Origin of the sequence: Cupriavidus phytohabitans, from assembly GCF_000426345.1 — a bacterium.
Classification (GTDB): domain Bacteria; phylum Pseudomonadota; class Gammaproteobacteria; order Burkholderiales; family Burkholderiaceae; genus Cupriavidus.
The window spans coordinates 54713-99632 of the sequence record NZ_AUFE01000022.1 but is presented as its reverse complement, the minus strand read 5'-3'; the positions used below and the strand labels follow the sequence as shown (position 1 = coordinate 99632).

50 protein-coding genes and 1 tRNA gene (1 of these 51 only partly in view) are annotated in these 44920 nt (G+C 65.9%); 4 read left to right on the top strand and 47 right to left on the bottom strand.

Features of this window, described 5'->3' with window-relative positions; translation table 11 throughout:
* The 12 genes from K309_RS0117665 to K309_RS0117610 all read right to left on the bottom strand — a co-directional run.
* Positions 1-1213, bottom strand: a 1213-nt coding sequence (locus K309_RS0117665) for an NAD-dependent succinate-semialdehyde dehydrogenase (protein ID WP_029049897.1), incomplete at its 3' end; no start/stop codon positions are given.
* 25 nt (positions 1214-1238) lie between these two features.
* Complete coding sequence (locus K309_RS0117660) at positions 1239-1976, bottom strand: SDR family NAD(P)-dependent oxidoreductase (RefSeq protein WP_029047662.1); 738 nt, start codon at positions 1974-1976, stop codon at positions 1239-1241.
* Positions 1977-2019: 43 nt separating this feature from the next.
* On the bottom strand, positions 2020-3411 hold the full coding sequence (lpdA, locus tag K309_RS0117655) for a dihydrolipoyl dehydrogenase (protein ID WP_029047661.1): 1392 nt from the start codon (positions 3409-3411) through the stop codon (positions 2020-2022).
* Positions 3412-3422: 11 nt separating this feature from the next.
* Positions 3423-4643 (bottom strand): pyruvate dehydrogenase complex dihydrolipoamide acetyltransferase, encoded by a 1221-nt coding sequence (locus tag K309_RS0117650; protein WP_029047660.1) that lies wholly within the window; start codon positions 4641-4643, stop codon positions 3423-3425.
* A complete protein-coding gene (locus K309_RS0117645) occupies positions 4643-5131 on the bottom strand; it encodes a VOC family protein (RefSeq protein WP_029047659.1) in 489 nt (162 codons plus the stop codon). Before K309_RS0117645 ends, K309_RS0117650 begins: the two co-directional genes overlap by 1 nt.
* 17 nt (positions 5132-5148) lie before the next feature.
* Complete coding sequence (locus tag K309_RS0117640; protein WP_029047658.1) at positions 5149-7338, bottom strand: alpha-ketoacid dehydrogenase subunit alpha/beta; 2190 nt, start codon at positions 7336-7338, stop codon at positions 5149-5151.
* Between the two features lie 53 nt (positions 7339-7391).
* Positions 7392-8216: an SDR family NAD(P)-dependent oxidoreductase gene (locus K309_RS0117635; protein WP_051320500.1), complete on the bottom strand. Its 825-nt coding sequence runs from the start codon at positions 8214-8216 to the stop codon at positions 7392-7394.
* Positions 8213-8929, bottom strand: a complete 717-nt coding sequence (locus K309_RS0117630) for an ABC transporter ATP-binding protein (protein ID WP_029047656.1) — start codon at positions 8927-8929, stop codon at positions 8213-8215. The genes K309_RS0117635 and K309_RS0117630 overlap by 4 nt, the downstream gene beginning before the upstream one ends.
* The gene (locus K309_RS0117625; protein WP_029047655.1) at positions 8926-9684 is read right to left on the bottom strand and encodes an ABC transporter ATP-binding protein; all 759 of its coding nucleotides are present in this window, start codon (positions 9682-9684) and stop codon (positions 8926-8928) included. The genes K309_RS0117630 and K309_RS0117625 overlap by 4 nt, the downstream gene beginning before the upstream one ends.
* A complete protein-coding gene (locus K309_RS36740) occupies positions 9681-10970 on the bottom strand; it encodes a branched-chain amino acid ABC transporter permease (protein ID WP_035877780.1) in 1290 nt (429 codons plus the stop codon). The genes K309_RS0117625 and K309_RS36740 overlap by 4 nt, the downstream gene beginning before the upstream one ends.
* A gap of 2 nt (positions 10971-10972) precedes the next feature.
* Complete coding sequence (locus K309_RS0117615; protein ID WP_029047654.1) at positions 10973-11914, bottom strand: branched-chain amino acid ABC transporter permease; 942 nt, start codon at positions 11912-11914, stop codon at positions 10973-10975.
* Between the two features lie 101 nt (positions 11915-12015).
* On the bottom strand, positions 12016-13263 hold the full coding sequence (locus K309_RS0117610; protein WP_029047653.1) for a branched-chain amino acid ABC transporter substrate-binding protein: 1248 nt from the start codon (positions 13261-13263) through the stop codon (positions 12016-12018).
* Positions 13264-13538: 275 nt separating this feature from the next.
* Between K309_RS0117610 and K309_RS0117605 the strand changes: the two genes are divergently transcribed.
* Positions 13539-14300, top strand: a complete 762-nt coding sequence (locus K309_RS0117605) for a FadR/GntR family transcriptional regulator (RefSeq protein ID WP_035877777.1) — start codon at positions 13539-13541, stop codon at positions 14298-14300.
* A gap of 105 nt (positions 14301-14405) precedes the next feature.
* Here K309_RS0117605 and K309_RS0117600 read toward each other — a convergent pair.
* The 6 genes from K309_RS0117600 to petA form a co-directional block, all read right to left on the bottom strand.
* Positions 14406-14481: transfer RNA gene (locus K309_RS0117600), tRNA-Thr, on the bottom strand.
* A gap of 52 nt (positions 14482-14533) precedes the next feature.
* Positions 14534-15022 (bottom strand): ClpXP protease specificity-enhancing factor, encoded by a 489-nt coding sequence (locus tag K309_RS0117595; RefSeq protein ID WP_029047651.1) that lies wholly within the window; start codon positions 15020-15022, stop codon positions 14534-14536.
* Positions 15023-15079: 57 nt separating this feature from the next.
* Positions 15080-15691, bottom strand: coding sequence for a glutathione S-transferase N-terminal domain-containing protein (locus K309_RS0117590; protein ID WP_010812311.1), 612 nt, complete (start codon positions 15689-15691; stop codon positions 15080-15082).
* 219 nt (positions 15692-15910) lie between these two features.
* Entirely contained in the window at positions 15911-16654 is a 744-nt protein-coding gene (locus K309_RS0117585; RefSeq protein WP_029047650.1) for a cytochrome c1, read from the bottom strand.
* Between the two features lie 36 nt (positions 16655-16690).
* A complete protein-coding gene (locus K309_RS0117580; RefSeq protein WP_029047649.1) occupies positions 16691-18094 on the bottom strand; it encodes a cytochrome b in 1404 nt (467 codons plus the stop codon).
* A 2-nt stretch (positions 18095-18096) separates the two neighbouring features.
* Complete coding sequence (petA, locus tag K309_RS0117575) at positions 18097-18714, bottom strand: ubiquinol-cytochrome c reductase iron-sulfur subunit (RefSeq protein ID WP_029047648.1); 618 nt, start codon at positions 18712-18714, stop codon at positions 18097-18099.
* Between the two features lie 214 nt (positions 18715-18928).
* Here petA and mscL point away from each other — a divergent pair, with 214 nt between their 5' ends.
* Positions 18929-19354, top strand: a complete 426-nt coding sequence (gene mscL / locus K309_RS0117570; RefSeq protein WP_029047647.1) for a large conductance mechanosensitive channel protein MscL — start codon at positions 18929-18931, stop codon at positions 19352-19354.
* 45 nt (positions 19355-19399) lie between these two features.
* Here the strand turns inward: mscL and K309_RS0117565 are convergent, their stop codons facing one another.
* Entirely contained in the window at positions 19400-20146 is a 747-nt protein-coding gene (locus K309_RS0117565; protein WP_029047646.1) for a Nif3-like dinuclear metal center hexameric protein, read from the bottom strand.
* Between the two features lie 20 nt (positions 20147-20166).
* On the opposite strand from K309_RS0117565, the gene K309_RS0117560 reads away from it, so the two are divergent.
* Positions 20167-21360, top strand: a complete 1194-nt coding sequence (locus K309_RS0117560; RefSeq protein WP_029047645.1) for a Do family serine endopeptidase — start codon at positions 20167-20169, stop codon at positions 21358-21360.
* A gap of 441 nt (positions 21361-21801) precedes the next feature.
* Here the strand turns inward: K309_RS0117560 and K309_RS0117555 are convergent, their stop codons facing one another.
* The 27 genes from K309_RS0117555 to K309_RS0117425 all read right to left on the bottom strand — a co-directional run bounded on the left by K309_RS0117555 (position 21802) and on the right by K309_RS0117425 (position 43073).
* Positions 21802-22902 (bottom strand): porin, encoded by a 1101-nt coding sequence (locus K309_RS0117555; protein WP_029047644.1) that lies wholly within the window; start codon positions 22900-22902, stop codon positions 21802-21804.
* Positions 22903-23144: 242 nt separating this feature from the next.
* Positions 23145-23942 carry a twin-arginine translocase subunit TatC gene (tatC, locus tag K309_RS0117550; protein ID WP_029047643.1) on the bottom strand — a complete coding sequence of 266 codons (798 nt, stop codon included), beginning with the start codon at positions 23940-23942 and terminating at the stop codon, positions 23145-23147.
* A 133-nt stretch (positions 23943-24075) separates the two neighbouring features.
* Positions 24076-24585: a Sec-independent protein translocase protein TatB gene (tatB, locus tag K309_RS0117545; RefSeq protein WP_029047642.1), complete on the bottom strand. Its 510-nt coding sequence runs from the start codon at positions 24583-24585 to the stop codon at positions 24076-24078.
* Positions 24586-24669: 84 nt separating this feature from the next.
* Complete coding sequence (gene tatA / locus K309_RS0117540; RefSeq protein ID WP_029047641.1) at positions 24670-24909, bottom strand: Sec-independent protein translocase subunit TatA; 240 nt, start codon at positions 24907-24909, stop codon at positions 24670-24672.
* Positions 24910-25056: 147 nt separating this feature from the next.
* The gene (locus tag K309_RS0117535; RefSeq protein ID WP_029047640.1) at positions 25057-25413 is read right to left on the bottom strand and encodes a histidine triad nucleotide-binding protein; all 357 of its coding nucleotides are present in this window, start codon (positions 25411-25413) and stop codon (positions 25057-25059) included.
* Between the two features lie 54 nt (positions 25414-25467).
* The gene (locus K309_RS0117530; protein WP_029047639.1) at positions 25468-25857 is read right to left on the bottom strand and encodes a DUF4870 family protein; all 390 of its coding nucleotides are present in this window, start codon (positions 25855-25857) and stop codon (positions 25468-25470) included.
* A gap of 73 nt (positions 25858-25930) precedes the next feature.
* Entirely contained in the window at positions 25931-26308 is a 378-nt protein-coding gene (locus tag K309_RS0117525) for a phosphoribosyl-ATP diphosphatase (RefSeq protein WP_029047638.1), read from the bottom strand.
* Positions 26305-26709: a phosphoribosyl-AMP cyclohydrolase gene (gene hisI, locus K309_RS0117520; RefSeq protein WP_029047637.1), complete on the bottom strand. Its 405-nt coding sequence runs from the start codon at positions 26707-26709 to the stop codon at positions 26305-26307. Before hisI ends, K309_RS0117525 begins: the two co-directional genes overlap by 4 nt.
* A 2-nt stretch (positions 26710-26711) precedes the next feature.
* Entirely contained in the window at positions 26712-27482 is a 771-nt protein-coding gene (gene hisF / locus K309_RS0117515) for an imidazole glycerol phosphate synthase subunit HisF (RefSeq protein ID WP_029047636.1), read from the bottom strand.
* A gap of 81 nt (positions 27483-27563) precedes the next feature.
* Positions 27564-28310 (bottom strand): 1-(5-phosphoribosyl)-5-[(5-phosphoribosylamino)methylideneamino]imidazole-4-carboxamide isomerase, encoded by a 747-nt coding sequence (hisA, locus tag K309_RS0117510; protein WP_029047635.1) that lies wholly within the window; start codon positions 28308-28310, stop codon positions 27564-27566.
* A gap of 182 nt (positions 28311-28492) precedes the next feature.
* Entirely contained in the window at positions 28493-29146 is a 654-nt protein-coding gene (gene hisH / locus K309_RS0117505) for an imidazole glycerol phosphate synthase subunit HisH (protein WP_035877770.1), read from the bottom strand.
* Positions 29143-29766 carry a YchE family NAAT transporter gene (locus K309_RS0117500; RefSeq protein ID WP_018004934.1) on the bottom strand — a complete coding sequence of 208 codons (624 nt, stop codon included), beginning with the start codon at positions 29764-29766 and terminating at the stop codon, positions 29143-29145. The genes hisH and K309_RS0117500 overlap by 4 nt, the downstream gene beginning before the upstream one ends.
* A gap of 96 nt (positions 29767-29862) precedes the next feature.
* Positions 29863-30450 (bottom strand): imidazoleglycerol-phosphate dehydratase HisB, encoded by a 588-nt coding sequence (gene hisB / locus K309_RS0117495; RefSeq protein ID WP_019451384.1) that lies wholly within the window; start codon positions 30448-30450, stop codon positions 29863-29865.
* A gap of 4 nt (positions 30451-30454) precedes the next feature.
* Positions 30455-31555, bottom strand: a complete 1101-nt coding sequence (gene hisC, locus K309_RS0117490; protein ID WP_029047633.1) for a histidinol-phosphate transaminase — start codon at positions 31553-31555, stop codon at positions 30455-30457.
* A gap of 35 nt (positions 31556-31590) precedes the next feature.
* Positions 31591-32934, bottom strand: a complete 1344-nt coding sequence (gene hisD, locus K309_RS0117485) for a histidinol dehydrogenase (RefSeq protein WP_029047632.1) — start codon at positions 32932-32934, stop codon at positions 31591-31593.
* Between the two features lie 51 nt (positions 32935-32985).
* The gene (gene hisG / locus K309_RS0117480; protein ID WP_029047631.1) at positions 32986-33660 is read right to left on the bottom strand and encodes an ATP phosphoribosyltransferase; all 675 of its coding nucleotides are present in this window, start codon (positions 33658-33660) and stop codon (positions 32986-32988) included.
* 18 nt (positions 33661-33678) lie between these two features.
* Positions 33679-34929 carry a UDP-N-acetylglucosamine 1-carboxyvinyltransferase gene (gene murA, locus K309_RS0117475; protein WP_029047630.1) on the bottom strand — a complete coding sequence of 417 codons (1251 nt, stop codon included), beginning with the start codon at positions 34927-34929 and terminating at the stop codon, positions 33679-33681.
* Positions 34930-35009: 80 nt separating this feature from the next.
* Positions 35010-35258, bottom strand: coding sequence for a BolA family protein (locus K309_RS0117470; protein ID WP_029047629.1), 249 nt, complete (start codon positions 35256-35258; stop codon positions 35010-35012).
* 51 nt (positions 35259-35309) lie between these two features.
* Positions 35310-36131 (bottom strand): ABC transporter permease, encoded by an 822-nt coding sequence (locus K309_RS0117465; RefSeq protein WP_029047628.1) that lies wholly within the window; start codon positions 36129-36131, stop codon positions 35310-35312.
* Complete coding sequence (locus tag K309_RS0117460; protein WP_029047627.1) at positions 36128-37078, bottom strand: ABC transporter ATP-binding protein; 951 nt, start codon at positions 37076-37078, stop codon at positions 36128-36130. Before K309_RS0117460 ends, K309_RS0117465 begins: the two co-directional genes overlap by 4 nt.
* 262 nt (positions 37079-37340) lie before the next feature.
* Positions 37341-37697: an STAS domain-containing protein gene (locus K309_RS0117455; protein ID WP_348635782.1), complete on the bottom strand. Its 357-nt coding sequence runs from the start codon at positions 37695-37697 to the stop codon at positions 37341-37343.
* Positions 37698-37810: 113 nt separating this feature from the next.
* The gene (locus K309_RS0117450) at positions 37811-38440 is read right to left on the bottom strand and encodes an MlaC/ttg2D family ABC transporter substrate-binding protein (protein ID WP_029047625.1); all 630 of its coding nucleotides are present in this window, start codon (positions 38438-38440) and stop codon (positions 37811-37813) included.
* Positions 38441-38664: 224 nt separating this feature from the next.
* Positions 38665-39663 carry an MlaA family lipoprotein gene (locus K309_RS0117445; protein ID WP_029047624.1) on the bottom strand — a complete coding sequence of 333 codons (999 nt, stop codon included), beginning with the start codon at positions 39661-39663 and terminating at the stop codon, positions 38665-38667.
* A complete protein-coding gene (gene mlaD, locus K309_RS0117440; protein WP_029047623.1) occupies positions 39660-40178 on the bottom strand; it encodes an outer membrane lipid asymmetry maintenance protein MlaD in 519 nt (172 codons plus the stop codon). Before mlaD ends, K309_RS0117445 begins: the two co-directional genes overlap by 4 nt.
* Before the next feature lie 76 nt (positions 40179-40254).
* Positions 40255-41034 carry a lipid asymmetry maintenance ABC transporter permease subunit MlaE gene (gene mlaE, locus K309_RS0117435; protein WP_029047622.1) on the bottom strand — a complete coding sequence of 260 codons (780 nt, stop codon included), beginning with the start codon at positions 41032-41034 and terminating at the stop codon, positions 40255-40257.
* Positions 41031-41849 (bottom strand): ABC transporter ATP-binding protein, encoded by an 819-nt coding sequence (locus K309_RS0117430; RefSeq protein WP_029047621.1) that lies wholly within the window; start codon positions 41847-41849, stop codon positions 41031-41033. Before K309_RS0117430 ends, mlaE begins: the two co-directional genes overlap by 4 nt.
* A gap of 135 nt (positions 41850-41984) precedes the next feature.
* Positions 41985-43073, bottom strand: a complete 1089-nt coding sequence (locus K309_RS0117425) for a Bug family tripartite tricarboxylate transporter substrate binding protein (RefSeq protein ID WP_029047620.1) — start codon at positions 43071-43073, stop codon at positions 41985-41987.
* Positions 43074-43311: 238 nt separating this feature from the next.
* Here K309_RS0117425 and K309_RS0117415 point away from each other — a divergent pair, with 238 nt between their 5' ends.
* Entirely contained in the window at positions 43312-43851 is a 540-nt protein-coding gene (locus K309_RS0117415; RefSeq protein WP_029047619.1) for a GNAT family N-acetyltransferase, read from the top strand.
* 85 nt (positions 43852-43936) lie between these two features.
* Here the strand turns inward: K309_RS0117415 and K309_RS0117410 are convergent, their stop codons facing one another.
* Positions 43937-44920 carry the 3' portion of a glutamate synthase subunit beta gene (locus tag K309_RS0117410; RefSeq protein WP_029047618.1) on the bottom strand. The gene runs 480 nt beyond the window's last position, so the window shows 984 of its 1464 coding nt (coding positions 481-1464); the start codon falls outside the window, past its right edge; the stop codon is at positions 43937-43939.

Here is a 44920-nt window from a genome sequence, read left to right as displayed (position 1 = left end):
TCGCCACGACCTCGTCCTCGGTGTCGAAGCGGAACAGCGGCGCCAGCGGCCCGAAGGTTTCCTCGCGCGCGACCTGCATGCCGGGCGCGACATCGGCCAGCACGGTCGGCTGGAAGAACGAATGGCCGAGCGCGTGGCGCTGGCCGCCGTGCAGCACGCGCGCGCCCTTGCCGAGCGCGTCGGCGATATGCTCCTCCACCTTGGCCACGGCCTTGTCGTCGATCAGCGGGCCGATGCGCACGCCGTCGTCCATGCCGTTGCCGACCTTGAGCGCCGCCACCGCGGCCACCAGCTTCTGCGCAAAGGCGTCATACACGCCCGACTGCACATAGATGCGGTTGGCGCAGACGCAGGTCTGGCCGGCGTTGCGGTACTTCGACACGATCGCGCCTTCCACCGCGGCGTCGAGGTCGGCATCGTCGAAGACGATGAAGGGCGCGTTGCCGCCCAGCTCCATCGACACCTTCTTGATGGTCGATGCGGTCTGCGCCATCAGCACGCGGCCCACCTCGGTCGAGCCGGTGAAGGTCAGCTTGCGCACCAGCGGGTTGCTGCTCATCTCGCCGCCGATGGCGCTGGCCGACCCCGTCACCACCGACAGCACGCCGGCCGGGATGCCGGCACGCTCGGCCAGCGCAACCAGCGCCAGCGCGGTCAGCGGCGTCTGCGAGGCGGGCTTGAGCACCATGGTGCAGCCGACCGCCAGCGCAGGGCCGGCCTTGCGCGTGATCATCGCCGCGGGGAAGTTCCACGGCGTGATCGCCGCGCACACGCCAACGGGCTCCTTGGTGACGACGATGCGCTGGTTGGTGGCCGGTGCGGGAATGGTGTCGCCATAGACCCGCTTGCCTTCTTCGGCGAACCATTCGATAAACGAGGCCGCATAGGCGATCTCGCCGCGTGCCTCGGCGATGGGCTTGCCCTGTTCGGCGGTCATGATGCGCGCAAGGTCCTCCTGGTTGGCGAGGATCAGCTCGAACCACTTGCGCAGCAGCGCCGAGCGCTCCTTGGCGGTGCGCGCGCGCCAGGCGGGCAGCGCGCGGTTGGCGGCTTCGATGGCCTGACGGGCCTCGTCGGCGCCCAGTTGCGGCACCTGGGCGACGCGTTCGCCGGTGGCGGGGTTGGTGACATCAATGCGGCGTTCGCCGTCGATCCAGCGGCCGTCGATATAGCACTGCTGCCGCAGCAGCGAGGAATCTTGCAGGTTCAGCATAATCGGTGTGATGGGTTGGGCCGTATCAGCCGGCCATATAGAGGCCGCCGTTGACGTGCAGCACCTCGCCCGTGATGAAGCTGGCGGCGCCGCTGCACAGGAAAGCGATCGCGCTGGCGACTTCGCGCGGGTGGCCGAGGCGCCGCAGCGCGGTCTGCTCCACCGATTCGGCGCCGCGCGTGCGCACCAGATCGGCCGTCATCGGCGTCTCGATGATGCCAGGCGACACCGCGTTGACGCGGGTACGCGGCCCCAGTTCGCGCGCCAGGCTGCGCGTGAGGCTCAGCAGGGCCCCTTTGGAGGCCGCATAGTGGGCATTGCTGTAGGCCCCGCGGTGCGCCGCCACCGAGGTCAGGTTGACGATGGCGCTGTCCTCGCGCAAGGCGGGCATCGCGCGGCGGACCAGGTAGAAGACGCCGTCCAGGTTGACGCCAAGCGTCTGGCGCCACTGCGCGTCGGTCATGTCCGCGACGGGCTGGGCCCGGTACAGGCCGGCCGACGGCACCAGGAAATCGATGCCGCCGAAGCGCTCCACCGCCGTGGCCACGGCGCGCGCGCTATCGTCGGGGCAGGCAGCATCCATGGGCAGCGTAACGACGCGGTCCGGGTCGCCGAGCGCCTGGGCAAAGCCGTCCAGGCCGTCCGCATCCAGGTCGGTCAGCACCAGGTTGGCGCCGCCGGCGTGGAACAGGCGCGCGACCTCGCGGCCGATCCCCCCGTTGGCACCGGTCAGCAGCAGCGTGCGCGATGCAAAATCAGACATGCGGTGTCTCCATACGGTCGTCTGGTAGTTTGGTCGTTTCGACTCAGATATGCAGGGCGCGGCCGTAGGCGGCCAGCACGGCCTCGTGCATCGCCTCTGACATGGTCGGGTGCGGCAGCACTGCGGCCATCAGCTCGGCCTCGGTGGTCTCCAGCGCCTGCGCGATGCCGTAGCCCTGGATCATCTCGGTCACCTCGTCGCCAACCATGTGGGCGCCCAGCAGCTCGCCGCTGCCTTCGTCGAATACCACCTTGGCCAGCCCGGCCGTCGCGCCCATCGCGATGGCCTTGCCATTGGCCGAGAACGGGAACCTGCCGACGCGCACGCGGTGGCCCGCCGCAATCGCCTGCGCCTCGGTCAGGCCAACGCTGGCCACCTGCGGATGGCTGTAGGTGCATGCCGGGATCCGGCGCGGGTCGAGCGCATGCGGCTGCAGCCCGGCAATGCGCTCCACGCAGATCACGCCTTCATGGCTGGCCTTGTGCGCCAGCCACGGCGGGCCGGCCACATCGCCGATGGCGTACACGCCCGGCTCTCCGGTCTGGCCGAATGCGTCCGTGACGATATGCGTGCGCTCCACCTTGACCCCGGTGCATTCCAGCCCGAGCTCCTCGACATTGCCGACGATGCCCGCGGCGACCAGCACCACGTCGGTCTCAAGCTGCGTGGATGCGCTGCCTGCCAGCGTCACCCTCCATCCAGACGCAACGCGTTGGGCCCCTTCCAGGCGGGTGCCGTCGTGGATGGCGATGCCGTCGCGCCGAAGCTGGCTCGCCACCTGCGCGGAGATCTCAGCATCCTCCGTTGGCAGGATGCGCCCGGCCATCTCGACCAGCGTAACCTGCACGCCCACCGCGTGATAGAAGCTCGCGAACTCCACCCCGATCGCCCCCGCGCCCACGATCAGCATGCGGCGCGGGATCGCCGGCGGCGCCAGCGCCTCGCGGTAGCTCCAGACGGTGCTGCCATCGACCGGCAACTGCGGCAGCGCCCGCGCGCGTGCCCCGGTAGCGAGGACGATATGGCCGGCGCCGACGGTGCTGGCCCTCCCGTCGGGCCCGCGCACCTGCAGCCGGCCCTGGCCCGCCAGGCGTCCATGACCGTTGAGCACCGAGATCCCGTGTTTCTTCATCAGGTGCGCCACGCCCTTGTTGAGCTGCGCCGCAACCGCGCGCGAACGCGCCACCATGGCCGGGACATCCGCCCGCGGCTCGGCCACGGTGACGCCGTAAGCGGCGGCGTCCTTCACCAGCCGCAGCACGTCGGCCGAGCGCAGCAGCGCCTTGGTCGGGATGCAGCCCCAGTTCAGGCAGATGCCGCCGAGCGCCTCCTTCTCGATCACGGCCGTGCGCATGCCCAGTTGCGCGGCGCGGATGGCGGCCACGTAGCCGCCGGGTCCGCCGCCGACGATGGCAAGGTCGAACGAAGATGTCATCGCACGCCCCTTCAGACCAGCATCGCCAGCGGGTTTTCCAGCAGGCGCCGGAACGCGCCCAGCCACTTCGCCGCGAGCGCGCCGTCGATGGCGCGATGGTCGACCGACAGCGTGCAGCGCATGACCTGGGCCACCTCGACCTGGCCATCGCGCACCACCGGCACCGGCTGCGTCGCGCCCACCGCGAGGATGGCCGCCTGCGGCGGATTGATGATGGCGGAAAACTCGGCGACGCCATACATGCCGAGATTGCTGACGCTGAAGCTGCCGCCCTGGTACTCGTCCGGGCGCAGCTGGCCCGCGCGCGCGCGCGCCGCCAGTTCGGCGATCTCCGCGCTGATGGCCGACAGCGGCTTGCGGTCGGCCGCGCGCACGATCGGCGTGATCAGGCCGGTGTCGGTGGAAACGGCCACGGCGATATCGGCGCTGCGGAACTGGCGCATCGCGGTGTCGGTCCATGCCACGTTGGCTTCCGGCACCTCGCGCAGCGCCACGGCCACCGCGCGCACCACGAAGTCGTTGACGGAAATCTTGCGCGCAGCACCGGCATTGATCTCGGCGCGCAGCGCCAGCAAACGGTCCATCTGGCAATCCACCGACAGGTAGAAATGCGGGACGGTGGACTTGCTTTGCGCCAGCCGGCGCGCGATGGTCCGCCGCATATTGCTGTGCGGAATCTCGATAAAGTCTTCCGCACCGATATCCCGCCCCGGTGCCGGCCTGGCGGTGGGCGCCTCAGCCCGGGCCGCCTCCACGTCGCGCCTGAGGATCCGCCCGTTCGGGCCGCTGCCCGCCAGCGTGGCGAGATCGAGGCCGCGTTGCGCGGCAAGCCGTCGTGCCAGCGGGCTCGCGAAGATACGGGCTGGCACGGTGGCGACTTCGGCGGCCAGGGGCGCCACAGGCACCGCGGGCTCCTGTGCCGGCTGCTGCGCCGCAGGCACCACGATGGCGCCAGACGACGCGATCAGCGCATCGATATCCGCATGGGTCTCGCCATTGACCAGCAGCACGCCGATCGGCGCGCCAACCTCCACCTCCTGGCCGGTGCGGACCAGCATCCGGCCGAGCGTGCCGGCGGTGTCGGCATTGAGTTCGACGATCGCCTTGTCGGTCTCGATCTCGGCAATGCAGTCGCCCACGGCAATCTTGTCGCCTTCCTGCCGGCTCCAGGCCTGCAGGGTGGCGTGGGTGGCATTCGCGGCCACCTCGGGCATGCGCAGCAGGATGGCCATCAGGCATCTCCCCTGGCAAGCAGGTCGGGACGATAGCCGGCGATGTCCGTGTACTGGACGATCTCCAGCACATTGCCCTCCGGATCCCGGCAGAACGCCAGGTAGGTGCCCGGGCGGACTTCGACGCGGCGGGGACCGGTCATGAACTCGATGCCCTGCGCCACCATGGCATCGACCACGGCCTGGATATCGTCGACGATGAAGGTCAGGTATGAGGCGTTGGCCTTGTCCAGGATATACGCTGTCGCCGGCTCGGCGGCGGGCTGGTGCTGCGGCGCCAGCAGCTTGATGCGCTCGCCGTATGGGGTCTGCAAGCGCACGACGGTATAGCCCTGCGCATGCATTGCGGCCTGCGCCGATTTTTCCGCCGGCACCGCCACCTCGCTGACGAAGGTGAAGCCCAGCACGTCTTCGTAGAAGCGGCGCATGCGGGGCAGGACGCGGACCGCGATGCCGACTTCGAGTGGTACCACCATGTTCATCTTCATTTCCATGACTCCCCGGTTCAGGCCTGGCCTTTCTCGCGCATCACGTGGCGCAGGCCGTCGATGACTTCTTCGGTGCGCGCCGCCGCCGCCCGTTCAAGCACCTTGGAGATGCTGGGCGCCGCTTCCGCGCCGGTGACGCGCTGCACGGGCTGGTCCAGCCAGTCGAAGCAGCGCCGCTGGAGTTCGTCGGCAAGCCAGCCGCCGTAGGACGTCCCGCGCGCGCCCTGCTCCACGATCAGCACGTTGTTGGTCTTGCGGATGCTGGCTTCGATGGTCTCCCAGTCCAGGCTGGCGCGGTCGAGCCAGCGCAGGTCGATCACCTCGGCGTCCACGCCGGTCTTTTCCACGGCTTCCAGCGCGTGGCCGACCATCGACAGGTAAGTGATGACCGTAACCTCGCTGCCCTGGCGCCGCACCGCCGCCTTGCCTAGCGGCAGGCAGTAGTCCAGGTCGTCCACCGGGCCGAGCGCGGAACTGTTGTAAAGGTCCACGTGCTCGATCACCAGCACCGGGTCCTTGCAGGCCAGCGCGGTGTTCATCAGCCCCACGTAGTCGAACGGGTTCGACGGCGCCACGATGCGCCAGCCCGGATTGGTCGCGAAGATCCCGGCCGGATCCATCGAATGCTGGGAGCCGTAGCCGGTGCCCATCGCCACCTTGGTGCGCAGCACCAGCGGCACGTCGCTCTCGCCGCCGAACATGTGGCGGGCCTTGCCGATCTGGTTGAAGACCTGGTCGGCGGCCACCCACATGAAGTCGGGGTACATGAACTCCACCACCGGCTTGAAGCGGCCGTCCAGCGCCACGCCGCCGCCCAGGCCGACAAAGGCGTTCTCGCTGATCGGCGTGCCGAGCACGCGCTCCGGGAAGCGGTCGCGCAGCCCGCGCGTGGCTCCGTTGGTGCCGCCCTTGAGCCGATGGACGTCCTCGCCCATGACCACCACCGTGCTGTCGGTCTCCATGCGGCGGCCCATCACGTCGGCCACCACGTCGACGAACTTGCGGGTGTCGAGCATGCCGGTGAAGGTCCCCTGCTCTTCATAACGCAGCCCGTTGAGCTCCTTCAGCTCGCTGCGGATGCCCACGTCGCGGAAGTCCGGGCTCGGCCACAGTTCCGGACGGATGATGCGCTTGCCCGCCTTGCCGGACGGATCGGGCTGCGTCAGCGCCGCCATGGCGGCCTGCATGGCCGCCCCGACGCGCTCGCGCAGGGCCTGCACCTGCTCGGCCGTGACCAGGCCGCGCGCTTGCATGCGGCGCGCCAGCAGCTCGAGCGGGTCGCGCGCGCGCCACTGCTGTTCTTCTTCCTTGCTGCGATAGCCGAACGCGCTGCCCGGGAACGGGCCGTTCTGGTGGAAGAAGCGATACACCTGCGCCTCGATCACGGCCGGGCCATGGCCGGCACGCATATGCGCCAGCGCCTGCTGCATCGCCAGGTGCACGGCCAGCGGGTCCATGCCGTCGACCTTCCAGCTGCGGATGCCAAAGCCCAGCCCGCGCGCCGACAGGCGCGGTTCGGCAGTCGATTCCGCCACGGTGGTGGACACCGCGTAGCCGTTGTTCTCGATGAAAAAGCACAACGGCAGCTTCCAGGCGGCGGCCAGGTTCATCGTCTCCAGCACCGAGCCGATGTTGACCGCGCCGTCGCCGAAGTAGGTCACCGCCACCGCGTCGGTACCGGCATGCTTGTGCGCCCAGGCCGCACCCGCCGCCAGCGGCACGCCGCCGCCGACGATGGCGTTGGTGCCCAGAGCACCAGCCTCGGCCCACTGCAGGTGCATCGAGCCGCCGCGGCCCTTGCAGAAGCCCTGCGCCAGCCCGAGGATCTCCGCCAGCGTGCGCTGCAGCAGCGTCTGCACGGCGGCGGGAAACGGCGCATCCGGATCCAGTCCCTGCGGCGCCAGGTAGCCGAGCGCCTTGGACAGGAACTGGTGGTGGCCGCGGTGCGAGCCATTGACCTGGTCCGCGCCGGTCAGGCCGACGATGGAGCCGGCCGCGCCGCCCTCCTGCCCGATGCTGGAGTGCGCCGGCCCGTGGACCAGCCCCTCGGCGGCCAGCTCCAGCACGGCTTCTTCGAAGCCGCGGATCAGGTGCATGTGGGTCAGCATGGTGCCCAGCAGGCCGGGAGCAGCGTTGGCCCAGTCTTCCTCCGTGGTGCGCAACTCGACCCAGTCGGCGCCAGGTTGCAGGGCGATGCATTCAGACATGGAATAGTCCTTGGTTCAGGATGTTCGGATCGTAGGGACGGGGCCGCCCGGGCTCAGAAGCCGTCGGCCGTCCAACCGCCGTCGGAGACCAGCGCTTGGCCGGTGATGAACGCGGCCGCGTCCGACGCCAGGAACAGCGCCACCTCGGCCATCTCCTCGGGCGTGCCGAAGCGGCGCAGCGGCGTGCGCGCCATCAGCGCCTCGGCGTCCAGCGCGCGGCGCTCGATCAGCGCGTCGGTCAGCGCGGTGCGCGTATAGCCCGGACAAACGGCATTGACGCGGATATTGTGCTGCGCCCATTCGGCCGCCAGCGACTTGGTCAGCGACACCACGCCAGCCTTGGCCGCGCAATAGGCCAGCCGGTTGGCCGACGACACCAGCCCCCACATCGACGCCGTGCTCAGGATCACCCCGCCGTTCTGGCGGATCATGCGGCGCGCGGCGGCCTGGGTGCAGTAGAAGACCCCGGAGAGATCGATGTCGATGGCGCGGCGCCACTCGGCCGGCGTCAGCGTGATCGACGGCTTGTTCATCGAGATGCCGGCGTTGTTGAGCAGGATGTCGATGCGGCCGAAGCGCGCATCGGCCTCGGCGCACGCGCGCTCGACCGCCTCGTCGTCGGTAATCGACGCCTGCACGGTCAGCACCTGCACGCCGGGAAAGGCCGCCTCCAGTTCGCTCCGGGTAGCGGCCAGCCCCTCGGCATTCAGGTCCAGCAGCACCAGCCGCGCACCGTGGCGCGCGAAGCCGTGGGCCATGGCGCGCCCGATGCCGCTTGCGCCGCCGGTGTTGAGCACCACCTTGCCTTCCAGGCCCGGGTAGCGGGCCGGGGCAAACGCTTGCGCGTCGGGAAATCCGGTAAAAGAAGGGGCGTTCATACCGCGAGCCAGTCCTTGAGTAGTTGGGGGTTGGAGGTCAGTTGTTCCGGGGTGCCTTCAAACACGATGCGGCCGTGGCCCATCACGCAGACGCGGCTCGACACCTTGAGCGCGATGGCGAGCTTCTGCTCCACCAGCACCACCGAGACGCCGCGCCGATGGATGTCGCGGATGGCCTCGCCGACCACGGCGACGATCTTGGGCGCCAGGCCTTCGGTCGGCTCGTCGATCAGCATCACCAGCGGGTTGCCCAGCAGCGAGCGGCACATCGTCAGCATCTGCTGCTCGCCGCCGGACAGGCTGCCGGCCCTGGTGTTGCGGCGCTCCTTGAGGCGCGGGAAGTAGTCGAACATCTGCGCCACGGTCCACTGCGGCGCGCCCTGCGGCGCGCGCTGCTCGCCCATGCGCAGGTTCTCGTCGACGGTCAGGTTGGCGAACACCTCGCGCTCTTCGGGCACATAGGCGATGCCGCTGCGGCAGATGGCGTACGAGCGCGCGCCGGTCAGGTCGCGGCCGCGCAGGCGGATGTGCCCGGCCGAGGGCGGCACCAGCCCCATGATGGCCTTGAGCGTGGTCGAGCGGCCGGCGCCGTTGCGGCCGAGCAGGCTCACCACCTCGCCCTGGCCGACCTGGAAATCCACGCCATGCAGGATGTGGCTCTTGCCGTAGTGCGCGTGCAGCTTTTCCACCGACAGCAGCGGTGCGGGGTTCATACGCTGACCTCCTCGCCCAGGTAGGCTTCCTTCACGCGGGCGTTGTTGCGGATTTCATCGGGGGTGCCGGTAGCGACGATCTCACCGTAGACCAGCACGCTGATGCGGTCGCTGAGCGAGAACACCACGTCCATGTCGTGCTCCACGATCATCAGCGTGCGGCCCTGCGTGACCTCGCGGATCAGCCCCGCGGTGTAGCTGGTCTCCTCGTGCGACATGCCGGCCATGGGCTCGTCGAGCATGATCAGCTGCGGATCGGATGCCAGCGTCATGGCGATTTCCAGCGAACGCTGCTCCGAGTAAGACAGCTCCCCGGCAATCGCCTGCGCACGGCGCGCGAGCCGCACCCGCTCCAGCAGGTGCACGGCCTCCTCGTTGACCGCGCGCGCCTTGTGGGCGAACTTCCACAGCGTGTACTGGAGGCCATGCCGGCGCATCAGCGCCAGACGCACGTTCTCGAACACGGTCAGGCCGGCGAAGATATTGGTGATCTGGAACGAACGAGCCAGGCCACGGCGGTTGATGTCCTGCGGCGAGAGGCCGTGGATCGGCTTGCCGCCGAGCAGGATCTCGCCGCGCGTGAGCGGCAGGCGCCCGGAAATCAGGTGGAACAGCGTGGACTTGCCGGCGCCGTTGGGACCGATCAGCGCGTGGCGCTCGCCCGGCACGATGTCCAGGTCGACGCCGCGGATGATGTCGACGTCGCCGAACGACTTGCGCAGCCCGCGCAGCGACAGGATGGGGGATGCAGTCATGCTGGGTTCCTCCCGGCCTCGATGGCATCGCCGGCGGCGACGTCCGTGGTGTCAGCGTCCTCGCGCAGCCGTTGCCAGCGCTGGCTGGCATGGCGTGCCAGCAGTGTGCCCGCGCCCACCAGCACCGCCGGCGGCAGCCACGTCAGCGGCGACAGCGGCGCCCATTCGCGGCCGAACAGCGGGATCGGCGGCCAGCCGGCGCCGCCGTTCAGCGCGGCCAGCGCGCGATAGTCCTGCGAGAAGAAGCGCTGCAGCAGTTCCACGCTGAACACGGTGCCGCCCGCCAGCAGCAGCGTGGCGGCGACGAAGGCGGCGGCGATCGGCAGCAGGCGGCGCGCGCCATAAGTCTTGCTGCCGGCGATCCACCAGGTCAGCAGGCCCGAGATGCCGGCCGGCATGAACAGCATCACCAGCACGAATACGATGCCCTGGTACAGCAGCCACGAGCGCGTCAGGTCGGACACCGCGTAGCCGAAGAAAGTCATCAGCGCCGCACCGAGCGCGGGCCCCAGGAACACCTTGACGCCGCCGATATAGCTATTGAGCACCACCGCCGCGGAGACGCTCGACTCGAACACGACATAGTTGGCGGCCTCCATGTTGATGGCCTGCAGGCCGCCGGCAATGCCCGAGAACATCGTGGAGATGGCAAACACCAGCACGCCGAGCCGATGGATGTCGTAGCCGAGGAAGCGCAGCCGGTTGGCGTTCTCGCGCAGGCCCAGTGTCAGGCGGCCGACCGGCGTCAGCGTGTACAGGTAGAGCAGCGCCAGCGACAGCACCACCCAGGCCAGCGTCAGGTAGTAGACCTGGTTGCTGTCGCCGAAGGTCAGGCCCCAGGCCGGCATGCGCATGGTGGAGATGCCGGCTTCGCCCCCGAACCAGCTCTTGATGTGCGGCGCCAGCGCATGCAGCAGCTCGGCCAGCGCCAGCGTGATCATGGCGAAGTAGACACCGGTGCGCTTGGTGGCGAACCAGCCGGCGACCAGGCCGACGGCAAGCCCGGCCGCGCCGCCCGCCAGCGGCAGCAGCGGCGTGGGCAGCAGGCCGTTGCCGCCCACGGCATTCATCGCATGGACGGTGGCAAAGGCGCCCACGCCGAAGTACGCCGCATGGCCGAACGAAAGCATGCCGCCCTGGCCGCTGAGCAGGTTGAAGGCCATCGCGAACAACACCGCGATCAGCATCTGGATGGTGGCGTTCACCAGCGAAGGCGACAGCACCGCCGGGGCCGCGACCAGCGCGGCGACGGCCAGCGCCAACAGGATATTGCAGGAATGACGCATGCTTACTCCTTCTCGCCCATCAGGCCGGACGGACGGCACAGCAGGATCAGCAACATCAGCGCGAACGGGATCGTTGCCGACAGGCTGGACAGCTTGAGGGTCAGCAGTCCGCCTGCCTCCCTGGCCCAGTCGCCCGCGCCCACCAGCGCCAGCAGGTCGGCCAGGCTGCGGTCCACGCCGACCGACAGCGCCGTCATCAGGCCGATCAGCAACGACGCCACCATGGCCCCCTCCAGCGAGCCGAGGCCGCCGACCACGACCACGACGAAAACCAGCACGCCAAGTTCCAGCGCCATGTTGGGGTTGGTGGTATAGAAGGCGCCCGCCACCGCCCCGGCCAGGCCGGCCAGCGCCGCGCCGATGCCGAACACGCCCATGAACACCAGCGGCACGTTGTGGCCCAGCGCCTCGGCCATGCGTGGCTTGTAGATGGCCGAGCGCACCACGATGCCGACGCGGGTGCGGGTCAGCAGCAGGTAGATGACGACGAACATCGCGATGGCCACGATGCCCATGAAGACGCGGTAGAACGGGTAGGTAGACGCGCCCACGTGGAACGCGGCGAAATCCAGCGACGCGGGCACCCGGTAGTCGACCGGGAAGTTGCCGAAGAACAGCTTGACCAGCTCGGCGATGATGAACGACAGGCCGAACGTGAGCAGCAGTTCATGGGCATGGCCGTGGTGATGGACACGGCGCAGGAAAAAGCGCTCCACGGCCACGCCGACCAGTCCCACCAGCAGCGGCGACACCACGATGGCCGGCCAGAAGCCGATCACGCCCTGCAGCGTGAAGGCAAGGTAGGCACCCAGCATGTAGAACGATGCATGGGCAAAGTTGAGCACGCCCATCATGCCGAAGATGAGCGTCAGGCCGGCGGAAACCATGAACAGCAGAAGGCCGTAGATGGCGCCGTTGAGCAGCGAGACGATGAAGTATTCCATGTGCGCTTCCTGGGGACGAGCCGGGCCGCCGCACGCCGGGACCAGCCCGTGCGCGCGTGGCGGGTGCGGCCCCTGCGGGCCGCGGACGCGGGGGAAGAGGGCTAGGCTGGTCGCTGCATCTTGCAGCTGGCCTGCGGCGGCGTGGCGGCTTCCGCGGCAGAGAAGGTCTTCACCGGCTTGAAGCCCATGTCGGTGCCGTCCACCTTGAACCGGGCGTCCTTGCTGACCACCGACACCACCATCGGGAGCAGCACCTGGTGGTCGTCGGCGCGCATGCTCAGTTCACCCAGCGGCCCCTTGAGCGTGGCCTTCTCCAGCGACTTGGCCAGCGCGGTGACATTGAGCTTGCCGTTCTCGGGCTTGACCGTCTTCAGGGCCTGGCCCAGCATCTCGATGCCGAACACCGCCTGCGGCTCGACATACGCGGGCAGATGCCCTGCCTTGGCCTTGAAGTCGCTGGCGAACTTCTCGCCGTCGCCGCCGCCCGCTTCCGGATTGAACGGATGGGCGACATAGTGGCCGAGCGCCACGTCGCCAGCGTTGCCGAGATTACCCGGCTGGTCCAGGAACACCGTGGCGAAGCGGGTCTTGAGGCCTGCCGCCTTGGTGGACTTCATCAGCAGCAGCAAATCGTTCGACCAGTTGCCGGTCATCGCGGTATCGGCCTTGGTCGCGGCAATCTTGGCCACGTAAGGCGAGAAGTCCTGCACCTTGTTGACGTCGTGCAGCGTCTTTTCCACCACCTGGTAGCCGCCCGCCGCCGCATCCTTGGCGATCGCCTTCTCCATGTCCATGCCCCAGGAATAGTTCTGGTTGATGGAGTACACGCGCGTGCCGAGCGCGTTGAGCGGCTTCATCGCGCCGACCAGCGCCTTGACGCGGATCTCGGCGTTGGTGGCGAACTTGAAATGGTAGAAGTGGCATTTCTCGCCGGTCAGCTCCAGCGCTTCGCCGCCGACGTTGAGGAACAGGATCTCCTTGCCGGGATTGCGCAGGTTGTACTTGCGCACGTCCTCGGTCAACTGGCCCGATACCGCCGACGATGCCCCCTGGACCACGATCTGCACGCCATCGGCAATGGCGGCCTTGAGCTTGTCGGCGGCGCCGGCGGGGCCGCCCTGGTTGTCGTACTCGACCAGTTGCAGCGGTTCGCCGTTCCAGCCCCCTGCGGCATTGACCTTGTCGATCGCATAACGCGCCGCGGTACGGAACATCAGGCCGGTGGAGGCTTGCGGCCCCGACAACGTCTCCACGATGGCGATCTTGACCGGAGCCGCGTTTGCGGCGCCCCCCAGCAGCGAAAGGGCCGCGCAAGCGACAAGACGACTGGGAAAACGGCTACCGCTCATGGTTGTCTCCTCTTTTGATGCTTTTGATGGTCTTGCGGATCTGGCCTGGATCGGCCCCTCCAAATTGGCCCGACCACTATGAAAAGTGGTCAGACCAGTGAAATATAGGTAGTCACTCCCATGCAGTCAATGCTGTATAGCCGGATCTAGGGTTTCCACGGGGCCCGTAATTTCCGGGAGAGTAACGCGCCGGGCGTGCTACATTAACCTGTAAGACCAGTTACGGCACACGGACCCATGCCAGGCATCAAGCGCCCGTCCGAGGGAGAAAAAACATGACATCGAGGGGATCTGCCCAAGTGCTGAAGACACCCAGACGCGCGGAAGGGACATCGTTCTACCCCGAGCCCAGGCACCTGCCCGACGAGATCGCGTCGCGGCTGACACAAGCCATCCAGGCCGGCGAGTTCGCCGTCGGCGATCGGCTGCCCAGCGAGCGCGACCTTTGCGAACAGTTCTCGTGCAGCCGCGCGGTGGTACGGGAAGCCCTCTCGCAGCTCAAGAGCGAGGGGCTGGTGTCGTCACGGGCCGGCAGCGGCGTGTTTGTCACCGAGCGCAGCCAGAAGCAGGCATTCCGGATGCAGGACGTCACCATCGACGAGAAGGACTCGCTGGCGATGGTGATGGAACTACTGGTGACCATCGAGGTGGCCGCTACCCGGTTTGCCGCCATGCGCCGCTCGCCGGAAGACCTCAAGCGCATCAAGCGCGCACTGATCGGCATGGAATACGAGATCGCCAACGACCGGCTTGGCGACGAGGAGGACTTTGCCTTTCACCAGGCGATCGTGGACGCCACGCACAACCCGCATTTCCGGGCCTTGTCGGAGCACCTGGAGCATGGCGCGAGGCGCGTCATCCGGCAGGCACGCAGCAACACCAAGGCGCAGCATGCCGACCTGATCGAGGCCGTGCAGCAGGAGCACAAGGCCATCTACGACGCCATCGCCGCCGGCGATTCAGCGCGCGCGGCGGAGGCCGCGGAAACCCATCTGCGCAATGCGGCAGAACGGCTGAATATGTACCTGAAGGGTTGAAGCGGTCCCCCGGTCTCCAGCCCAACCTTTCGCTCCGCGCCCAACGCTGCCCGCTGGCAAAAAACAAAACGGGCTACGCGTTTGTCGCGTAGCCCGTTCTCTTAATGGTGCCGGCTGCAGGACTCGAACCCGCCACCTGATGATTACAAATCAACTGCTCTACCTGATGAGCTAAGCCGGCATGTCTGGTGCAGACCGCGATTCTACTGCATCGTGGCCCACTTTGGGATGGCTTACTTCACCACCTTCAACGCTGGCTTCTTGCCGCCGATGCGCGGTACCGGGGGCGGCGTTTCATCGTCTCCCGGGCCGGAGTCGGCAGTGGTGGCCGGCGTTTCGGCTTCCACCGGCGCCAGCTTGGGCGGCGGGTTGTTTTCGCGTTCGGTGGCCGCCTGCGTTTCCGGCAGGCTGCGCTCGACCGGGAAGGCCATGCCCTGCCCGTTTTCGCGGGCGTAGATGGCCAGTACGTTCTCGACGGGGACGTCGATCTTGCGCGACACACCGCCGAAGCGTGCGCTGAAGGTGATCCACTCGTTGCCCATATCCAGGCCGCTGGTGGCATCGAAGCTCACGTTGAGCACGATCTCGTTGTTCTTCACGAACTCGCGCGGCACGTTGGTGTTGGCATCGACGAACACGGCGACGTACGGCGTGAAGCCGTTATCCGTGCACCACTCATAAATGGCGCGGATCAGGTAAGGCTTGGTGGAGGTTTCAGGCATTGTGCTTCCAGTGGCGCCGTGTGGCCCGAGGGCGGGATGCCTTCGGGCCGGTGCCGATTAGCGGCGCATCACCTTCTCGGAGGGGGTGAGCGCTTCGATGTACGCGGGACGGCTGAAAATGCGTTCAGCATACTTCAGCAGCGGCGCGGCGTTCTTCGACAGTTCGATGCCGTAGTGGTCCAGGCGCCACAGCAGCGGCGCGATGGCGACGTCAAGCATCGAGAACTCTTCGCCCAGCATGTACTTGTTCTTGACGAAGATCGGCGCGAGCTGCGTCAAACGGTCGCGGATCGCGGCGCGGGCGCGTTCGTGGTTTTTCTCCGCGGCCTTGCCCTTTTCGTTCTCGAGCGTGTACACGTGCGTGAACAGTTCCTTTTCAAAGTTGAACAGGAACAGTCGGGCGCGGGCGCGCTGGACCGGGTCGGCCGGCATCAGCTGCGGGTGCGGGAAGCGCTCGTCGATGTATTCGTTGATGATGTTCGACTCATACAGGATGAGGTCGCGCTCGACCAGGATGGGCACCTGGCCGTAGGGGTTCATCACCGAAATATCTTCGGGCTTGTTGAACAGGTCGACGTCGCGGATTTCAAAATCCATGCCCTTTTCGAACAGGACAAGGCGGCAACGTTGGGAAAACGGGCAAGTCGTACCCGAATACAACACCATCATGGTTGGATTCCTTGGGCTTAGCCGGAGCTGGGTCGGACGGTAAGGTCTGCCATTCTGCCAAAAGCGGACACCGAAAAGCAAATTAGTGGCACTTGATCCACTTACCAAGGCATGTTTGATCACCCCATCCAATGAAAAAGGCCAGAGCGATGCTGCTTTCGCAACATCCGCATCTGGCCTTCGGCGTGGCTGCCGGCTCCGGGCCGCCACCAGCGAGACTTACTTCACATCCTTCCAGTAGGCCGCGTTCAGGCGCCACGCGAAGACGGTGAACATGCCCAGGAACAGCAGCACCCACACGCCAAGGCGCTTGCGGTGGTTCTGCGCGGGTTCGGCCATCCAGTCCAGGAAGCCGACCAGGTCGGCGGTGGCCTGGTCATACTCGACCTTGCTCATCTTGCCCGCGCTCAGTTGCTCGAAGCCGGCGAACTTGTGGACCTTCTCGCCGTGCTCTTCCACTTCCGTGAACTTGGCGGCGCGCTGGCCCTGCAGCTCCCACAGCACGTGCGGCATGCCGACGCTCGGGAACACCAGGTTGTTCCAGCCGGTGGCGCGGCTGTCGTCACGGTAGAAGGTGCGCAGGTAGGTATAGAGCCAGTCGTCGCCGCGGGCACGCGCAATCACCGACAGGTCCGGCGGCTGCGCGCCGAAGAAGGCCTTGGCTTCCTTCGGCTGCATGGCGATGGTCATGGTCTCGCCGACCTTGTCCGCGGTGAACAGCAGGTTCTGGCGGATCTGGTCGTCGGTGAGGCCGATGTCCTTGAGCCGGTTGTAGCGCATCATCGATGCGCCATGGCAGTTCAGGCAGTAGTTGACGAACAGCTTGGCGCCGCGCTGCAGCGACGACAGGTCGGCAGTGTTCACCGGTGCCGGCTCCAGCGGGAAGCCTCCCTCTGAAGCCATGGCAGGCGCGCCGGCAAAACAGGCGCCGGCCAGCGCGATGATCGAAAGCAGCTTTTTCATCTTGTGTCCTTGTGCTCTTGTCGGGGTTCGCGTCGCTCAGTGCGGATGGAACGTGACACGCTCAGGCACCGGCTTGAACTCGCCGGCACGGCTCCACAGCGGCATGGTCAGGAAGAAGGCGAAGTACAGCAGCGTACCAAGCTGCGACACCTTCTCACCAACCGGCGACGGCGGTTGCACGCCGAGGTAGCCGAGCACCAGGAACACCACCACAAAGACGATCAGGATGGTCTTGTGGAAAGCGGGACGATAGCGGATGGACTTGACCGGCGAGCAGTCCAGCCACGGCAGGAAGAACAGGATCACGACCGAGCCGCCCATCACCAGCACGCCCCAGAACTTGGCGTCGATGAAGTAGAAGCCCACGGCCAGGATCACGGCGATGGCGATCGCACCGATCTTGACGCGTGCGTCCTTGCTGCGCAGGAACACCATGCCGAGCAGCAGCGCGAAGAACACCCACAGGATCGGCAGGAAGTTCGACGTGGTGGCGCGCAGCATCGAGTAGAACGGCGTGAAGTACCAGACCGGCGCGATATGCGGCGGCGTCTTCAGCGGATCAGCCGGGAAGAAGTTGTTGTGCTCCAGGAAATAGCCGCCCACTTCCGGGAAGAAGAAGATCACCGCCGAGAAGATGATCAGGAAGCCGGCAACGCCCAGCGTGTCGTGCACCGAGTAGTACGGGTGGAAGGGGATGCCATCCAGCGGCACGCCGTTCTCGTCCTTCTTGGCCTTGATCTCAACGCCATCCGGGTTGTTCGAGCCCACTTCATGCAACGCGATGATGTGTGCAATGACCAGTGCCAGCAGCACCAGCGGCACCGCGATGACGTGGAACGAGAAGAAGCGGTTCAGCGTTGCATCGCTCACCACGTAGTCGCCGCGGATAAACAGCGACAGGTCCTGGCCGATCACCGGAATCGCCGAGAACAGGTTCACGATCACCTGCGCGCCCCAGTACGACATCTGGCCCCACGGCAGCAGGTAGCCCATGAAGGCTTCCGCCATCAGGCACAGGAAGATCAGGCAGCCGAAGATCCAGACCAGTTCACGCGGCTTGCGGTACGAACCGTACAGCAGTCCGCGGAACATATGCAGGTAGACCACGACAAAGAAGGCCGAGGCGCCGGTCGAATGCATGTAGCGCACCAGCCAGCCCCACGGGACTTCGCGCATGATGTATTCCACGCTGGCGAAGGCCACGGGAATGCCGGCGGCGTTGAGCGTGCCGTCCGGCTTGTAGTTCATCACCAGGAAAATACCCGTGACGATCTGGATCACCAGCACCAGCAGCGCGAGCGAACCGAAGAAGTACCAGAAATTGAAGTTCTTCGGCGCGTAGTACTTGGAAAGGTGGTCTTCCCACAGTTGCGTTGCCGGGAAGCGGGCGTCGATCCAGCCCATCAGGCCGGTCGTCTTGACTTGTTTTTCGGCCGCCATGATCAGGCTTCTCCTTTCTCATCCTTGCCGATCACGATTTTGGTGTCAGTCAGGAATTGGTAGGGGGGAACATCGAGATTCTGCGGAGCCGGCTTGTTCTTGAAGACGCGCCCGGCCAGGTCGAATGTGGAGCCATGGCAAGGGCAAAGGAAACCGGGATCGGCGCCGAGTTGGGGATTGGCACCGGAAGCAAAGGGGCCGGAAGGCGAACAGCCGAGGTGGGAACAGATGCCGACCACGACCAGTACGTCCTTGTGCTCCGCACGCGAACGGGTTTCGTTCTTGCAGTAGTCCGGCGTCTGCATGGTAAACGGAATCTCGGAATCCGGATCGGCCACCTCGCCGTCCGTCTTCTTCAGCGATGCCAGTTGTTCCTCGGTCCGCTTCATGATCCAGACCGGCTTGCCGCGCCACTCGACAGTCATCATCTCGCCCGGCTTCAGCGCACCGATATCTGCTTCAACTGGCGCGCCCGCGGCCTTGGCTTTCTCCGATGGTGCAAAGGTACTGACGAAAGGAACCGCTACCGCTACGCCTCCGACGCCGCCGGCGACGGATGTCGCGATCAACCAATTGCGGCGACCTTTATCCACGCTCTTCACGTCTTGCTGGTCACTCATTCCAAACCCCAGGGGAAGTCAATTTAGATTTTGCGTCAACCATAAAGTGTACCTTAGACATCTGCGCGCTAGATAGGCGCAAATTGCCTTGTCCATGCGCGATAATCGGACATGCAAGCCGGAAAGCCGCCACCAGACTTGCTTTCAGGGCAGTGATGCGGCAGGCTGATAGCTTGATACCGTTCATCGCTAGCAACAAGAAGGAGAACCCCCCATGGGCATGATCTCGGAATTCAGGACCTTCGCAATGCGCGGCAATGTCATCGACCTTGCGGTCGGTGTGATCATCGGCGCTGCATTCGGGAAGATTGTTGATTCAGTGGTCAATGACCTGATCATGCCGGTAGTGGGCCGCATCGTCGGCAAGCTGGACTTTTCTAATATGTTTGTCACGCTGGCCGATCCACCGCCTGGAACGCCAATGACGTTGGATGCGTTGAAGAAGGCAGGTGTGCCCGTATTTGCCTATGGAAATTTCCTGACTATCGCTGTCAACTTTGTGATCCTGGCCTTCATCATCTTCATGATGGTGCGCGCCTTCAACAAGATGCGCGAAAAGGAACCGCCCCCGGCCCCGGCCGCACCGCCTGAAGAAGTGGTACTGCTGCGCGAGATCCGCGACGCCCTCAAGACGCGCTGAGTCCAGAACGATAGTACGGCCCCGATGGGGCCGTATTGTTTTGCGTCAGACGGGATTGGGAATATCGATGAACGTGTGCCGCAATCCGAAGCGTTGCGCCACATGCTCGCCCAGTGAGCGGATGCCATAGCGCTCGGTGGCGTGATGACCAGCTGCCAGATATGCCACGCCGCTCTCGCGCGCAAGGTGCGTGGTCTGCTCCGAGACCTCGCCACTCAGGTAAGCATCGACGCCAGCCGCCACCGCCGCATCGAAGTAGCCTTGCGCCCCACCCGTGCACCAGCCGATCGTGCGGATCATCTGCTCCGGCTCGCCAATGGCCAGCGGCTCTCGCCCGAGCACGCCACCAACATGCGCTGCCAGGGCAGACAGCGGCATCGGCGCGGGCAAGGTGCCGGTCCAGCCGAGCTGGTCATCGCTGAAGCGTCCGGTCGGTGTGAAGCCGAGCTGCAGCCCGAGCTGCGCGTTGTTGCCGAATTCCGGATGGTTGTCCAGCGGCAGGTGGAAGGCGAACAGGTTGATGTCGGCGCCAAGCAACCGCTTCAAGCGCGCGTGCTTCTGCCCGACCACACGCGCATCTTCGTTTTTCCAGAAATAGCCGTGATGGACCAGGATGGCATCGGCGCCGGCTTCGGCAGCGGCCTCGACCAGGGCCAGGCTAGCCGTGACGCCGGTGATGATGTGAGTGACTTCCGGGCGACCTTGCACTTGCAGCCCGTTGGGACAATAGTCCTTGTAACGGGAAACCTCCAACAGGGCGTTCAAGTACAATTCAAGCTCTTTTGTTTTCATTTTCTGCTCAAAACTCCAATATGTTGCGGCGCTTTTGGCTGTTCTTTGCCCAGGCTGTCACCGTCGTGCTGGCGGTCTGGTTCGTCGTGGCAACGCTCAAGCCGGATTGGCTGCAGAGGGGGCGCGTCGCGGTCCAGTCTGGGTCGCCCATTGTGGCGCTGAAGGAAGTCGTGCCTAACGTCTCCGGCCCGGCCGCCGAAGGGTCTTACAGTGAAGCGGCCCAATCCGCCATGCCGGCGGTGGTCAACATCTTTACCAGCAAGAACGGCAACAAGCGCTCGCCCAACCCGCAGGCCGAGGATCCGTGGTTCCGCTTCTTCTTTGGCGACCGCCTGCCTGAACGGCAGGAGCCGGTATCGAGCCTGGGATCGGGCGTGATCGTCAGTGCCGAGGGTTACATTCTAACCAACCACCACGTGGTGGATGGCGCCGACGAGATCGAGATTGCGCTGACTGACGGCCGCAAGGCCAACGCCAAGGTCGTCGGCTCCGACCCGGAGACCGACCTGGCTGTGCTGAAGGTGACGCTGAAGGACCTGCCCGCGATCACTCTGGGCCGGCTGGAGAACGTCAAGGTCGGCGATGTGGTGCTGGCGATTGGCAACCCGTTCGGCGTGGGCCAGACGGTGACGATGGGCATCGTGTCGGCGCTGGGGCGCAGCCATCTCGGCATCAATACCTTCGAAAACTTCATCCAGACCGACGCGGCGATCAACCCGGGCAACTCGGGCGGCGCGCTGGTCGACGCACAGGGCAATCTGCTGGGCATCAATACGGCGATCTACTCGCGTTCGGGCGGTTCGCTCGGAATCGGCTTCGCGATACCGGTATCGACAGCCAAGCAAGTGATGGAGTCGATTATTTCCACCGGAAGCGTCACGCGCGGCTGGATCGGCGTCGAGCCGCAGGATATGACGCCGGAGATTGCCGAGTCCTTCGGGCTGGATGCCAAGGAAGGCGCACTGATCGCCGCGGTGGTCCAGGGTGGGCCGGCCGACAAGGCAGGCGTGAAGCCGGGCGATGTCCTGACCAAGGTTGACGGTCTTTCGATCACTGACACAACGGCGCTGCTCAATGCCATTGCGCAGCTCAAGCCGGGCGTAGACATCAAGATGACCGTGATCCGTCGCGGAAAGCCTGCCGATCTGACGGTGACGATCGGAAAGCGGCCACCGCCGCCGCGTAGGGTCTTGCCGTTTGATGAAGAGGAGTGAGGCCGGGCCGTTACCTCCCAGCCCCGTCTCCAAAGAGCCCCGTCAGCGATGACGGGGTTTTTTTGTGCGTTGGGATTGGAGCGTCGGTTGTGAGCGCCTGATTGATTACCCTGAGGCGCTTGCTGCCATATCTTTCCGTCGCGGTTAGCTACTCGTGACAAAAACCGCCCATACGTCGGCCACTACAAAGGGCAAGCACCGGTCACCCGCGAAGTTGCGGCAGACCCAAGGCAGAAGCGCCCGAGCGGGCCGTACCAAGTGCTCATCCGGACGGCACCTCCACGCGTGCCACGGCCGCAAGCCTCGATTGGGCCCGCGAGCGGCCCATCCTTGGTCGAGTGGCTCGCACAGCGCTACACCGTGAAATAACAAAAGGCCGGCATCCTTGCGGACGCCGGCCTTCTGCAAGCCAATCTCAAGCGAGCTTACGCCCGCATCAGATTAGAACTTGTGGCGCAGACCAACCACAGCACCGAACTGATCCTTGTTCGGCTGAACGTTGGTGGTCGTGGCGGTGTTGAAGCCGTTCACGCCCAGGGCCGAGCCCTTGTCGTTCAGAGCGTACGACAGCGAGGTGTACACGTCGGTACGCTTCGACAGCGCGTAGTCGGCCGTGATCACGAACTGCCACGGATCGGCTTCGCTCTTGCGGAAGTCCTGGTAGTACGCAGCGCCCGACAGCGAGAACGCCGGGGTCAGCTGGTAGCCCAGACCCAGCCAGTACAGGTTCGACGAGGTGGACGTGGTGACAACACCGTTGTCGACCGTCGTGCCGCCGGTCAGCGGGGCGCCGTCGAAAGCCTTGGCCCAGCGATAGCCAGCGTAGACCTTGGCCGGACCGAAGGCGTAGTTAGCGCCAACGGTAGCACGGCGGGTGCGCTGACCGCTTTGGTCAACACCAGCGGCCGACACGGTGCCGTGGATTTCGTCGTAGGCAGCACCAACCGAGAACGGGCCGGCTGCGTAGTTCAGCATTGCGCCGTACTGTTGGCCGCGGCGGAACGCACCAGCGGTTTCCTGGCCGTTGTTGTTAAAGCTGTAGAAGGCGTTAGCGGTCAAGCCACCGAAGGTGCCGATGTACTTGACGGTGTTGTCAGCGCGAGCAGCGAACTGGGCGTCTTGTGCCAGGATGCCGTAGCGCGACGAGATGGCCATCGGGTCATAAATCAGACCGAAGTCATAGAACGAGGTCTGTTGACGGCCCAGCAGCAGCGAACCGAACTGGCTTTGCACACCGACGTAGGCTTGACGACCGAACAGACGACCGCCTTGGGCCGAACGGCCGTCATCGAGGTCGAAACCGCTTTCCAGGACGAACACGCCCTTCAGGCCGCCGCCCAGATCTTCCACGCCACGCAGGCCCCAGCGCGAACCGGACTGGTTACCCGAAGCCATACGGAACAGGTCGTCGCCAGCGGCGTTGGCATTGCTGTTGTACTCGAGGCCAACGTCAGCCACGCCGTACAGGGTTACGCTCGATTGGGCATACGCGCCACCAGCGGCCAGAGCGGCGACGGCAGCAGCAAACAGTTTCATCTTCATATCGACACTTTCCTTGTCAACTGATTGGGAAATCTTGGTTGCCCAAGTGCTTGGGCGACGTATTTACATTCACGTCTGCTGCGTATTATGTGCCAGCCCCCCCAGCCCTCAGAAGGCTTTTTCGGCGTAAACCATGCTTAGCAGCGGTTTTTGTTGTGATCGAACAACACGATCGGGCAAAAAAATCCCCGTTTTGGTGCAAAAACGGGGATCGATGGCTAGGAATACCTGCCTCAGCGGCACTAATCCGTTTGTGTTTCCCCTGAAGCCTCGGCTTGCCCGGCCGGACGGCCGACAAAGCGGGCCATGAGCAGACCAAGTTCATAGAGCATCACGAGCGGCACCGCGAGAAGCAACTGAGACAGCACGTCCGGGGGCGTCACGATGGCGGCAATGATGAACGCCCCGACGATCACATACGGGCGAATCTGCCTCAGCTTTTCCAACTCGACCACGCCGAACCGAACCAGCACGATCACCACCACCGGCACCTCGAAGGTGATGCCGAAGGCCAGGAACGTGGTCATGGCAAAGCTGAGGTATTTGTCGATATCCGTAGACATGTCCGCGCCCAACGGCGCGTTGTAGTGCGCCATGAAGTGGAACACGGTTGGGAACACCAGGAAGTACGCAAAAGCCACGCCGCACAGGAACAGGATGTAGCTGCTCGATACCAGCGGCAGGATCAGCCGCTTCTCATGCTGGTACAGCCCGGGCGCAACGAACTGCCAGACCTGGTAGAGGACCCATGGCAGCGCGATCAGGAAAGCCACCAGCAACGTGACCTTCATCGGTACGAAAAATGAGCCGGTGACGTCGGTCACGATCATCTTGCCACCCTTGGGCAGCGACTCCATCAGCGGCGCCGAAAACAGGTTGAAGATGACAGGCGCCCAGTAGACGAGGCAAACGAAGACCAGGATGATCCCGGCCACCGCCTTGACCAGGCGCTGGCGCAGCTCGATCAGGTGGGAAATGAAGGTTTCCTGCTGCGACTCGTCTTGCGGGTCTTGGGGATCTGGGGACCGGGTGTCGCTCATGGCGTGAACCGCTCAGCCGCACTGGCTGGCAAGTTGGGGATCGATGTGCCGCTCGCGCGGCGCGGTTGGACGGGCATGGCGATGGCAGCGGCGGCCCTGGCTCGGGCCATCGACCCGTCGCCGCGCAACGTGCTCACTCGAAGAAGGAACGGGACGGCCGGCTGGCCGGACGGTGGCGCTTCACGCGCGCGGCGCCCGACTGCGCCCAGACCCGGACATTATGCTGGCGCTTGAACCACAGTGGCCGTGCGCCCTGCTTCACGCGCCAGCTCTTGCGGCCGTTGTGCGCCTTGTGCGCCGCGTCCCAGCTGGGCACGAAGCTGTTGCCGCCGGCGCTGACGCCTTCGGTGCTCGCTTCGGTGCCGCCGAGCGCCTCGTTCAGCGCCTGGGTCTGCTCGTTGACTTCCTTGTGGATGGTGCGCTCGACGTCGCGCGCCGCTTCCTCAAATTCAGAACGCATCTTGCGCAATTCTTCCAGCTCGACTTCGCGGCTGACCTCGGCCTTGACGTCATTGATATAGCGTTGCGCGCGGCCGACCAGGGCGCCAACGGTGCGTGCGACCTTGGGCAGCCGCTCGGGACCGATCACGATCAGTGCCACGGCACCGATCAGCGCCAGCTTGGAAATGCCGAGATCAATCATGCGGACATCATGCGAAAGACAGCAAAGACGCGGGGCTGCGCGCAGGCAGCCACAATCACGGGAAGGGGACGGCTCACCGCCGGCTTACTGCTGCTGGCGCGACTTTTCCTTGGCCTCGACATCGATGGTGGTGGAGTCGCGCAATTCCTTGGACTGGGTGGCCTGCGCCGACTTGTCCTTGTCTTCGCCATCCTTCATGCCATCCTTGAAACCCTTGACCGCACCGCCCAGGTCCTGGCCGATATTGCGCAGTTTTTTGGTGCCGAACACAAGCATGACGATCACCAGCACGATCAGCCAGTGCCAAATGCTAAACGAACCCATCTCTTGCTCCTGATGAAGCCTCGGGCGTAGTCATAGTCGCCCGGACCCGTTGTTCCGTCCCGTTATGGCCGCGCCGGGCGACGGTTGCCGGCGCAGCATTTGCCCAGGCGTTGCCGCCGCGGGCGCTTCCATGCCAAGGCTGCCCGGTCAGGGCAGCGGTCCCTTCCACTGGTGGCGCGGCCCACCGAGCACATGCAGGTGCAGGTGGTAGATTTCCTGGCCGCCGTCCGGTCCGGTATTGATCACCGTCCGGAAACCGTTGCCACAGCCTGCCGCGCGCGCCAGTTCAGGCACCTTCAACATCATTCTAGCAAGCACCTCACCTTCGCCGGCGCCGCAATCGGCCAGCGAGTCGACATGCGACTTGGGGATGACCAGCAAGTGTACCGGGGCCTTGGGATGGATATCGTGGAAGGCCACCATGTCGTCGTCTTCGTACACCTTGCGCGACGGTATCTGGCCGGCCACGATCTTGCAGAAGATGCAATTATCCTGAACGTTCATGAAAATTTCATTGCGGCGAACCCTGCACCCGGAGGGTATCGGGTCCGCCCGGCATCAGAACGGCTGATCCGGGTACATCGGCTTGCTGTCGTTGAGGTACAGCCAGCCCTTGACGATACGATACAGCATCCATAGCGACAGCACGCCCCAGGCCGCAAACGCCAGCGGCATCAGCACCACGGTGGCGAAGAGCACGCCGCCCAGCACCGCCCACACCACCGACCACCAGAACGAGCGGATCTGCCAGGCGAAGTGCGAGGCATACAGCGAACCGCGCGCGTCGTCGCGCTTGACGTAGTCGATGACGATGGCGATCAGCGCGGTAATGCCGCCGGTCAGCCAGAAGATTGCGTACAGCGCGTACAGGATATGCAGCAGCTTGCGCAGGCTGCTCTGCTGTTCGTCGCTGGGGCCTGTAACCTGCGCGGTGTAGTCGTTCGCCATGTTTGCCCTTGTTCTGCGATGGCCTGCCTCGCGGCAGGCGGGAGACTGGCCAGCACAGCGACTGGTCAGCCGGTCATCCCTCTTCCTTGCGCCGGGCCTTTTCCTCGAGGCCGGAGAGGCCTTCGCGCCGCGCCAGTTCGTTGACCACGTCGTCGGGGCCCAGCCCGAAGTTTGCCAGCAACACCAGGGTGTGGAACCACAGGTCCGCCACTTCATAGACCAGCTTGCCGGCCTCGGTGCCGGTGTGGCCAGCAGCGCGCGCATCCTTGGCCGCCATCACGGTTTCGGTGGCTTCCTCGCCGATCTTCTTCAGGATGGCGTCGTCGCCCTTGCTGTACAGCTTGGCAACATAGGATCTGGCGGGGTCGCCGCCATTGGCGGGCTTGCGCGATTCGAGCACTTCGGCCACGCGCGCCAGCACATCGCTGCTGCTCGGTCGGGAGTCGGTCATGGCTTGCTATAGATCTGTGCAGGGTCCTTCAACACGGGCTCGACGGTCTGCCAGTCGCCCGCTTCCGCATCGCCCTCGAATTTCTGGAAGAAGCAGGAATGGCGCCCGGTATGGCAGGCGATGCTGTCGACCTGCGTGACCTTGAGCAGCACCACATCTTCATCGCAGTCGAGGCGGATCTCATGCACCTTCTGCACGTGGCCGGACTCTTCGCCCTTGTGCCACAGGCGCTTGCGCGAGCGCGACCAGAACACGGCCTCGCCCAGTTCCACCGTGCGTTGCAGCGCGTCGCGGTTCATGAACGCGAACATCAGCACGTCGTTCGAACCCATTTCCTGCACGATCACCGGCACCAGGCCGTTATCGTCCCACTTGACCTTGTTGAGCCACTTCTTTGCCATGATCAGATCCGCACGGGAATGCCCTCGCGGGCCATGAATGCCTTGGCTTCGCCCACGGTATGCTCGCCGTAGTGGAAGATGCTGGCGGCCAGCACCGCGTCGGCGCGGCCCTTGGTGATGCCGTCGGCGAGGTCCTGCAGCCCGCCGACGCCGCCCGAGGCAATCACCGGCACCGGCACCGCGTCGCTGACGGCACGGGTCAGTTCCAGGTCGAACCCGCTCTTGGTGCCGTCGCGGTCCATGCTGGTCAGCAGGATCTCGCCGGCGCCGCGTGCGGCCATCTCGCGGGCCCATTCGACCGCGTCCAGGCCGGTCGCCTTGCGCCCGCCATGGGTGAAGACTTCCCAGCGCGACGGCTCGCCCGGGGCGGAGCTGCGCTTGGCGTCGATCGCCACCACGATGCACTGCGAACCATATTTGGCCGTGGCGTCGGACACCAGCTGCGGATTGGCAATAGCCGACGAGTTGACGCTGATCTTGTCCGCGCCGGCATTGAGCAGGCGCCGCACATCTTCAACCGTGCGCACGCCGCCGCCGACCGTCAGCGGGATGAAAACTTGCGAGGCGACGTCCTCGATAATGTGCAGCATCAGGTCGCGCCCATCGCTGGTGGCGGTGATGTCGAGGAATGTGATCTCGTCGGCGCCCTGTTCGTCATAGCGGCGCGCGATTTCCACGGGATCGCCCGCATCGCGCAGCTCGACGAAATTGACGCCCTTGACCACCCGCCCGTTGGTCACGTCCAGGCAGGGGATGATACGTTTGGCTAGCATGAGAGTCCTTGTCCGCCGCCGCGCCGGCAAGTGACCGGTGCGACAGCGGCTGCGCCCGAGGCGCGTTGGCTTGCGTTTGGCTTACTGGCCGTCGCGCAGCTTGTCGGCACGAGCCTGCGCATCGGCAAAGTTGAGATCACCGGAGTAGATTGCGCGACCGCAGATGACGCCTTCCACACCCTCGCCTTCGACCGCGCACAGGTTGTCGATATCCGCCAGGTTGGACAGGCCGCCGCTGGCGATCACCGGGATCGACATCGACTGCGCCAGCTTGACGGTGGCGTCGATATTGATCCCCTGCAGCATGCCGTCGCGGCCGATGTCGGTATAGATGATGGCTTCGACACCGTAGTCTTCGTACTTGCGCGCGAGGTCCGCCACTTCATGGCCGGTCAGCTTGCTCCAGCCGTCGGTGGCGACCTTGCCGTCCTTGGCATCGAGGCCGACGATGATGTGGCCGCCGAAGGCCGAGCAGGCGTCCTTCAGGAAGCCGGGGTTCTTCACCGCCGCCGTGCCGATGATGACGTACGACAAGCCGTCGTCCAGCCAGCGTTCAATGGTGTTCAGGTCGCGGATGCCGCCCCCCAGTTGCACCGGGATCTCGTCGCCGACCTCGGCGATGATGGCCTTGATGGCCGCCTCGTTGCGGGGCTTGCCCACGAACGCGCCGTTCAGGTCCACCAGGTGCAGGCGCCGCGCGCCCTGCTCCACCCAGTGGCGTGCCATGGCGGCGGGATCTTCGGAAAAGACGGTGGCCTGGTCCATGTCGCCTTGTTTGAGGCGTACACACTGACCGTCCTTCAGGTCGATGGCCGGAATGAGCAACATATGCGTGACGAGCGTGGTTGAGTAAGTGAGGTTGAGCGAGACCGGCGGGGCCGGTCAGGTCGGGTCGATGTTTCGATCGGGAACTGGTCGCTTGACGGGTTGCGTGAAGGGTCCGGTGACGGGTCTGTCTGGTTCTCGGTCTAACAATCGTCAAACAAGCGATCCGGGGTGTCCGGTGCGCCTTATGGATTCCAGTGGACGAAGTTCCGGTACAGCCGCAGGCCAAGGGCCGCGCTCTTCTCGGGGTGGAACTGCGTCGCGAAAATATTATCGCGGGCTACCGCGCTGGTAAACACGACTCCATACTCCGTCTCACCGGCGATATGGGCCGGATCCTGCGCCTGCACGTAGTAACTGTGGACGAAATAGAACCAGCTGTCGTCCGGAATCCCGCTCCACAGCGGGTGCGGCTTAGCCTGGCGCACCCGGTTCCAGCCCATCTGCGGCACCTTGAAACGCGAGCCGTCGGGCTGCGTCATGCCTTCCAGCGCAAAACGCACAACGTGCCCGGGCATCAGGCCCAGCGCTGGCGTGCGGTCCGCGCCAGCACGACTTTCGGTGCTGAACTCAAACAGCATCTGTTCGCCGACGCACACACCCAGCATCGGCTTGCTGCCGGCGGCCTCGACCACCGCTTCCTGCAGGCCCGAGGCGCCCAGCGCCGACATGCAATCGGGCATCGCGCCCTGACCGGGCAACACCACGCGATCCGCGCTGCGGATGCCTTCGGGGGCATCCACCACCCGCACGTCCGCTTCCGGCGCCGCGGCACGCAGCGCCTGCGCCACCGAGCGCAGGTTGCCCATGCCGTAATCCACAATTGCTATGGTAGTCATGATTTCAAAACAGGCAACAATGTCTTCAGCCCGTCCACAATGAATTCGACGGCCAGCGCCGACAGGATCAGCCCCATCAGGCGCGTGCCGATATTGATGCCGGTGCGGCCGATGACCCGGGCGATCGGGTCGGCCGCGCGGAACACCAGGTACACCACCGAGCCCAGCAATGCGCCGATGCCTACCAGGATCAGCAACTGGTACCAGTGCTGGGTCTTGCCGGCATAGACGATCACCGTGCTGATCGAGCCCGGCCCGGTCAGCAGCGGCAGCGCCAGAGGCACCACCGCAATGCTGGACTTTACCTCGGCCTCATCCTCTTCTTCCGGCGTGGCCTTGGTGCGGCTGGTCTGCGCGTTCAGCATGTTCATGGCCATCATGATCATGATGAGACCGCCACCCACCTGCAGTGAAGCCACCGAGATATTGAAGAACTCGATGATCTGCTGCCCCAGCAAAGCCGACACCGCCACCACGATCGCCACCGAGATCGACGCGATCTTGATGGTACGCAGCTTTTCCGCTTCAGTCTGCTGGCTGGTCAGGCTGATGAAGAACGGGATCGCCCCGATCGGGTTGATCAGCGCCAGCAGCGAGATAAACGACTTGAGCGTATCCATCGGTTGCGGGTTGCCAGCATCGCTGGCCGGGATTCAGGCAGGAAAAAAAGTGGGCGGGCGCCGCAACCAGCCGGCACGCCTACGGGTTCAGGAAGCTCAGAGCGTACCCTTGGTCGACGGGATCGTGTTGGCCGCGCGCGGATCCAGCTCAACCGCCATGCGCAGGGCCCGGCCAAAGGCCTTGAACACGGTTTCGCACTGATGGTGGGCATTGATGCCGCGCAGATTGTCGATATGCAGGGTGACGCCGGCATGGTTGACGAAGCCGCGGAAGAACTCGATGGTCAGGTCGACGTCGAAGCTGCCCACGCGCGCACGCGTGAACGGCACGTGGAACTCCAGGCCGGGGCGGCCGGAGAAATCGATCACCACGCGCGACAGGCACTCATCCAGCGGCACGTAGCTATGGCCGTAGCGGGTGATGCCTTTCTTGTCGCCAATGGCCCTGGCGACGGCCTGGCCGAGCGTGATGCCGACATCTTCCACCGTATGGTGGTCGTCGATATGCGTGTCGCCGGTGGCTTCGACCTCCAGGTCGAACATGCCATGCCGGGCGATCTGGTCGAGCATGTGGTCGAGGAACGGCACGCCCGACGCCAGCTTCTGGCGACCGGTGCCGTCGAGATTCAGGGAAACGCGGATCTGCGTTTCCGAAGTATTGCGGGTGACCTCTGCAACACGCATGGTGTTAATCCTGCAGCGACGCTGCGAATGCCTCAAGGAACTGCGCGTTTTCTTCGGGCGTGCTGACCGTGACGCGCAGACAATTGGCCAGCAACGGGTGCATTTTACTCACGTTCTTGATCAATACCTTCCGCGCCAGCAGCCGGTCGAAGGTCTGTGCCGCATCCGGCACGCGCGCCAGCAGGAAGTTGGCGGCGCTGGGGAACACCGTGACGCCGGCATGCGCGGCCATGCCGTCGGCCACGCGGGTGCGCTCGGCGCGCAGCTGCGCGGCCTGTTCGTCCAGCACCGACACATGCTCCAGCGCGAACAGCGCGGCGGCCTCGGTCAGCACGTTGACGTTGTATGGCGGACGCACCTTGTCGATCTGCGCCAGCCACTCCGGCGCACCGGCCAGGTAGCCCAGGCGGATGCCGGCCAGGCCGAGCTTGGACACGGTTCGCATCACCAGCAGGTTGCCGAAGTCCGACAGGCGTGGCATCCAGCTGTGCTGCGCGAACGGCTGGTAGGCCTCGTCGACCACCACCAGGCTGTTGCAGACGTCGCCCTGTGCGGCACGCAGGATGGCCTCCATGTCGGCGGCGTCAAACAGGTTGCCGGTGGGGTTGTTCGGATAGGCCAGGTAAATGATGGCGGGCTGGTGCTCGGCCATCGCCGCCAGCATGGCTTCGCGATCCAGCGTGAAGTCCGCGCGCAGCGGCACGCCGACGAACCCGAGGCCGGCAAATTGTGCAGACATCGCGTACATGACAAAGCCCGGCACCGGCGCCATCACCTTGGCGCCCGGTTTGGCCGCGGCCAGCGCCAGCATGCTGATGATCTCGTCCGAGCCGTTGCCCAGCAGCACGTCCATGCCGGCGGGCACGGCCATCACATCCTTCAGCCTGGCGCGCAGCGCTTCGCTGCTGGGCACCGGATAGCGGTTCAGCGCCACCTCGCCCAGCCGCGCGGCCAGTTGCTGGCGCAGTTCGGGCGGCAGGCGGTACGGGTTCTCCATCGCGTCGAGCTTGACCAGACCGTGCGAATCCGGCACGTGGTAGGCGCCCATGGCGCGCACGTCGTCACGGATGATGCGTTCGATCAGGGAGGGCTCTACGGCTGACATGGGAACTCCAGGTTTGACTGCGTTGGTTCAGGAAATCAACTGCGCTTGAAACGGTATTCCGCGCTGCGCGCGTGGGCCTGCAGGCCTTCGCCATACGCCAGCTCGGCGGCGATCTGGCCCAGCATCTGCGCCCCGCCCTCGCTCACCTCGATCAGGCTCGAGCGCTTCAGGAAGTCATAGACGCCCAGCGGCGACGAGAAGCGCGCGGTGCGCGAGGTCGGCAGCACGTGGTTGGGGCCAGCGCAGTAATCGCCCAGCGACTCGCTGGTATAGCGGCCGAGGAAGATGGCGCCGGCGTGGCGGATCTTCTCGCTCCACTGGCGCGGGTTTTCGGCGGAAATCTCCAGGTGCTCCGGCGCGATCGCGTTGGCGATCTCGCAGGCTTCCTCCATGTCGCGCACCTTGACCAGCGCTCCACGGCCCGAGATCGACGCGGCGATCACTTCGCGGCGCGGCATGGTCGGCAGCTGGCGCTGGATGCTGGCCTCGACGCGGGCGATGTACTCGGCGTCCGGGCACAGCAGGATCGACTGCGCCAGTTCGTCGTGTTCGGCCTGCGAGAACAGGTCCATCGCCACCCAGTCGGGGTCGGTGGTGCCGTCGCAGATCACCAGGATCTCGGACGGCCCTGCGATCATGTCAATGCCGACGGTGCCGAACACGCGGCGCTTGGCGGCAGCCACGTAGGCATTGCCCGGGCCGACGATCTTGTCGACCTGCGGCAGCGTAGCGGTGCCGTAGGCCAGCGCGCCCACGGCCTGCGCGCCGCCGATGGTGAAGACGCGATCGACCCCGGCGATCTGCGCGGCGGCCAGCACCAGCTCGTTGCGCACGCCGCCGGGCGTGGGCACGACCATGATGATTTCCTTCACGCCGGCCACGCGCGCCGGGATCGCGTTCATCAGCACCGACGATGGGTAGGCGGCCTTGCCGCCCGGCACGTAGATGCCGACGCGGTCCAGCGGCGTCACCTTCTGGCCCAGCATGGTGCCGTCGGCCTCGGTGTACTCCCAGCTGTGGCTGCCGCACTCGATCTTCTGCTTCTCGTGGTAGGCGCGCACGCGCGCGGCGGCTGCTTCCAGCGCGGCGCGGCGCTTGGGCTCGAGGTCCTCGAGCGCGGCTTCGAGCTCGGTTTGCGACAGTTCGAGCGCCGCGATCGAAGGCGCGGCCATGCGGTCGAAGCGTTGCGTGTACTCCAGTACCGCGGCGTCGCCGCGCGCCTTCACGTCGGCCAGGATCTGTGCCGCGGCGCGGTCGATGGCCTCGTCCTCGCCAGCCTCGAAGGCCAGCACCTGGCGCAGTGCCTCGGCAAAGCCCGGCTCGCTGGAATCAAGCCGGCGGATCGGCAGGTTTTCCATTTCGGATACGGTTGCGTTCATGACTTCTTTTCCTTCTCAGTCGGCACCGGCCTGGTGTGGCCCGATGTGGCCTTACACCAGCGCCGCCGAAGCGCGTTCGAATGCGTCGAGGATCGGCGCCAGCCGCTCGCGCTTGAGTTTGAGCGCGGCCTGGTTCACCACCAGCCGCGACGAAATTTGCACGATCTCTTCCACTTCGACCAGGTTGTTGGCGCGCAGCGTGCTGCCGGTGCTGACCAGGTCGACGATGGCATCGGACAGCCCCACCAGCGGGCCCAGCTCCATCGAACCGTACAGCTTGATCAGGTCGACGTGAACGCCCTTTTTCGCAAAATGCTCGCGCGCGGTCTGCACGTATTTGGTGGCCACCGCCAGGCGCGCGCCCTGGCGCACCGCGCTGGCGTAGTCAAACCCGGCCGGCACCGCCACCGACATGCGGCAGCGGGCGATGTTGAGGTCGATCGGCGCATACAGGCCCGCCATGCCATGTTCCATCAGCACGTCCTTGCCGGCCACGCCGAAGTCGGCGGCGCCATACTGCACGTAGGTCGGTACATCCGAGGCGCGCACGATCACCACGCGCACGGCGGGGTCCGAGGTCGGCAGGATCAGCTTGCGCGAGGTCTCGGGATCCTCGGTCACCTGGATGCCGGCGGCTTCGAGCAGCGGCAGCGTTTCGGTAAAGATGCGGCCCTTGGACAGCGCCAGCGTCAGCTGGTTGGGCGAAGCATTGAATGTGGGGCTCATCGGCGTCAGTCCTCGTGCTCAGGCAATGCGGCGGATCTTGGCGCCCACTGCAGACAGCTTGTCTTCCATGCGGTCGTAGCCGCGGTCCAGGTGATAGATACGGTCGATCACGGTGTCGCCCTCGGCGACCAGGCCGGCGATGACCAGGCTGGCGGAGGCGCGCAAGTCGGTCGCCATCACGCTGGCACCGGACAGGCGCGGCACGCCGTTGACCACCGCGGTGTTGCCTTCGACGACGATGTCGGCGCCGAGGCGGTTCAGTTCCTGCACGTGCATGAACCGGTTCTCGAAGATGGTCTCGGTCACGCGCGCGGTGCCTTCGGCCACGGCATTCAGCGCCATGAACTGGGCCTGCATGTCGGTCGGGAAGGCGGGATATTCCGAGGTGCGGAAGCTCACCGCCCTGGCGCGGCGCGGCATCGCCAAACGGATCCAGTCGGCACCGGTCTCGATGCGGGCGCCGGCTTCGCGCAGCTTGTCGAGCACGGTGTCGAGCAGGTCCGGGCGCACGTCGCGCAGCACCAGTTCGCCCAGCGTCGCGGCCGCGGCGCACAGGAAGGTGCCGGCCTCGATGCGGTCGGCGATCACGCTGTGGCGCGCACCGTGCAACTTGTCGACGCCCTGCACCACCAGCCGGTCGGTGCCGATGCCGTCGATCTTCGCGCCCATCCTGACCAGCAGGTGCGCCAGGTCGCTGACTTCGGGCTCGCGCGCGGCGTTTTCCAGCACGGTCTCGCCTTCGGCCAGCGTGGCGGCCATCAGCAGGTTTTCGGTGCCGGTCACGGTGATCATGTCGGTGACCACGCGCGCGCCCTTCAGGCGCCGGGCGCGGGCATGGATAAAGCCATGCTCGATGCTGATCTCGGCGCCCATCGCCTGCAGGCCCTTGATGTGCTGGTCGACCGGCCGGGCGCCGATGCCGCAGCCGCCGGGCAGCGAAACCCGGGCCTCGCCGAAGCGCGCCACCAGCGGACCCAGCACCAGGATCGACGCGCGCATGGTCTTGACCAGCTCGTACGGCGCCTCGAGCGAGTTGACGTCGGCCCCGTTGAGCGCGACGGTGGCGCCATCCTGTTCGGCACGCATGCCCATCAGGCGCAGCAGCTTGAGCGTGGTGCGCACATCCTGCAGGTCGGGCACGTTATCCAGCGAGACGGTATCGGCCGTGAGCAAGCCCGCGCACAGGATCGGCAGCGCGGCATTCTTGGCGCCCGAAACGCGGACTTCACCCCGTAGCGGACCGTTGCCCTGGATCTGGAATTTGTCCATGTTGTGTCGGTTCTGGCCGGGCCTGCGCCCGGAGTCATTGTTCTCGGACCGCGCATGCGGCGCGGTGCGGCACGGCCGGCTTACTTGCCCTCGCCTGCCTGCCACTCGGCGGGCGTCAGCGTCTTCATCGACAGCGCATGGATCTCGGCGCGCATGCGGTCGCCCAGCGCGGCATAGACACGCTGGTGGCGCTGGATCAGCCGCTTGCCTTCAAACTCGGTACTGACGATGGTGGCAAAGAAGTGCTGGCCGTCGCCCTCGACTTCCAGATGTTCGCAGGGCAATCCTTGGGCAATGTATTCCCTGACTTGTTCCGGTGTAGGCAGCATGGAGTTCTCTTCAGCGTATTCAGTAAGTGCGCGGTGTCAGTGCGGCCGCGCTCAGTGGCGCAGCTTGTATCCGGACTTCAGCAGCCGCAGCGCCAGCGCCGCCAGCACCACGAAGGCCGATCCCACCACCGCCAGGCTGAACAGCGGCGACACGTCCGAGACGCCGAAGAAGCCATGGCGGAAGCCGTCGATCATGTAGAAGAACGGATTGGCATGGGACACCGCCTGCCAGAAGGCCGGCAGCGAATGGATCGAATAGAACACGCCGGACAGGAAGGTGGCCGGCATGATCAGGAAATTCTGGAACGCGGCGAGCTGGTCGAACTTCTCGGCCCAGATGCCGGCGATCAGGCCCAGCGTGCCGAGAATGCCCGCGCCCAGCAGCGCGAACACCACGATCCAGCCGATGCTGGCGAAATGCAGGTTGGCAAACCACGCCGTCACCAGCAGCACGCCCAGGCCCACGGTCAGCCCGCGGATCACCGAGGCGAGCACATAGGCACCGAACATCTCCCAGTGCGACAGCGGCGGCAGCAGCACGAACACCAGGTTGCCGGTGATCTTGGACTGGATCAGCGACGACGAGCTGTTGGCGAAGGCGTTCTGCAGCACGCTCATCATCACCAGGCCGGGCACCAGGAAGGCGGTGTAGCTGATCTGGTCGTAGACTTTGACGCGGTCTTCCAGCACATGGCCGAAGATCAGCAGGTACAGTACCGCGGTCAGCACCGGCGCGGCCACGGTCTGGAAGCTGACCTTCCAGAAGCGCAGCACTTCCTTGTACAGCAGGGTCCGGAAGCCGACCAGGCCGCCAACGGCCATCGGGCCCAGGCGGGCGTCTTCCACCAGTTCGATTTCGCCAGGCTGCTTCATGCCGCGGCCTCCATGGCGGGGTCGGGCAGCGCGCCCGGCATGTGGCCCTCGCGGCGCATGATCTGGACAAACACGTCTTCGAGGTCGGCCTTGTTGATTTCCATGTCTTCGATGTCACAGCCGGCTTCACGGCAGGCGGCCAGGATTGGCTCGACCGCCTGGTAGCCGGACAGCCGCAGCCGCACCGCGCGCTCGCCCGGGTTGGCCGGCATGCGCAACGGCTCCAGCGCCGACGGCAGGCTGCCGTGCGCGAAGGTCAGCACCAGCTGCAGCCCGGCGAACTGCGTCAGCAGGTTGCTGGTGCGGTCCAGCGCCACCACTTCGCCGAACTTGAGCATGGCGATGCGGTCGCACAGCGCCTCGGCCTCTTCGAGGTAATGCGTGGTCAGGATGATGGTGTGGCCTTCCCGGTTCAGGCGCGAGATGAACTTCCACAGCGTCTGGCGCAGCTCGACATCGACGCCGGCGGTGGGCTCGTCCAGCACGATCACGGGCGGGCGGTGCACCAGCGCCTGGGCCACCAGCACGCGGCGCTTCATCCCCCCGGACAACTGGCGCATGTTGGAATCGGCCTTGCTGGTCAGGTCCAGGTTGGCCATGATCTCGTCGATCCAGTCGTCGTTGCGGGTCAGGCCGAAATAGCCGGACTGCAGCCTCAGTGTCTCGCGCACCGTGAAAAACGGGTCGAATACCAGTTCCTGCGGCACCACGCCAAGCATACGCCGCGCCATCCGGTAGTCGGACACGACATCGTGGCCCAGCACACGGACGCGGCCGGAGTCGGCGCGGTTCAGGCCGGCGAGGATCGAGATCAGCGTGGTCTTGCCGGCGCCGTTCGGCCCGAGCAGGCCGAAGAATTCGCCGCGTTCGACGGTGAAGCTGACGCCCTTGAGCGCCTGCAGGTTGCGGTAGCGCTTGCGAACGTCGTGGATTTCAATGGCTTTCATGGCCGATTGTCTGTGGCGTGTCCAGCCCTTTTGGGAGGCCAGCCGCCTGAAATGGGGAGCTACTGCGTGCCCGGATTTCCTGGGCCGGCTTGGCATACACCGGAATCAGGCGGGGGGAAGGGCGAACAACCCGGAATTATAGGGGATGCGGGGTGGGTCCCGCTTGATCCCCACCGGATCCGCCCGCTGGGCGCGGCGACAGCGTCAGGCCGTCGCCGGGGCATCGCGGTCGGACGCAATCGCTGCGTCCGGCGATGCCGGATCAATGTCGGTGGTGGTGGCCCGGGCGGGAAAGCGGCTCGGCGCTGGTCGCCAGGCCCAGCAGGCTGTCGACGCCATACAGGTTGGCCAGCTGCGACAGTTGCGCCGGCACCCCGCGCAGCGCCAACGCCAGGTTGCGCGCGGCTGCGGCACGATGCCATGCCAGCAGCACGGCAACCGCGGAGGAATCCACCTGCGCCAGGCCCGTGCAGTCGACCTGCACCTTGCCCTGCACCCCGCCCTGGCCCACGCGCGCCAGCCCGTCGCGCAGCACGGCGGCGGCGTTCTGGTTGGTCAGCGAGGTGCCCAGCGAAAGCATGGTGGCGTCAGGAAGCGTGATCGGCGTGATGGATGGCAATGCGGTGCAAACAAAAGCTCCCGCGCTGAGGCGGGAGCCAGTGCCGCGAACGGTCATTGTAGTGCAAGATCGGCGCGCCGTGCTGCATTGCAGCGGCGCGCGCTCGCCGCGGCTTAGCTCTTGGCGTTGGCCAGCTGGCGGTTGCGGTCCTGCAGCGTCTTGATCACGCCCTCGACGCCCTGCTGGCCGACGATGGTGTTGAAGCTGCCCTTGTAGGCCTCGGTCAGCCACGCGCCCAGCACGTTGATGTCATAGACCTTCCAGCCGTTCGCGGTCTTCTCCAGGCGGTAGTCCATCTGGATCGGCTCGCCCTTGTTGATGACCTGGGTGCGGATGGTGGCATCGGTGTCCTCAGGCGTACCGCGGTACGGGCGGTACTGCACGGCCTGGTCGCGGATCTGGGCGATGGCGCCGGCGTAAGTGCGGATCAGCAGGGTCTTGAACTCCTCGGTGATCTGCTGCTGCTGCTCCGGGGTCGCCTTCGACCAGTTGCGGCCCATCGCGATTTGCGTGGTCTTCTGGAAGTTGGCGTTCGGGATGATCTTCTGCTCGACCAGCGCGGTGATCTTGGCGATATTGCCGCCCTGCATGTCCTTGTCGGACTTGACGGTCGTCATCACGTCGCTGACCACGGCCTTGACCAGCCCGTCCGGAGTGGCCGCGTCCGTGCCCGACACCTGCGCGTGGGCAGCGCCGGCGAAGGCTACTACCGTAAGGAAGGGGACCAACAGTCGCTTAATCATGGATTTTTTCCTTCTTTCTCAAAGACGTTTGCCGGCGAGGTCCACCGGACGATCGCCGCCGGGCGGCAGCGGCCTTGCGGTGATTGGAACATAAGCGCGGGCCCCGGGTTGCACCGGCCAGCGCCCTCCCCGCCACTTCCAAACAAATTGTTTCAGCCCTGACAGGGCATTCACAGCCTGGCGCCAGCCCGTTGGGACTAGTGCCACAAAGACCACAAAGGCGGTCAGCGAATCCGGATCACGCCCGGGACGATACGCTGCATCGGCTCCACCGGTGGCACCGGCAGGCTCTGGCCTTCCGGCTGGATGTCGCCTTTGGGCGGCGTCGCCGCGGGCGTGGAGGCGTCGGCGGGCGGCGCGGCCGCAGGGGCGGAGGCGTCAGCGGGCTGGGCCGCCGGCGCCGGCTGGGCTGGCGTTTGCGGTACCGCCGGCGCCTCTGGTTTGCCGCCTTCGCTCGCATCCGGAGCCGCGGGAGCAGCCTCATCGCTGTCGGCTTCGGCGTCCGGCGGATTGCCGTCGTAAACCAGGTACTGACGGCGCTGCAGGTAGGAGTCGCGCAGGAACGAGTACTTGTCCAGCGCCGCCTGCTCCAGCAGGTTGCTGGCGCCCAGCAGCTGCGCGCGGCCCGCCACGATGCGTACGCCGACCAGCGAATTGCGCAGCGATACCGCGTTGAGATAAGCCGACGGGTCGAACTGGCGGTCGACCAGCATGCCGCCCGTGTCGCGCACCGAGCTCGGCCCGAACAGTGGCAGCACCAGGTACGGGCCCGGCGGCACGCCCCACACACCCAGCGTCTGGCCGAAGTCTTCCTTGTACTTGGGCAGGCCTGCAGGCGTGGCGATGTCGATCAGGCCACCCAGGCCCAGCACGCTGTTCATCGCCACGCGCATGGAGTCTTCCGCCGCGCGCGTGGGCTTGCCCTGCAGCAGGTTGTTCACCGCCGAATAGACATCGCTGACGTTGGAGAAGAAATTCTCCACCGCGCGCTGCACCGGCGTCGGCATGTAGTCGGCGTAGACCTCGGCCACCGGGCGCAGGATGCCCTTGTCGAAGTCTTCGTTGATCTTCGAGACTTCGCGGTTAAAGGGCTCCAGAGGATCCTTCGGGTTGGCCGTCGGGCCCGTGGCACAGCCGGCGAGCAACGCGGCGGCGGCGGCCATCAGGCCAGCCGCCGGGCGGCGCGCGGCGCGGCCCGGCTTGCCGGGGGGAACAGCACTCATTTGGCATCCCCGCCCAGCGCCGGCGCGCTGGCGCCGGCTGCGGGCGAGCCGCTGGCACCGGCATCCGCCGCCTTGTTGTACAGGAACTGGCCGATCAGGTTTTCCAGCACCACCGCGGACTGCGTCATGGTGATGCGGGCGCCATCGGCCAGCATCGCGGTGTCGCCGCCGGCCTCCAGGCCGATGTACTGCTCGCCCAGCAGGCCCGAGGTCAGGATCTTGGCCGAGGTGTCCTTGGGAAACTTGTAGCGCTTCTCCAGGCTCATCTCGACGGTGGCCTGGTAGGTCTTGTCGTCGAAGCGGATCGCGGCAACGCGGCCGACCACCACGCCGGCGCTCTTGACCGGCGCACGCGGCTTGAGTCCGCCGATATTGTCGAAGCGGGCCTGCACAGCGTAGGTTTCCTGGAAGGTGAAGGCGCTCATGTTGCCGGCCTTGAGGGCCAGGAACAGCAGGGCGACGAACCCCGCCGCCACGAACAGCCCCACCCAGAAATCGAGTGTGTTCTTTCTCATTGGAATCTCTTTCTTCAACCCCGTAGTGTCTTGTCGCTGTGTTGCAGTCAGAATGGTCCGCGCCGGCTGCCAGCCGTCAGTTGCTGAACATCAGCGCGGTCAGCAGGAAATCCAGCCCCAGCACCGCCAGCGACGCGATCACCACGGTGCGGGTGGTCGCGCGCGAGACGCCCTCGGGCGTCGGCTTGGCCTCGAAGCCCTGGTACAAGGCAATGAACGTCACGGCAATGCCAAAAATAAAGCTCTTGATCACGCCATTGAGCACGTCGGCGCGCACGTCGACGCCGCCCTGCATCTGCGACCAGAAGGCACCTGCGTCGACGCCGATCAGCTGCACGCCGACCACGTAGCCGCCCAGGATGCCCACCGCGCTGAAAATCGCCGCCAGCACCGGCATGGCAATCACGCCCGCCCAGAAACGCGGCGCGACCACGCGCTGCAGCGGGTTCACCGCCATCATTTCCATCGCGGTCAGTTGCTCGCCCGCCTTCATCAGGCCGATCTCGGCAGTCAGCGAGGTGCCGGCGCGCCCCGCAAACAGCAGCGCGGTCACCACCGGCCCCAGTTCGCGCACCAGCGACAGCGCCACCAGCAGACCCAGCGCCTGCTCGGAGCCGTAGCGGTTCAGCGTGTAGTAGCCCTGCAGGCCGAGCACGAAGCCGACGAACAGGCCCGACACGGCGATGATTACCAGCGACAGGTTGCCGACAAAGAAAACCTGGTCGGTCACCAGGCGGAAACGGCGCAGCAATGCCGGTGACAGGCCCAGCACGGTAAGGAACATGCGGGTGGCATGGCCCAGGCCCGTCACGTTGCGGCGCACGGCCGCGCCGATGGTGGTAAAGAAACCGATCACCGCGCCCTCCCGGCAAAGTCCTCGGCCAGCGACGGCCCCGGGTAGTGGAACGGCACCGGGCCGTCGGCCTCGGCGTGGACGAACTGGTGCACGAACGGATCGGTGGAGGCGCGCAGTGCCTCGGGCTCGCCCTGCGCGGCGATGCGCCCGTCGGCAATGAAATACACGTAGTCGGCGATCTGGAAGGTCTCGTGCACGTCGTGCGAGACGATGATCGTGGTCGCGCCGAGCGCGTCGTTCAGGCTGCGGATCAGGCGGGCGGTCAGGCCGAGCGAGATCGGGTCGAGGCCAGCGAAGGGCTCGTCATACATCAGCAGCGCGGGATCGAGCGCGATCGCGCGCGCCAGCGCCACGCGCCGCGCCATGCCGCCCGAGATCTGCGACGGCATCAGGTCGCGCGCACCGCGCAGGCCGACCGCGTTCAGCTTCATCAGCACCAGGTCGCGGATCATCGAGTCCGGCAGGTCGGTATGCTCGCGCAGCGGAAAGGCCACATTGTCGAAGACCGACAAATCGGTAAACAGCGCGCCGAACTGGAACAGCATGCCCATCTGGCGCCGCACCGCGTACAGGCCGCGGGTATCGAGCTGGTGGATATCGGTGCCGTCGAAGCGAACCGCGCCCGCCTGGGGGCGCACCTGGCCGCCGATCAGCCGCAGCACCGTGGTCTTGCCGCACCCCGAACCGCCCATGACCGCAATCACCTTGCCACGCGGAAATTGCATGGTGAGGCCGGACAGGATGGGCTTGCCGTGGTCCGCATAAGCGAAATCCACCGCATTCAGTTCGACGAGGTTTTGAGCAGAATCGGTCACGTTGGCACCGGTCGGGACAGGGGCGCATTATAAGGTGTACTACCTAGCCCTGCTGGCACCCGTGTGTCGCGCGCCACATCGCTGCGGACCGATGCAATAGGAAAGCGTCTGATTCTGTGAGCGGAAATTTTTCCTTCAGGGTTCCTGCACCTGGCTGGCGTCCCGCAGAATCACCTGCCACTGGATCGATTCCGAACGGATCGCCGTGGCGAAGGCCTCCGGCGAATCGCGCAGCGTGGTCAGCCCGGCGGCCTGGAGCCGGGAGCGCACTTCGCGCTCGGCCATCACCGCGTCGAGTTCGACTGCCAGCCGCGCAACGATCGCCCGCGGCGTCTTGGCGGGCGCCATCACGCCAAACCAGGCCGCCGCCGCGTACCCATCCAGCCCCGACTCCTGCAGCGTCGGCACCAGCGGCGCCAGCGGCGAGCGCGCCACGCCGGTCACGCCGATCAGCCGCAGCCCGCCGCTGCGGACCTGGCTCTGTACCGCGGCAAACGAACAGAAGCAGGCGCTGATGCGACCGGCCAGCATCTCCTGCACCACCGCGGACTCACCCTTGGCGGTGACCAGCGGCACGCCGCTGCGGACGCCGCGCACGGCGTACTCGGCGTACAGATGGGAAGGGCTGCCCGGCTGGCCGTAGCCATAGCTGTAGGAACCCGGGTTGGATTTCACCGCGGTCATCCACTGCTCCGGCGTACGCATCGGCAGCCGGGCGTCGATCACCAGGAACAGCGGCGTGGTGGCGACCCGCGCCACCGGGGTGAAATCGCGCACGACGTCGTATGGCACCGGCTCCAGCCCCGGCTGGATCAGCATATTGGCCTGGTGGAACAGCAACGTGTGGCCGTCCGAGCTGGCCTTGGCGACGACATCGCCCGCGGTGGTGCCGCCTGCGCCGGGGCGGTTGTCGACCTCCATTGGCACGCCCAGCCGCTCCGACAGGCGCTCTGCCAGCAGGCGGGCGACCGCGTCGGCCACCCCGCCGGCCGGGAACGGCACGATCAGGCGCATCGGCCGGTTCGGGAAAGACATGCTGCGTACCAGTCCCGGCCCGGCTACAGCGGGCGTCGCGGGCACGGCAAGGGCGAGCGAGGCACAGCCCAGCGCATACAGGCACAGGAAAGGCTGGAGCCAGCGTCGGAGCACCGCCCATGCGGACGGCCACGACGCAAACTTCACTTTACCTCGCCAAAGTTGCGGCATATTGCGCACTTCGGTCATCAATTTCCTCCCACCCATCCCCTGAGGGGACGGCGAGCTGGTTCTGGGGAAAAAGGATTCGCGAGGCGGTTTCCGTTAGTTGTTTTCTGAAAATTGTAAGTACATCGCCCGGATGGCCACAGGCACGTAAACCATAGCCGGGAGAACCCTGAAGGCCTTGTCCAGCCTTGCCAAACGCGCCATGCCCGCAATGCTGCCGCACCGCGGTCCCGCCTGGGCCGCCGGCTATAATCGCGCGATGACGATGTTTCCCCTGCGGCCCATGGCGGCCGCCGACCTGCCTGCCGTGCTGGCCGTGCAGGCCGCCTGCTATACCGAAGTGCTGCTGGAAAGCCGCGACGCGCTAGCCAGCCGGCTGGCGCTCTCCCCCACCACCTGCTGGGTCGCCGACGATCCGCGCCAACCCGGCACCCTGGCCGCCTACCTGTTCACCCACGCCTGGCCCGAGACCAGCCTGCCGCCGCTCGATGGCCTGCTCGACGACGGCTCGCGCCAGGCGGCGGCGCCGGCACCACTGACCTGGTTCGTCCACGACATGGCCGTGGCGCCCACCGGGCGCGGCGGCGGGCTTGCGGCACGGCTGTATGCGGCAGCGCAAGCGGCTGCGCTGGCGGCCGGACTGAAGCATTCGCGGCTGATCGCCGTACAGTCGGCCGCGCCCTGGTGGCGCAGGCTCGGGTACGCGCCGGTAGCGGCAGAGACCGCGGCACGGCACGCCGGCGAGCTGGCAGACTATGGTGCCGCTGCGATCCTGATGGAAAGGACGCTGGCCGGCTGAAACCGGCTACGGCATCGCGCCCGCAACGAAAAAAGCCCGCCGGCTTGCGCCGGGCGGGCTTTTTGCTGCGGCAGTGACCTGCGGATCAGCGCGGCAGGTCGGTATGCCCCATCAGGAAGGCATCGACCGAACGCGCGGCCTGGCGGCCTTCGCGGATCGCCCAAACCACCAGCGACTGGCCACGGCGCACGTCGCCGGCGGCGAACACCTTGGGCACGTTGGTGTGGTAAGCGCGCTCGCCTTCGGTGGCGGCCTTGGCGTTCTTGCGCGCATCCGTGTCGACGCCGAAGGCTTCCAGCATCGAGCCCACCGGGTTGGTGAAGCCCATCGCCAGCAGGACCAGGTCGGCCGGCAGGATGAACTCGCTGCCTTCCACTTCCTGCATGCGGCCATCCTTCCATTCGACGCGGCAGGCCTTCAGCGCGGTGACCTTGCCGTTCTCGCCGATGAATTCCTTGGTGGCGACGGACCAGTCGCGCTCGCAGCCCTCATCGTGCGACGACGAGGTACGCAGCTTGATCGGCCAGTACGGCCACACCAGCGGCTTGTTCTCTTCTTCCGGCGGCTGCGGCAGCAGTTCGAACTGGGTCACCGAGGTGGCGCCGTGGCGGTTGGACGTGCCCACGCAGTCGGAGCCGGTATCGCCGCCGCCGATCACGATCACGTTCTTGCCCTCGGCGCGGATCTCGTTGGCGCCGTCGCCGGCCACCTCCTTGTTCTGCGGGATCAGGAATTCCAGCGCGAAGTGGATGCCGTTCAGGTCGCGGCCCGGCACCGGCAGGTCGCGCGGCACTTCCGAGCCGCCCGCCAGCACCACGGCGTCGAACTGGTCCATCAGGGCCTGGGCCGAGATGGTTTCACGCGCATAGTTCTTGATGCCGGCCGGCAGCTCGCCGTCGGTCACCATGACGCCGGCGCGGAAGGTCACGCCTTCGGCCTGCATCTGTTCCATGCGGCGGTCGATCAGCGACTTCTCCATCTTGAAGTCGGGGATGCCGTAGCGCAGCAGGCCGCCGACGCGGTCGTTCTTCTCGAACACGGTCACGTCATGGCCGGCACGCGCCAGCTG

What these genes read in the sequence shown, in the direction of transcription:
- K309_RS0117660 (WP_029047662.1), bottom strand. Translation starts at nt 1,976, where the DNA reads ATGTCTGATTTTGCATCGCGCACGCTGCTGCTGACCGGTGCCAACGGG.
- lpdA (WP_029047661.1), bottom strand. Translation starts at nt 3,411, where the DNA reads ATGACATCTTCGTTCGACCTTGCCATCGTCGGCGGCGGACCCGGCGGC.
- K309_RS0117650 (WP_029047660.1), bottom strand. Translation starts at nt 4,643, where the DNA reads ATGGCCATCCTGCTGCGCATGCCCGAGGTGGCCGCGAATGCCACCCAC.
- K309_RS0117645 (WP_029047659.1), bottom strand. Translation starts at nt 5,131, where the DNA reads ATGAAGATGAACATGGTGGTACCACTCGAAGTCGGCATCGCGGTCCGC.
- K309_RS0117640 (WP_029047658.1), bottom strand. Translation starts at nt 7,338, where the DNA reads ATGTCTGAATGCATCGCCCTGCAACCTGGCGCCGACTGGGTCGAGTTG.
- K309_RS0117635 (WP_051320500.1), bottom strand. Translation starts at nt 8,216, where the DNA reads ATGAACGCCCCTTCTTTTACCGGATTTCCCGACGCGCAAGCGTTTGCC.
- K309_RS0117630 (WP_029047656.1), bottom strand. Translation starts at nt 8,929, where the DNA reads ATGAACCCCGCACCGCTGCTGTCGGTGGAAAAGCTGCACGCGCACTAC.
- K309_RS0117625 (WP_029047655.1), bottom strand. Translation starts at nt 9,684, where the DNA reads ATGACTGCATCCCCCATCCTGTCGCTGCGCGGGCTGCGCAAGTCGTTC.
- K309_RS36740 (WP_035877780.1), bottom strand. Translation starts at nt 10,970, where the DNA reads ATGCGTCATTCCTGCAATATCCTGTTGGCGCTGGCCGTCGCCGCGCTG.
- K309_RS0117615 (WP_029047654.1), bottom strand. Translation starts at nt 11,914, where the DNA reads ATGGAATACTTCATCGTCTCGCTGCTCAACGGCGCCATCTACGGCCTT.
- K309_RS0117610 (WP_029047653.1), bottom strand. Translation starts at nt 13,263, where the DNA reads ATGAGCGGTAGCCGTTTTCCCAGTCGTCTTGTCGCTTGCGCGGCCCTT.
- K309_RS0117605 (WP_035877777.1), top strand. Translation starts at nt 13,539, where the DNA reads ATGACATCGAGGGGATCTGCCCAAGTGCTGAAGACACCCAGACGCGCG.
- K309_RS0117595 (WP_029047651.1), bottom strand. Translation starts at nt 15,022, where the DNA reads ATGCCTGAAACCTCCACCAAGCCTTACCTGATCCGCGCCATTTATGAG.
- K309_RS0117590 (WP_010812311.1), bottom strand. Translation starts at nt 15,691, where the DNA reads ATGATGGTGTTGTATTCGGGTACGACTTGCCCGTTTTCCCAACGTTGC.
- K309_RS0117585 (WP_029047650.1), bottom strand. Translation starts at nt 16,654, where the DNA reads ATGAAAAAGCTGCTTTCGATCATCGCGCTGGCCGGCGCCTGTTTTGCC.
- K309_RS0117580 (WP_029047649.1), bottom strand. Translation starts at nt 18,094, where the DNA reads ATGGCGGCCGAAAAACAAGTCAAGACGACCGGCCTGATGGGCTGGATC.
- petA (WP_029047648.1), bottom strand. Translation starts at nt 18,714, where the DNA reads ATGAGTGACCAGCAAGACGTGAAGAGCGTGGATAAAGGTCGCCGCAAT.
- mscL (WP_029047647.1), top strand. Translation starts at nt 18,929, where the DNA reads ATGGGCATGATCTCGGAATTCAGGACCTTCGCAATGCGCGGCAATGTC.
- K309_RS0117565 (WP_029047646.1), bottom strand. Translation starts at nt 20,146, where the DNA reads ATGAAAACAAAAGAGCTTGAATTGTACTTGAACGCCCTGTTGGAGGTT.
- K309_RS0117560 (WP_029047645.1), top strand. Translation starts at nt 20,167, where the DNA reads ATGTTGCGGCGCTTTTGGCTGTTCTTTGCCCAGGCTGTCACCGTCGTG.
- K309_RS0117555 (WP_029047644.1), bottom strand. Translation starts at nt 22,902, where the DNA reads ATGAAGATGAAACTGTTTGCTGCTGCCGTCGCCGCTCTGGCCGCTGGT.
- tatC (WP_029047643.1), bottom strand. Translation starts at nt 23,942, where the DNA reads ATGAGCGACACCCGGTCCCCAGATCCCCAAGACCCGCAAGACGAGTCG.
- tatB (WP_029047642.1), bottom strand. Translation starts at nt 24,585, where the DNA reads ATGATTGATCTCGGCATTTCCAAGCTGGCGCTGATCGGTGCCGTGGCA.
- tatA (WP_029047641.1), bottom strand. Translation starts at nt 24,909, where the DNA reads ATGGGTTCGTTTAGCATTTGGCACTGGCTGATCGTGCTGGTGATCGTC.
- K309_RS0117535 (WP_029047640.1), bottom strand. Translation starts at nt 25,413, where the DNA reads ATGAACGTTCAGGATAATTGCATCTTCTGCAAGATCGTGGCCGGCCAG.
- K309_RS0117530 (WP_029047639.1), bottom strand. Translation starts at nt 25,857, where the DNA reads ATGGCGAACGACTACACCGCGCAGGTTACAGGCCCCAGCGACGAACAG.
- K309_RS0117525 (WP_029047638.1), bottom strand. Translation starts at nt 26,308, where the DNA reads ATGACCGACTCCCGACCGAGCAGCAGCGATGTGCTGGCGCGCGTGGCC.
- hisI (WP_029047637.1), bottom strand. Translation starts at nt 26,709, where the DNA reads ATGGCAAAGAAGTGGCTCAACAAGGTCAAGTGGGACGATAACGGCCTG.
- hisF (WP_029047636.1), bottom strand. Translation starts at nt 27,482, where the DNA reads ATGCTAGCCAAACGTATCATCCCCTGCCTGGACGTGACCAACGGGCGG.
- hisA (WP_029047635.1), bottom strand. Translation starts at nt 28,310, where the DNA reads ATGTTGCTCATTCCGGCCATCGACCTGAAGGACGGTCAGTGTGTACGC.
- hisH (WP_035877770.1), bottom strand. Translation starts at nt 29,146, where the DNA reads ATGACTACCATAGCAATTGTGGATTACGGCATGGGCAACCTGCGCTCG.
- K309_RS0117500 (WP_018004934.1), bottom strand. Translation starts at nt 29,766, where the DNA reads ATGGATACGCTCAAGTCGTTTATCTCGCTGCTGGCGCTGATCAACCCG.
- hisB (WP_019451384.1), bottom strand. Translation starts at nt 30,450, where the DNA reads ATGCGTGTTGCAGAGGTCACCCGCAATACTTCGGAAACGCAGATCCGC.
- hisC (WP_029047633.1), bottom strand. Translation starts at nt 31,555, where the DNA reads ATGTCAGCCGTAGAGCCCTCCCTGATCGAACGCATCATCCGTGACGAC.
- hisD (WP_029047632.1), bottom strand. Translation starts at nt 32,934, where the DNA reads ATGAACGCAACCGTATCCGAAATGGAAAACCTGCCGATCCGCCGGCTT.
- hisG (WP_029047631.1), bottom strand. Translation starts at nt 33,660, where the DNA reads ATGAGCCCCACATTCAATGCTTCGCCCAACCAGCTGACGCTGGCGCTG.
- murA (WP_029047630.1), bottom strand. Translation starts at nt 34,929, where the DNA reads ATGGACAAATTCCAGATCCAGGGCAACGGTCCGCTACGGGGTGAAGTC.
- K309_RS0117470 (WP_029047629.1), bottom strand. Translation starts at nt 35,258, where the DNA reads ATGCTGCCTACACCGGAACAAGTCAGGGAATACATTGCCCAAGGATTG.
- K309_RS0117465 (WP_029047628.1), bottom strand. Translation starts at nt 36,131, where the DNA reads ATGAAGCAGCCTGGCGAAATCGAACTGGTGGAAGACGCCCGCCTGGGC.
- K309_RS0117460 (WP_029047627.1), bottom strand. Translation starts at nt 37,078, where the DNA reads ATGAAAGCCATTGAAATCCACGACGTTCGCAAGCGCTACCGCAACCTG.
- K309_RS0117450 (WP_029047625.1), bottom strand. Translation starts at nt 38,440, where the DNA reads ATGATTAAGCGACTGTTGGTCCCCTTCCTTACGGTAGTAGCCTTCGCC.
- K309_RS0117445 (WP_029047624.1), bottom strand. Translation starts at nt 39,663, where the DNA reads ATGAGTGCTGTTCCCCCCGGCAAGCCGGGCCGCGCCGCGCGCCGCCCG.
- mlaD (WP_029047623.1), bottom strand. Translation starts at nt 40,178, where the DNA reads ATGAGAAAGAACACACTCGATTTCTGGGTGGGGCTGTTCGTGGCGGCG.
- K309_RS0117425 (WP_029047620.1), bottom strand. Translation starts at nt 43,073, where the DNA reads ATGACCGAAGTGCGCAATATGCCGCAACTTTGGCGAGGTAAAGTGAAG.
- K309_RS0117415 (WP_029047619.1), top strand. Translation starts at nt 43,312, where the DNA reads ATGACGATGTTTCCCCTGCGGCCCATGGCGGCCGCCGACCTGCCTGCC.